The sequence below is a fragment of the Bacillota bacterium genome, from assembly GCA_009711825.1.
Taxonomy (GTDB): Bacteria; Bacillota; Proteinivoracia; order UBA4975; family VEMY01; genus VEMY01.
Genome location: VEMY01000036.1, coordinates 1 through 47,755 on the forward strand (window position 1 = coordinate 1; position 47,755 = coordinate 47,755).

Below are 47,755 nucleotides of genomic sequence, written 5' to 3' on the forward strand. Positions count from 1 at the left end.
GCATCATCGTTTCTTCGAACCTTGAGCTAGGCCGGTGGAACGAAGTTTTTGGGGATGACAGGCTGACAGCAGCACTAATTGACAGAGTAATTCACCATGCCCACATCCTTGTATTCAAGGGTGAAAGCTATCGCTACAAGCAGGCTCTGAAGAGAAGACAAGAGAACTAGTGTACGTTTACCGGGATGCTATGCGACTATGAAAAAGTTAGTTGCCAAACTATAAAAATTTAACTTGCCAAAAACACAAAGAGCTATTGCCCCGGCCGAGTGATAATTGAAGTGGGTCGGGGTTTCTTTTTAAGCGATTTAAATATGCATTGAATAATGTTATCATATATGATAACATTATTCGTGTAAAAACGCATATGATGATAAAGGGGGGACGCAGTTGTCTTACGATGTAGAATTTTATCAAAAAGATAATGGTAATGTGCCCGTAAAAGACTTCTTATTATCAATGCCCCCCCAAAATGAGGGCCAAGGCTTTTAGTGAAATTGAATTGCTAAAAAAACATGGGCCAAAGCTTAGAGAACTATACACTAAACCGATCAAAGGAAAAAATAATAAAGGTATTTTTGAGTTGAGAATCAAGTTCTCTCGTGATATCTCAAGGATATTCTTTTTTGCCTATAGGAATAATACATTTATTCTCTTACATGGTTTCGTTAAGAAAACGCAAAAAATCCCAGAGCGTGAACTTGCAAGAGCCCGGAAATATAGAGAGGACTTTGAAAGAAGGTGCAAAGATGATTAAGCCCGGTGTTAAATTTGATGAAGTGAAAAAACAACTTCTGAAGGACGATGATTTTAGAGTTGAATATGATAAACTAAAGCCTCGATATGATGTGATTTCTCAAATTATTGAGGCTAGAGAAAAAATGCATATTACTCAAGAAGAATTGGCCTATAGAGCAGGGACGCAAAAGTCAAATATTTCTAGGTTAGAAAGTGGGTCGTACAATCCCTCTCTAGATTTTTTAATTAAAATCGCCAAGTGTTTAGATAAAGAGCTTCATATTGAAATTCGCTAGATGATTTTAATGGGCGTGGTCCGCTCGGTATCTTTCGAAACGCACACAGTCCCTTGCTGGAGGGTAGCAAGGGACTGTGCTTTTGGTGGGTATTTTTATTTTTCTTCGAAGCGGGCGGTGAAGAAGCGCAATTGCTTGGGTTCATAGACGAATTTTAAGCCCTTGATATCTTCTTTATGCTTATAGAGGTTGATAACGGCATCGGCGACCAAATCCAGATGCCTGTAGGTATATACCCGTCTGGGGATGGTGAGGCGTACAGTTTCCAATTTAGGCCGATAGTTTTCGCCGGTGGTTTTGTTCCTGCCGGCGGAGACATTGCCCCGTTCCATGGAGCGGACACCCGAGTCCATGTAGAGGTTGGCGGCCAGGGACTGGGCCGGGAAATCTTCCTGGTCCAGGTGGGGACAGAAGCGGCGGGCATCCAGGAACACTGCGTGGCCGCCCACCGGCTCAACGATCGGCACACCCGCTTCCTTGAGTCTATCCCCGAGATATCTGACCTGCATCACCCGGTGTTGGATATATTCATATTGCATGGACTCCTTGAGCCCGAGGGCTAGGGCCTCCATGTCGCGGCCGGCCATGCCGCCATAGGATGGCATGCCTTCGAAGACTACAACCAACTCTTTGGCCTCCAGGAATAGGTCTTCGTCTCTTAGGGCCAAGAAACCGCCGATGTTAACAATGCCATCTTTTTTGCCGCTCATGGTGGCGCCGTCGGAATAACTGAACATTTCCTGGGTAATTTCCTGAATCGATTTGTCCTGGTAGCCGGATTCTTGTTCTTTGATGAAGAAAGCGTTTTCTGCGAACCTGGTGGCGTCATAGAACACCTTGATGCCATGTTTTGCGGTTAACTCACGCACCGCTTTCATGTTGGCCATGGAGACTGGCTGACCGCCGGCCAGGTTGACGGTGATGGCGAGACAGACATAAGCGATATTATCTGCGCCCTTTTCTTCTATCAATTGCTCCAGCTTGGCAATGTCGATATCGCCTTTAAAGGGGATGTCCAGCCCGGCGTCGTGGGCCTCTTCCTTAATGATGTCGACGAAGATGCCGCCATTGGCTTCCTGATGGTATCTGGTGGTTGTAAAGTACATGTTGCCAGGGACGAATTGCCCCGGCTTGATGGCAATCTTGGAGAGGATGTTTTCCGCGCCCCGCCCCTGATGCGTCGGCACCAGGTAGGGGAGGCCGAACAGTTCCGTTACTGTTTGCTCCAGATGCTTGAAGTTTTTGCTGCCGGCATAGGCCTCGTCGCCCTGCATCAGACCGGCCCATTGCTTGTCGCTCATGGCGTTGGTGCCACTGTCGGTCAAGAGGTCGATGTACACATCTTCCGAGTTGATCAGAAAGGTGTTATAGCCGGCTTCTTTAATGACCTTTGCCCGCTCTTCCCGGTTGGTCATCTTGACGGTTTCCACACTCTTAATTCTAAAAGGTTCTGCCGGATATTTGCTCATATCCATTTCTACATTCCTCCTCATGGCTGTTTGCTGCTAGTTAATGCAAATTGCGTGCCACAGCGATTTAGCACGCTAGAGAGTGAAGAAGTACGCCCGTGTAAAATAGCTTTACACGGGCGTAAATACTGCTTACGGTTGTAAATATCTTTTACGCTTTTGAATAGGCGCGTAGTTTGTTAATTACTGTGGTATGGGAAACACCCAAGGCCTGGGCAATTTCCCGGGAGGAAGTGAACTTGTCGCTGGCCTCAAGGATATACTTGCGCTCAATATTGGCAAGTATTTTATTCAGCTCCACGGGAAAGTGGATGACCTGCGCATCGGGGTCTGACCCTTGGACCTTAGGGATAGCAGGTGCATCTTCCACCAGCAGGTGCTCCGTCCTAATTACATCCTCAGCAAAGATAAACGCGCGTTCAATGGCATTCTGGAGTTCCCGCACATTTCCCGGCCACGGGTGACGGAGCAGTTTGTCCATGGCGGCATCGGAGATTTCTAATTGGTCCTTATCCATTTTTTCCGCGATTAGGGTAATGAAATACTCGGCCAGGATGGGGATGTCTTCTGTCCGTTCCCGCAGAGGGGGGATATGGATAGGCACGACATTGAGGCGGTAGTAGAGGTCCTCCCGGAAAGTGCCCCCCTTGACCAAAGACTGCAAGTTGTGGTGGCTGGCGGAGATTATGCGCACATCGGTGGGTATCTCCTTCTTGCCACCCAGGCGCCTGATACTCTTCTCCTGGATGACCCGGAGAATCTTTGCCTGCAAGTGCACGGGCAAGTCGCCAATTTCGTCCAGGAAGATGCTCCCTTCAGAGGCCAGCTCAAACAATCCCTGCTTGCCGGAGTTGCTGGCACCGGTGAATGCCCCGCGCTCATAGCCGAAGAATTCGCTTTCAATAAGGTTCTCGGGCATCGCGGCACAGTTTACGGCGACAAAGGGCCCGTCGCTGCGCTGGCTGTTTAGGTGAATGGCCCGGGCGAACAGCTCCTTGCCGGTGCCGCTCTCTCCGGAGATCAGGACATTGGCTTCAGTCTTGGCCACCACCCGCGCCAGCTCTTTGGTGTGTATGATGCTCGGGGAGTTACCGATGATGTCATCTAAGGAGATCAGCGAGGGACGGGAAACCGCCTGGATTAGGCGGCGCGCTTCCTCTGCGGTCCGAATGATTAAGAGGGCGCCCACGTTTTCGCCGGCTTCATTGCGCACCTGGCGGATGTCAATGTACAGGTGCACTGCCTTGTCGCCAATTACTTGGGAAAACTCCACTCCCTCCATGTCGGTGGTGTGGCGCTGAGGGTCGTATATGTTCTGGGGAATGACCTTATTAACCTTTGTGTTCATATCCCGGGAGGTGAGGTTGAAGATCTGCTTGGCGATTTTATTACAATAAAGAAGCTCCCCTGAGCTTCCCACCGAGACTATCCCCACATTTAGGCTTTCGATTATGGTCTGCAATTCCAAGGCACGCTTTTCGAAATCGAGCATGTCTAATTGGGTGACCGCCACCACCTCGGCCACCGTATCCTTTAGCCACTGTTCGAAAGCATGCCAGGACGCATCAATTCCTGCTAGTTCCACGGAGATATACGGCGGATTGATCTCCATCTTGAGAATGTTCAAGTTCTTGGCTGTGAAGGCGTCGACGATCTTCTTTGCCATTCCGATTCTATTGTCTGTGACCAGTAATCTAATCTTTCTGTTCATTATGCACCTACTCAATTTGTCCTTTGTAATATATTCCCGTATCGGTCCGGTATTTCCTGCTGGAGTGTCTGGCTGCAGGGTGGTAGAATTTACGTTCTTGCTCGCGGTGCCAGGAGGAAAGTATGTCCTGCTGTCGAAATATTAAAGGTGATTATTGGCATATCTTTCCCCGCTTGCGGCTGGGGATGTATACATATGAGTTCCCGAGAGATGTTAATTTCGGAGGTTAATAAAGCCGGAGGGCTTAGGAGGAAGGGATGGAAGATGAAGATAATCCAATTGGAAACCCATGGCTTAGATGTTGAGTTGAAGCAGCTCCAGGAGGAGGTCAACGTCGCCCATCGGTTGTTGACGGAAAGACGGGGGGCGGGTAGCGAGTTTACTGGCTGGCTGGATTTGCCTGTGGAGTATGACAAAGAAGAGCTGGAGCGGGTCAAGGCAGCTGCCGCGCGCATCCAGGGGCAAAGTGAAGCCCTGGTAGTGGTTGGTATCGGTGGTTCCTACTTGGGCAGCCGGGCTGCAATCGAGCTGCTGGGCCACAGCTTCCGCAACCAGCTGCCGGGCAAGACCGCCGTTTACTTTGCCGGTTATAACATGAGCAGCAGCTACCATCAGGAGCTCTTTAATCTCTTGGCTGAGCAGGACTTTAGCGTCAATGTGATCTCCAAATCCGGCACCACTACCGAGCCGGCGATTGCCTTCCGGATGCTGCGGGCGCTCTTGGAGGATAAGTATGGCCGGGAGGGGGCCCGCAAGCGAATCTTTGCCACCACCGATGCCCGCCGGGGCGCTTTGCGAACGTTGGCGGAGCAGGAGGGCTATGAGACCTTTGTGATTCCTGATGCGGTGGGCGGTCGCTACTCGGTGCTGACGCCGGTGGGGCTCTTGCCGATGGCTGTGGCCGGAATCGATGTGGAGCGGGTGCTTTCGGGCGCCGCCAAGGCCCGGGAGGAGTATTCAACTGCTACCCTCGCGGAGAACGTCTGTTACCAGTATGCGGCCCTGCGGAACTTGATGTACAGAAACGGCAAGCTGGTGGAGCTGTTGGTGGCCTATGAGCCGGGTTTGCAGACTCTGGGCGAGTGGTGGAAGCAGCTCTTTGGCGAGAGCGAAGGCAAGGACGGCAAGGGGATCTTCCCCGCTTCGGCGGTGTTCTCCACCGACCTCCACTCCCTGGGCCAGTACATTCAGGACGGGGAGCGGCATTTGTTTGAAACCGTGCTGCGAGTGGATTTCCCCCGCCATCAGTTGACTTTAGGCAGTGACAGCGAAGATTTGGATGGCCTCAACTACCTGGCTGGGAAGACCATGGACTATGTCAACCTCCAGGCCTTCCGGGGGACGCTCCAGGCCCATGTGGACGGCGGCGTGCCTAACATTGTCCTGAGTGTGCCGGAGGTAAATGAAGAGAGCTTTGGCGCCCTGGTCTACTTCTTCATGAAGGCCTGTGCCATCAGCGGCTATATGTTGGGGGTAAACCCCTTTAATCAGCCGGGGGTGGAGGCGTATAAAAAGAATATGTTTGCCCTCTTGGGCAAGAAATAGGTGTTTGAACTTTTTTATGGGTTAATCATATTGCTAGCCGGAATCGGTGTGTGGATTTTCGGCAGGCAGGGCCAGATAGAATAAGTTTCTAAATACGGAGCGGCTCCACGTGGAGCCGCTCCGTTTGCTTTAAGTAACTGTGACTTAAGGAAAAGAAAATTTTATTTAACTATATACCTCGCATAATTAAGTAAACGGTGTTATAATGCATTGTGTAATCAGGTTGAGTGAGGGAGGTTGTTAAATGGAGATTGCGCGTGAGATGCTCAAGGGGTATATCGACATCATAATTCTGGCCTTGTTGTCTCAGGAAGATCTCTACGGCTACGAGCTGGGCAAACGGGTAAAGCAGCAGACGGAAAACAAGTTTGAACTAAAGGAAGGTACGTTATATCTTGCCTTTAAACGCCTGGAGAAGGGTGAATTGATTGCCTCCTATTGGGGGAGCGAGTCTGTAGGCGGGCGCCGCCGCTATTACAAACTGCTGCCTGCCGGCCGGGATCATCTGAGGGCCAAGAAGCGTGAGTGGCAGCATCTCAAAGACCTGGTGGATATGTTTTTGGAAGGAGTGGAGCTTGATGACAGATAAGCTAAGTCGCGAGGCAAGGGCGAAGATTGACGCGATGGTGGAGCGGGTGGCACGCAAGGCAGGCTACACCGGCAGTGAGAACATGACATATAAAGAGCTTCTGTAGGCCCGGTTTGAGCAGGAGCGGGAGAACATTGCCCGGGAAATCAGGCGTCTGCGGCGTAAGTTCAGCAACAAACCAAGTAATACCGATTTTGCTGAGGAGATAAAGACATACCTGCAGGACGGACTGATTGATCTGATGAACGAGGGATATTCGGAGGCAGATGCGTTACGGATAACCATGGAGAAATTCGATGAGGCCGAACTCAATGAGGAGTTTAATGATTTTATTAAAGCTTTGGGAGGTTTTGATATGGAAGAGTACGCACGGCAGCAGGCAATGTATGGCAAGGATGACCCGGTGGGTCTGTTCTACGGTGGTTTTGATTCTGGGCCTCGCCCTGGGAATGGTGCTTGGTTACTGGCTGGGGCAGGAGATAATTGATGTGCTGATGGGCGCTGGCGTCGGGTTGTTTGTCGGGGTAAGCATGGGACTCGTCAGTCATGCGATTATAAGTTTAAAAAGAAAATAATTTGTACTGAAATAAGGGGCAGTCTTCAGACTGTGTGATATCAAGAAAACCACCGGTCGGTGATTTTCACTACAATTAACGTAAGCAGTTCAAAAAAAGTACTGTTAACAGGACCATAATTCGATTATTAGATTAAATATAAGTTGATATGCTATCAATTGATAGGATATAATGTTGATGTAGGAGGTGCAATCCTTGATAAGAAAGGTAATTTCACCCCAAGAGGAAGTGCAGTTATTTTTACAGGCACTAAAAGAGCTGTTATTGGAGCCGAAGTTCGACCCGGCTAGTGATCTTGATATACTAATGTCCAAACAGGGCGAGTCGCCTACAGATCCATATACGACAGTTAATACTATGTTAGACCTAAATTTTGATAAGGGCGACGTAGTTAAACAGCTATTAGCATTGCAAGTTGCAGATTATCTGGAGACAGTTTACGACAGCAAGGATGAGCGTTTGCCTCCATTTTATACTTTTGGGAAATCTATACAAAACAACGATGTATATATTAGAAGTCGTCAAAAGTTTGTGTATCCTTTCATTATGCAAGATATCCGTTCAAGCAGTTTCCCTACGCTTAACTGGAATTATGAAAGGGGAGTTTTCTGATGAGTAACGATTATTTGATTGGTGTAAAAGAAATGGATTGCCCTATATGCGACTTGAATCATTCAATTGAAATAAGACAGAGAATGACTAAGGGACTAGTGAAAAGTGAAGTAGTAGATTATGAGGAAATCTACTATTTATGTACAAAAAGTAATGAAGAAGAAAATCAGTTTGTTCCTGCTGGTGTAATGGATCAGAACCTTCTTAGAGCTCGGGACGCTTATCGGGCTAAAAAGGGATTGTTGAAATCCGAGCAAATTGCGGAAATTAGAAGCAGCTATGGATTAACTCAGAGTGATTTTTCGGCTTTGTTAGGATGGGGCGAAGTGACGATAACGAGATATGAAAGTAAGTCTATCCAGGACGAGACTTATGATAAGATTATGCGGATGACCAATGAGAACCCTATGTTCGCTCTAAATACTCTTGAAGAACACAAGGACCGTTTCACAAAAGAAAAGTATTATAAGATTAGAGAAAACATTACCAAGAAAGTGAAAGAGCGAGGACGGCTCTATCTGAAGAAGCAAGAGATTAATAGTTACTACGTCAATTACCAGGAAAAAAGTGATTATAACGGTTACAAGCGGTTAGATATTGAGAGGATTGAAAGTGTTATAGGTTACTTCTCACATTTTGTGAACAATCTCTTCAAAGTTAAATTAATGAAGCTCCTTTGGTATTTTGATGCACTGCATTTTAGACGGCATGGAAATGCCGTTACTGGGCTTGTTTACCAGCATATGACTTATGGAGCGCTACCTATTGCATTTAATGAGATTCTTCAGTTGCCAACGGTAAATATTCAAGAAGAGATTGTGTGCGAGGATATAGCCTATAGAGTTGTTCCCAACGGACCTGTCAGGGTTACAGATTTTTCAGTGGAAGAGTTAAATGTGCTTGAGACTGTGGCAACTAAGTTCAAGAACTATAGTGCGAAAGAGATTGTTGAATACATGCATGCGGAAAAAGCTTATCGAGAAACTGAGCAGCATCAGATTATTCCATTCAGTTTGGCTAAAGAATTGCGGGAGTTAATGTAGAATATAATAAATCCAAATTTAAACCTCCCCGGAGCTCCGGGGAGGTTTTTGCAGGAAGGGCGTTAAAAGTTTTCGTCATGCATGCGGGAACTGATCATTTTGCCTACAGAAAATATGACCACCGGAACCGCCATCAACATCAATTTTTTTCCGGTGCTCATTCCCCTTTTGTGTCCAGGCATCATGTTGCGCATCCGATTCATCGTGTTGTGAATGTTCATCTATTTGAATCCCTCCCTGCAAATAGTTTGCGTGGAGTTCCCGTTTTGATACTGGAAATTAAATTTAACGGTTGATATTTTTTTGTTTTTAAACCATGCTGAGGGCAGTAAAGAGGCAGATGTTGGCGAGGATGTGGGAGTAGATAGTGTACCGAATGGTGCCGGATTTGGCAGCCATGTAATTCCAAGAGTCCCAACACCGTGCCGCCACCCAGGAGCATTAAAACTTCTTGGCTGTCCCAGGGGGATTTGGCCAGGAATGGTCCCAGATGCCAGGCAGCGAAGCCCAGGGCGGGATAGATGATGCCGAGCATGGTCTGCCGGGGGAAGAGGGCGGTGAATGTGCCCCGCCAGAGAACCTCCTCCAAAAACCCGTTCCAGACAGACATGGGGATTGCCATCAACAGCATCAGCCAGGTGGCCTGGGGCCAGAGTTCCCGCTCGCTTTCAAAGGGGGCGGTTAGGAGCAGGGAGATATGATCAAGGGGATGAACAGGAGCAGTGCGCCCAGCAACGCGGGACGACCAAAGGGTTCGGCGCTGGTTTTGAGCATTTTTTTCAAGCCTTGGCGTCCCAGTAGCCAGAGCGGGAAGGCCAGGCACCAAAAGAACCAGTAAATGGCATAGCCAATAGAAAAGGAAAGCATGTGGTGCAGGTGCGCGCTGGCGTTCATCAGCAGGTAGACACTCAAAGGGGTTAGAATCGGCGCTAGGATTAGAGCAATTTTTTTCAGTTTGAGATTTTCCACAAGGGTTACTCCTTTCTGATTTAGAGTATGACTATGGCGAGGACAATCAGGGCGATGGCGCCTACCAAGCCGAGGTCTCCGCCCCAGCGCAAAGGCAGTTCTTTTGTGCCCTCGGGCAGTGGCGGTGTATCCGGGTCAAAATACTTGTACAGACTTTCGCAGATGGGAGCGCTCAGGCCTTTGGAGCGCAAGAATGCAAATAGTTCATCGGTCAGGTGTCGCATTTCATCCCGGGCTGCCTTGGGGCGGCCCTCCATGCTGGCCTTGCCCAGTTCCTTGCGCATGATGATTTGCAGGAGTCCGACCATGATTGGCTCGGGGATTGAACGGTGGATGCGGATCATCGCGCCGGGGCTGGGCGGTATGCCCGCCTTGTTCAGGGCGCGCAAGGCTTCTCTTTGTCCCCGGAGGGTGAGAACCAAGAGGTCTCGGGTGTTGCCCATGCGCTTCATGCTGATATTGGCCGCGTACATGGCCGGGGCGAAGGCGGGAATCATCAGGGCGACGTGGTTTTTGAGCCAGGCGTCCATATCTTTACGGACCTGGACTTTATAGCCCCGCATCGATACCAGGACCTTAGCCACTTTCCTGGTGCGGTCAGTGACGCTGCCGTCGGTCTCGCCAACAGGGATGGTCCATTTGCGCTTTTCGTTCACCGGCATCACCCGCATCAGGTGGCCGTCCCGCTGGCCGCCGGGGTAGGGGAAGCCCATCATTACCCTCTCTTTGCCCAGGGGGCCTGCCAGGTCATCAAAACCGGCGGCGGTGTTAACCATGAACAATAAGGTGGGGACCTTTTTATTCGCTGCCAGTGTGGGGATGATCTCGGTAGCCTGGTTCTTTCGCATGACGATAACCAGGTCGTAGTAATCCTCGGGGGTAAAGCGGTCGGTGACCTTGACCCGGGCCACTTGCTGTTCACTGGACCCATCTTCAACAATGACTATGCCATGTTGCTTGATGTCCGCCAGGCGCTGATTGCGGGCGAGAACGGTGACGTCATGGCCGGCTTCGTGCAAACGGGCAGCTTTGAGACTGCCCAGGGGGCCGGCGCCAAAAACTAAGATTTTCATCGGTTGGTTTCCTCCTTTTTGTGGGCCTCCAGGGCGGTAAATTCCAGCCCCAGATCCCTGAGTTTTGTAAGCAGTCCGTAGAGGGCAGCAGTGTCCCGAACGGAGCCGCTGAGTACTGTAGTGCCAGAAGCGGTGCGGACTAATTCCAGGTCCAACCTGCGGGACCAGAGCTGATCCAGATGGCCGGGAATTGTGATCTGCAGCTGCCAGGTTGCGTTTTGAGACTGGCTGATTGATTTCACTCCTTTGTTGGTTTTTCTGGCTTTAGTTTAACTGGGACAGCCGCTAGCAGGAACTGACCTAGGTAAGGTTGAGGTCAGGGTAGAGTAAGGTACACAAAAAACCGGCCTGAAGCCGGTTCAATGTTTGAGGATATTTAGTTCCCGGGCCCGGGCAAGGGCCTCGGCTCTGCGTTTAACCTGTAATTTGCTGTAGAGATTGGTGACATGCCACTTGACTGTTCCCACCGTCAGGTAGAGACGATCGCCAATCTCCTGTTGCTCAAGCCCTGCTCCATCAGGGTGAGAATTTCCAACTCCCTAGAGCTGAGCAAATCGTCCTAGGCAGAAGCCGAGTGATTTCAGCGCCAGCGTCCCAAAATGCCTGCCGGAAATCTTCGCCGGCGGCGGTCTCCAGGGCCTGATTCAGCAAGTGAGGGCCTGTTCCCTGTCTACCTGGAAGGTGAGAAAGCCGGGGAGTCCCTGGTCGCGCTGGATTGCTTCCAGTTCGCCGATTGCCTGGCGGACCCGGTCTAGTTGCCGGGAGGAATACCCGATGAGTATTTGGCTGTAGAGACACCAAGCGAAGATTGGTTTTTCCGGTCGGCAGGCGGCTAGGGCAGCAGAGATCTTTGCCTGGGCCAGTTCCAGCTCGCCTCGTTCCCGGGCCAGCAAGGCCTGGAGGGCATGGATTGCTCCCGTCCGGGGGAGCTGCTCCAGCTTATGTTGCCGGATGTATTCCTGGAGCTCGGCACATAATTGCTGGCAGTCGTGGAGCTGCCCTTGTTGCCAGCGCAGCGTGCCTAATTTCCAGCCCGCTAACAGCACACTGAACGGTAGGTGGGATTTTTTACCCAAGTAAATTGCCTCGGAGTAGAAATCTGCCGCGCTTGGCAGTTGGCCCGCCAGGGCGTGGCCATCGCCGGCGGCCAAAGTGGCGAAGCTGCGCCACAGGATTTGCTCCCAGGGCAGTTTTTCGATGGCCTCCTGGGCCCAAGCGAGGATATTTTCCGGGTCATTTTGGAAGATGGCCAGATAGGTGCGGATGACCGCCAGCATGCCGCTGACTTCATCTGTCTGGTTGACCGGGACCGAGTCCAGGAGCGCTGGAAGCTCCCGGAGCTTGCCCTGGATCAGGGCCCCCAGGGCCCGGTAAGCTCCCAGGCGCGGAAATCGGGTCAATATCTCCGGGGGAAGCGTGTCGAGAATGTTGGTCATCCGGGCGAGGCCCAGTTGGCGCCAAATTGTCTGGGGGTGAGAGTTCAGCAAGCTAGCCGCCTGTTCCAGGTCATCGGCGGCCAGGGAGTGGCCAAGCGCTGCTCCAAAATATTGGTTTTCTGCAAGCCAGGCGGCGGCCCGCTGGTGCAGGCTGGCCACTTGTTCAGGTTTCTGTTCCTGAAGATGCACCTGGAGCACGTGGGCAAAAAGGGCATGGTAGCGGTACCAGGGCCCAGTGGCAGGGCCCTGAAAAAGATTGTTTCCGGCCAGCTGGTTGAGGAGCTGGCCGCTGTCCTGACGGCCACTTACTGCGTCGCAGAGCTCCGGGTGGAGCCAGGTGAGGATAGATGTCTGAAGCAAAAACTCCTGCACTGACGCCGGTAGCTGGTTCAAAACTTCAGCTGTTAGATAATCCAGGACATGGCGGTCGCTGCCAGTGAAGTTTGTAATGAAGCTGGTATTGTCTGCTCCGGACCGGAGGGAGGACGCCACCAGTTGAAGCCCTGTTATCCAGCCCTCAGTGCGCCTGTTGAGGGCTGTCAGTTCCTGCCCAGGGGCACATCATTAAACAGGGTCGCCGCTTCCTGGTCGGAGAAACGTAAGTAGCTCTGGCTGAGGGTGAGCAAATGGCGTTTTGCCTGCCAGTGGGCCAGGGGCCAGTCGGGGTCGTAGCGGGTAATTACAACGATGTGCACGGTTGGCGGCAGTCGTTCGATCAGGAAGGCGAGGTTATCGCTTACAGTCTGGTCTTCTATGAGGTGAAAATCGTCCAAAACTAGAAAGAGCGGCGTTTCCAGGTTGGCCAACTCGTTGAGCAAGCCGATGAGCTTGTCTCGGTCGATGCTCATTTGGGAAAGGGAAGGAGCGCTCAGGGTTTGCAGGGTACTCTGACCCACTGGGGCAACTTTGCCCAGGGCGCTGAGGAAGTAAAGCCAAAACCGGCTGGGGTCGCTATCTGTATCGTCAAGGGAATACCAGGCAACCCGTTCGCTATGTTCTGCAAGCCATTGCCGCACGATGCTTGTCTTGCCATACCCGGCGGGGGCGGTGACAAGTGTCAACTTGCGGTGAAAACTGCCATTGCTCATCAGCTCGCTGTTAAGCAGTTCCAGTAGTTTGGGACGGGGCAGCAAACGGGGTTGCAGGGGAGGCGGGGTAATTTTCAGTTCCAAAAGTTGTCCTGGCATTGGTAGACCCTCCCAGGAATAAGAATGGTATTTTAGCAATTAGTTCGTGATAATTACCCCGGTTCCCTGCGCAGGAGCGTAGAAAAGATTCAGTATTGAACGCTTGGCAAGAATGGTTTATGATTTGAGAGGAAGCAAAGGGGGCAGCAAGATTGAAGAAGTCATCATTATTTAAGGCAACAACTCTTTTGATGATTGTGACAATGATCAGCAAATTTGTCGGGTTTGGACGCGAGGTGGCAATTGCCAACTTTTTTGGCGCCACCATCTACACCGACGCCTACTTAATTGCCCTGGCGGTGCCAACGGTTTTGTTTGGCCCGGTAATGAAGGCGATCAATTTTGTGTTCATCCCGATTTTTGATAAATTTCGCCGGGAGGGCAGGGACAAGCCCCTGGCCCTGCGTTTCACCGGTTATGGCTTCTTGGTGACAACGCTTCTGTTTATAGTGCCGGTGCTTCTGTTCCCGGCCGATGTGGTGCGTTTGTTTGCCCCTGGCTTTGACGAATATGCGGTGGGTGTTGGCGCCACCATGGTGCAAATCTTGATCGTGCTCATTGTCTTCCGGTTTTTGTCGGCGGTATTTACGGCAATTCTCCATGTGGATCGCAACTTTGTCGTCCCCGGCCTCACCGGTTTTCCCTACAGCTTGATAATCATAGGTTTCAGTTTTTTGCTTCATCGGCAGCTGGGAATTTATGCCTTGATCTGGGGCACCTTCTTCGGTACCTTGGCCCAGTGGCTGATGCTGATACCCTGGACTGCCAAGTCCCGGTTCCAAGGGGCGCTGACTGATAAGTGCGCCGATGGCCTCAGGCATATAGGTTTGCTATTGCCGCCGGTTATCCTCGGCAGCATGGCCCAGCAGGTGAAGGCAATGATTGACCGGATGTTTGCGTCTGGTCTTGCTGAGGGCAGCATTTCCTACCTCAGCTACGCCAGCATGATCTACCTCCTGCCTCTGAGTTTGTTTGTGACAGTGGTAATTACAGTCGCTTACCCTAGTATGGTGGAGTATGCCAATGAGGGAGACATGGCGAGCTTCAAGGACACCTTGAATAAGTCTTTGGGGTCGATGTGGTTTTTGTTGATGCCGGTGGTGGTTGGATTTATAGTGTTTACCGGCCCGATGGTGACGCTGATCTACGAGCGGGGCGAGTTTGACGCTCTGGCCACAGCTGAGACCGCCTTCGCCCTGCGCTTTTACGGCATCGGCCTAATTGGCGCCGCCTTGCATCAATTGATGATCAAGTGTTTCTATTCCCTGAAAGACACCCGGACACCCCTGTATGCCACCTTTATTATGATTGCCGTGAATATTGGCATAAACTTTGCCCTGATTGGCCCCCTGCGCCATGGCGGCCTCGCCTTCGGCACCGCCTTGGCGGCCCTGACCGGTGGCGGATATCTGTTTGTTATCCTCAGTCGTCGCATCGGTCGTTTGGTGGAAGCGGGCTTCTGGCTGAATATGGCCAAGTCGGTGGTGGCAGCCGTGGTCATGGGCCTGTGTTTGCTGGTGGTCAGCACCTTTGTCGGGGAAATCGGGCACTTGTCCTTTATCTGGCAGGCCTTGTTGGTGGGCAGTGTGCTGGTGGCCAGCGCCGGAGTTTATTTCTTGGTGGCCTGGGTCTTGAAAGTTGACGCCCTGACCGAGGTAGTGGCCATGGGCAGAGAGTACCTGGAGCGCAGGCGTTCAAAGAAAATAGCATAAATTAATCCCCTCTGGCGCAGAGGGGAATTTTTGTGGGAAAAGCAAAGATATCTAGATTTTTCAAGTGGGGGATATTACCTGTAGACCATTGATATTTTGGAACCCTTGGTCGGTTGTGAAGACATGCGTAATCCCGTTGTTAAGCATAACAGCCAGATGGATAAGGTCTCTGGACGAGAGGGTGGGGTATTCAACGGTTAACTCCCTGGCTAGTAAAATGTCGGGAGGTTGCACTGATAATATATATCCCTGCATGATTGTATAGAAGGAATCGAATAGTTGTACTCCCAGTTTGCGCTCATTGATACTGTAATACCGATAGAGAATTTCCTGAAAAACTTCTGTATTGGTATATGCCTGAATTTCTCCACAGGCGATAGCTTTCATTATCTCGAGGCAGCCTGTTTTGCAAGGGTGTTCTTTGCCTGCAGCGTACATCGGGATATTAGTATCTATGAAAGCAATCATTTGCGAAATTTTCCCGACTCAATTTCGCGTTTCATCTCTTCCCAGGAAGCGACTGGTGCATTAAGCCCAGCCATTTGTTCAACAGCTTTTAATTTATCTGTATTGATTGCCAGGTATTTCTGGTCAATAGCTTCCCGTACCAGGTTGCCGACAGATGTATGCCTTTTGTTTGCCTCCGCTTTCAGCCTGTTCAACTGCTCTGGATGCAGACGGACTTCTAGGCGAGCAGAAAGGTTTTTATCCTGCATCTTAATCCCTCCTTGTAAGCTGGAGTTACGTACATTATACCGTACATGATTTCCTTGGCAAGTATTCAAAGGTATTGAGCTTTACTGAGAAGGGATAATTTTTCACTAAGAATATTCTTTTAGGCGGGATATAGACTCATCCAATGCATCCAGCAGGTCGAGGGCTGCTTTCGGAGCGGCGAGTGTTTCGGCTATATAATTTACTACGTCTGCTATATCACGATTAGCGACCGGGAGATACGAAAGCTTATACATCCTCCTCATCCTTCTTTTGAATCTTGCGCCGAAGATTGGTAAACACTTCGTTATGCGTAAGGCGCTTGCCGGTGGCCTTGGCTTCCAGCTCCGCTTCCTTCAGTTTTAAGTAGATTTCGCTGTCAAACTGATGGCGCTCGTATGCCTTAATGCTCATGACGACCATATCGCCATATCCGTTTTTTGTCAAAAAAACAGGCTCGTTGCTTTCACGAACTGTCCTCGATATATCGGCGAAATTGTTGCGAAGGTCGGATACAGGTCTGATATGTGGCATGTTTTTCACCCCCTATAGTAGCTTAGCGTAATATTATCATAATTAAGCTAAATAGGTAATGACAGAATTGGTGAGGAGATAATAATGTCGGCTCTAGGCGCGTGGGAGCTTTTTTAAATTGTTTGACAACAGCAGAGAAAACATATTATAATTCATAATAATGAAATTTAATGGGTGCGGGGTTTTAATGGGTGATTTTTGCTTCTAGAAACATTAGCAGTCGAGGCTATTCTCTACAACTAATTACAGCATAAACACATAGTTTTGTGTGTACGAACAACTTGCCCGATAAATTTATCTGATTCCATCGGGGAGGTTGTTTTATTATGCAAAAAATTCTTGCCCTAATCTTGAGCCTGATTGTTGTTTTTCAGCCATCATTAAATGTTTTTGGACAGGCCTGGAGTTTCCTGGACTTTTCGGCCACAAACACAGTTCACCAGGACACTGAGGCTATTGAGCAAGACCTTGAGACCAATGAGCTAGTGCATAAAAGGGAAGCAAATGTAAAGCACTTTGCTGAAGATGAATCAAGTTATCGTGCGGAGATTTACCCATTTCCTGTTCATTATCAGCATGGAGAAGACTGGTTTGATATCGACAACACTTTAATTGAGGCGAAAGATAGATCTGGCAATCCAGTGATACATAACAAAAGCAATAGTTTTCAAGTCCAGTTTGCTGGAGACCAATATTCAGAGCAGCTCTGGTCGCTTATTAAAGGCAACTACGCAATTTCATGGAATCTTGCGGCGGAAAAACAAAGCATAAAGCCAGTTATTTATAACCTTGACGAAACTGACAGTAAGTTGGTTTCTGTGTTGGAGTATGAAGATATAGTTGATGGACTCACCGTTACCCATATGGTCGAGCCTAAGGGGCTGAAGACATGGACAACTGTCGCTAGTCAGGAATCAGTAAATCAATTGGCCTTTGACCTCTATGTTGTAAATCTCAATGCGCAGAGTTCACCGGATGGCTCAATTGTATTTTTTGATCCAGAAGACAAAATGCCTGCCCCAGTGTTCACCTTACAGTCACCAGAGATTATTGATGCTGCCGGAGAACGTATAGATGTTGTAGAGTATGAGTTAAAACAATCAAATAACGGGTACTCTTTGTTATTATTACCAGATGCAGATTGGCTGGCTGACCCGGAGCGGGCATTTCCCATATTCATTGAAGCTACAAAAACTGCTTTGACTGGACCCGAAAATGTTGAAATGGTGAGCGTGTCTGTTGAGGATTCTGACGAACAGGCGGTGGGCCTGTCAACAGCTGAAACTTATAGTTTTAGCCGGATTCAATTGCCTGAGTTAGATGCTGAAGCGACAATCACTTCCGCAAACTTTAACCATCGCATTTTCGAAAGATTTGTAGATTATCCGACGCAGATGAGTCTGCATCAGGTTCTTGAAGGTTGGGACATAAATCAAATACCTGAAGGTGTTCTGCCTGAATACGAGAGTGAAGAAATAAATCCACAATCGCTTCCAGATTTAGCACACTTTACCTGGGACATTACCGAAATGGTAAAGAGTTGGCATAACGGTGCCGATAATCATGGTGTTGTATTAAAGGGCGTTGACTACAGTGCTGCAAAGGACTTTAGTTTGCCTAAAGTTGTAGCCGAAAACCAGGTGACAAAAATACCTTTGCTTGTGTTGGAGTTTCAAGACGCTGACGAGTCTCACGATGTTACAACGCAAGGTGATGACGAAGCAGTGGAGACGGAGTCGGTCGATGTTGATTCATTTTTATCCACTGGCATGGATGATAACTCCATCCTTCAGCATTCTATATTTTCCGGATTTTATCATAATCTTGCAATAAAGCATGATGGAACCGCGTGGTCATGGGGGCGTAATAATTATGGCCAGCTTGGTGATGGGACTGTAACATATCGGGATTACCCAGTTCAGGTAGAAGGATTGACTGATGTCAAAGCGGTGGCTGGCGGCCAGGAGCACAGCGTCGCATTAAAGGCAGACGGGACAGTTTGGGCGTGGGGAAGAAATAACAATGGGCAATTGGGGGATGGAACTTTAACTACAAGGCGCACACCAATCCAGGTGGAAGGTCTTACTGATGTAATTGCCCTCTCCTGCGGCTCGTACCATAGCGTTGCCTTAAAAAGCGATGGGACGGTTTGGAGTTGGGGGTTAAATAACGCCGGTCAGCTTGGGGATGGGACATTAACAAACAGGCGGACTCCTGTACAAGTGATAGATTTAGACGGTATTGTTAATATTTTTGCTGGTATGCGGAGAAGTTACGCACTAAAGGAAGATGGTACAGGCTGGGCCTGGGGATGGAATAATAATGGGCAATTAGGTGATGGTTCGACGACCAACCAACGCAGGCCGGTCAAGATGATAGTAATCGATGACATAGAGGCAATTGCAATTGGGAACGCTTATCTTATTCTCTTAAAAAGGGATCAAACTGTTTGGGCTTGGGGCATTAACAATTACGGACAGCTTGGTGATGGAACAACAGTGACAAGAAGTAGTCCAGTAAGGATTGATTCCCTTGAAAATATTGCGGCAATTGCAGCAGGGTACGAACACAGTATGGCATTAACTGAAGATGGATTTGTGCTTTCTTGGGGGCGGAATAATTCGGGTCAGCTTGGAGATGGCACAACCGTAAATAAATCCACGCCGATTCAGGTCCACAATATATCCGGAATACAGTACATCGCTGCATCTGGTGGCTGGCATAGTTTCGCCATGGGGGGTGATGGAATTATCTGGGTTTGGGGGCAGAATAATTCTGGACAATTGGGTGATGGAACAAGGACCAACCGCCTATTGCCTGTCCCCCTGCTTCAATTCGATGGGGAACCCCCCACTATGCCGACCGACCTCCGATTGGAATCTAAAACCGGTTCATCTGTGACCCTGACATGGACAGGCTCAACAGATAATGTCGGTGTAGAGGGTTATGAGATCTTCCGTGACGGCGTGTCGGTTGGCAGTGCTTCAGGGACAAGCTTTACCGACTCGGAGTTAATCCCGGATACGGTATATACCTACTCCGTCCGGGCATTTGATGCCGCGGGTAATTTTTCAGAGCACAGCGAGACTATCAGTGCTATTCCCCTGATGCCCAGAATAACCGGGGTCACACCTGTTCATGGTAGTACCATCGGTGGCCCGGTTCAAGAGCGACTGACCGTCAATTTTGCCAACAGCCAAAATGCAGCTGGCTCCAGGGCAACCTTTGAATTCTCCATCGATGGCCTGGAGTGGACTATGATTGACAGCGCTGTGTTCGGTCCTTATGTCCTGGACTCCAACACAATTTACTTCTACACCAATTGGGATTTAACACCCTTAGCTAGCGATGAATACTTGCTTCGCTATACTGTCTATGATGCTGAAGATAACTCAGACAGCATTGATATTATGTACGATGTTAATCGCACACCGCCTGCAGCCGTGGAAAATTTAGGAGCGGAGCCGGACTGTGCCCGCATCAATCTTACATGGTCTATGGCCAGCGAAGCCATTGTCTCCTACTATAATGTTTACAGGTCAGAAGCTGAGGCCGGTCCATATTCACTGCTTAAAAAAGTGGACGGCCGCGCCACTACCCATTTTACTGATGGCGCTGTCCAGGCTGAAACAACATACTATTACAAAGTTCGTGCTGTAGATAAGTTTGACCAGGAAGGCAGCTCATCAAATATTGCCTCTGCTCAAGCAGATCCGGATACAATTCCCCCGGTTGTATTGGGTATCGCTCCGATTGACGGGACAAGCTTTGGAGCCCAGGCCCAAATCACTGTGCGGGCAGAGGATAATGTGGCATTAGCTGCCATTACATTACAGTATTATGATTCTGACCACGAAGATTGGGTTGCCATTGAGACAATAGAGACGGCCAATAATGCGGTATTTACCTGGACTACCGAAGGACTGACGGGAGATGTGCAGGTTCGTGCCATTGCCCGGGACGCTGCCGGTAATGAGAGTGATGGCCTACCCGTACGCACCTATTATATTGATACCCAGGGACCGGAAAAGGTGGAAAACTTACGGGCCACTCCCTATACAGTCAGTGCCCTGTTGCAATGGGACGATGTTTCTGATGACGATTTTGCCTATTTCCAGGTAGAACGGAAAAGTAATCCGGATGGGGAATTTGTGGCCATCGGAACCACCGATAACAGGCTGAGAATGACTGTGTCTGATTTGGAGCACAGCACCACCTACTGGTTCCGGGTAGTCGCATATGACCGGCATGGCAACCGGGGCACTCCCTCGGACGAGCTGGCGGTGACGACTACTGCGGATATCACTCGTCCGTATATTTCCGACCTAGGTCCGCAACCCGGGTATTATGCCTACTCAATCAGCCTGCGTGGTACAGCTATAGACGATGTCGGTGTTATATCATTTACTTTCCAGATTTCAGATGACCTGGAGACCTGGGATGATATTGTCACCCTGCCTGTTGCCGGAGCGCCCAGGGAGGCGACAGTCACCTATGATTTCGACATATCCGGCTATCCAGACGGAACCTACTATGTCCGTGGTGTAGCTGTTGATGAAGCGGGCAACGTAAGTATCACATCATCCATTGCATCTTACGTGGAATACAGGTTTGATCATACCCCTCCACAGGCGCCGGCTGGATTTAGAGTAGAACATACAGAGGGCAGCATCATTTTGGCCTGGGATTTGGGGCAGGAAAATAACCTGAAGTACTACCGGGTTTCTAAGGCTCTGAGTCCGGACGGTCCTTATACTGTGGTGCGGGACAACCTGACCGCCCTGGGGTACCAAGACCGCGATGTCCAGCCTGAACAAGAATACTACTATAAAGTTTCCGTTGTGGACGCAGCTGGAAATGAGAGTGAGCTTGCCGGTCCAGTCGCTGCCCAATTATCTCCGGATACAGAGGCACCTGAGGTTGTCAGCATCCATCCGGGCACCGAAACGGGCCTGCCGGCGTATCCTAAATTGCATGTCTTGGCAGCGGATAATTATAAGCTGGCCAGGATTACTGCCGAATATTGGTGTGACCATACTAGCCAATGGTTGGCAATTGGCAGCAAATACGTGGACGTGTACAGTGATGTCGCCAGCTTTATCTGGGATACCGACGGTCTAGAGGATGGAGTATATGTCGTCAGATATAGTGCGGAGGACCAGGCTGGCAACATTAGCGAGCCCCGGATTGTAGAATATGAGCTAAAGGTAACTCCCCCCGCGGCACCGCTGGTTACCGTAACTTCCGGGGATTGGAATATCACAGTTTCCTGGGAATATGACGCCGAGGATGAACCGGAGCGGTTCCAGGTTTATCGGAGTAGCGATGGTGAAGATGAGCGGTTAATTCAGGTAACCGCGGATACCTCTTTCACCGATTCAATGCTCAATCCTGCCCATGCCTACAGTTATGCGGTAGAGGTCATCGACCAATACGGGAACTCCTCCCGGAGTAAGCAAGCGGTGGCCACCCCACGGAATAACGACATTTATCCGCCCACTGCGATAGCCGGCGACGACCGGGTCTCGATTATCGGCATGCCCGTCCAGTTTGACGGCACGCTCTCCACAGACAATGACCGGATTGCCAGCCATCTTTGGGAATTTGGCGATGGCACCACTGCAGAAGGAGCGCGGCCTGTCCACATATTCGCCGAAGCAGGAGTTTATACTGTATCGCTTACAGTTACAGACCCGGCGGGCAACAGCGATTCTGATACCCTGCAGGTGACCGTCCAGCCCCAAGAACAAGTTGGGACTCTGGAGGTGCGTGTGCTGGATGTCGATACCGGCGAACCACTCTCTGGCGCCAGTGTATATGTGGATTTCCCAGACAACACGCCGCCCCGGTTTACAGCCGATGGCACCGGCATCGCCACTATTGTGGCGGCACCCGGAAACTACAACATTTCCGCATATAAAACCGGTTACCTGCCAGCAGAGATTAACGCTACGGTCCTGCAATACCAAAATTCGACTGTCACAATCCAGCTGGAAAGAGGCGAGCTGGTTGTAGGCGATTTGAGCGTGCGCCGTTTGGACATTGATGAAATCGCGGAAGCGGGTATCGATGTCAATGCGCCGGAGAATCAGTTTGTTTATAAGTTTGATGTACATCTGGAATTTGCCCAGGCTCCCCTGCCAGTAAGCTATGTATACGTAAACGGCCATGGTGACCTTCTTATGGGAGGTGAGCCCGTTGCTTATACCCCTCGGGGCACGGGCGGGGGTAACACCCCTGGCCAAGGGCGGGGGAATGGGACAGCCTATCCCAAGGTAATAACCCATAGCGACCATCCTGATGTTCAGCCCACCATTGCCTATCTGGTAGTATCTCAGGAAATCAGCTGGCTGAAAGAATTCTTTGAGGTGGGATTGGTTCTTACCAATATGGCTGAGCCCCAGTTTGTGTTGGCGGACTCTTCGGCAACGTTGCAGCTGCCGGCCGGGCTGTCTCTGGCCACCACCGAAGTTGCGCAATCCCGACAGGTCAATTTCGGCGACATTGCCGGTCAGGAATCCCGGGAGGCCAAGTGGGTGATCCGGGGCGATGAGCAGGGTTATTACGACTTGGCAGTTGATTTCAACGGGACTTTGTTGCCCTTCAACGACTCCGTTCAGACCAACTTCCAGACCAGCGAACCTTTCCGGGTCTGGGGCGGCGATGCCCTGCATATTTACGTCGATGTTCAGGATGCGGCATATATTGGCGAACAATATTTCGCCCAGTTCAGAGTCACTAACGAATCGGATATTCCCATCTATAATCTCAAAACCACTCTTGGCGCATATATGGAGCCAAATCCTGTCCATGAAGTGATTGTGACCCATCTCGATGGCTCAACAAGCGTGCGCAGGAGCGGCGGTGGATTTAACTTCGTCCTGCCTTCCACCGATGCCCGTTGGCGTCTCCCCTATCTCCAAAACGGTGACTCGGTGGAAATTGACGTGTTGGCACCGGGCGAGAGCATTCACGGTACTTATGCCGCAGGATTTGCGGCCGCGGGTGATCCGTACGAAGTCTATTACGTGTTGCGAAATGCTTTCCATGTCACCCGCACTGGCAGTAATGTTGAGGTGCCGGTAACCATTCGCACGATACCCAGTCACGTATCAAAGTCCAGACTAGTTTATGTGGATAACAGGGCGATGTGGGCCGATCCGGTTGACACAACCACCGGCGCCTTCGTTATTGAGCGGGAAGCTTTGAGCGTGCTGGGGGCAACGGAACTGTCCCTGGATCTGGAATATAACTCGCTTTTGCTGGAAGCGGGGGACGTGGGCAAGGGTTGGAGCCACAATTTTGAGCAACGCTTGGAGGAACAGCCCGACGGGACAATTAAGGTCTATTGGTCGCCGTCTAACTATAATATTTTCTTCCCCAAAGACCACGCTACCCGTCATATCTATGGCGAAGAAATCGCCGGTGGCACCTTCAGGATAGCCGAGAGCGATCTCGACACAGAACAGGAGTATGTAACCTGGGTCAATGGCTTACAAAATTACCTGCTGAAGAAGCATGACGATGGCGCCTATACCCTGACCTGTGACAGTATGAATGAGTATCTGTTTGACGCCAGCGGACAGTTGTCTGGTATGGTGGACAAGAACGGTCGAACTGTCGCTGTTGAGCGCCCCGATTCTTCAGCCCTTGTGATTGCCGAGCCTGCCTCCGGCCAGACCTTAACCCTCCATTACAGCGACGAGGGATTAATCGAACGTGTCACTGACCGCACCGGCCGGTCGACCACCTTCGCCTACAGCGAAAACAATTGTCTGGCCAAGATAACCGATCCGCTTGGTAACGCCACCACCTACACCTATGATGAGGACGGTCGGGTACTCACCGGCACCGACGGCGAAGGGGTCAGGTTTATTGACAATACCTATGATTCCAAAGGTCGGGTTGCCTCCCAGGTCGACGGTGTTGGCGCACTAACCAGGTTCGACTATGATGAAACCAGTGAGTTCTGGCGGACCGTGGTTACAATCACCGACCGAAACGGAAACACACGCAAGCATGTGACCAACCGACTGGGTCAATTTGTGCGCATTGAAGATGAACTGGGTCGCACTACCCATTTCACCTATGACGGCTTGGGCAACCGGACCAGCGAGGTCGAGGCTAATGGCAACGCCACCATTTACACATATGATGAGCGGGGCAATCTGCTGACTGTTTCTGATGCTGAAGGCACCCAGACAGCAATGACCTATGACGATAACAACAATGTCCTGACGCTTACTAACGCCGACGGCAATGATGTAATTAATACCTATGATGAGCGGAATTTGCTGGTCTCCACCGTGGAAACCAACGGGGGGCTGACCACGTACACCTATAACGAACATGCGCAGATTTTGTCCAAGACGGTTGAGGGTTCCGGCACTATGTACTACACCTATGAAGACGGTTTGGTTAAAACCGTAACCGATTTCTTGGGCAATGTCACCAGCATGGAATATGACGAGATTGGCAGACTGCTTACGGTTACTGATCGGGAGGGCAATACGAGCAGTTATACCTATGATGCCGTCAACAGTGTCCTGACGGAAACCGATCCCCTTGGCAATACTGTAAGCTACACTTATGACGCCCGCTATAACAAGCGCACAGAAACAGATCAGTTGGGTAATACAACAGAATTCAGGTATAACGGCAACGGTCAACTGACTGAGTCCATTGATGCCCTGGGGAACAAGACCAGGTACATTTACGATGGCGAAGACCGGTTGCTGAAGACCATCGACTCTGAGGGGAATGTTACGGAGACAGTGTACGACCCGGCGGGGCAGGTAATTACTGTTCGGGACGCCCAGGGCAATGAGGCCCAGTTCACTTACCACATTGAGGGCCTCCTAGCCACGGAGACCGCTCCCGGGGAAGGTGTTACAGCCTTCACCTATTACAAAAACGGTCAGCTGCATACCAGTACCGACGCCCTGGGCAATACCAGCACCCATTACTATGATCCGTGCTGGCGCCTGAGCCAGGTTGTCGATGCCGAAGGAAACAAAACTGCATACACTTATGACAGCGCCGGCAATATTGCCACCGAGACCGATCCCCTGGGCAATACAATCAGCTACACCTATGACAGTCTGGGACGCCTCATCAGTGTGGAGGATGCTTTGGGCAATGTCACCGAATACGGATATGACGCCAACGGCAATCTCCTCGAGGTTACAGATGCCCTTGGCAATAAGACCCGGTATGTCTATGATAAAGAGGACAGGGTCATAGAAATTATAGATGCACGGGGCAATTCCACCAGCGCCACCTACGATGCGGCCGGCAATCTGGTTGCGGCAACAGATGCCCTTGGCAATTCACTGACCATGGAATATGACGCTGCAGGCAACCTGATTGAGACAAAAGACGCCTATGGCAAGCCAGTCGCCAAGACCACTTACGACGCATTACACCAGCCGATACGGGAAGAAGACGCGCTGGGCAACGTGGTCATTTACGATTACGACAGCCTTGGTCAGCTGATTGAAATAATTGATGCCCTGAACCGCAAGACCAAACTTCACTATAACGAGATCGGCCAGCTTACAACTGTCCTCGACCCCTTGGAGGGAGAAAGCAGCCAGAGCTTCGATGCCGATGGCAATCTCGCCACAATAACTGACCCCAACGGCAACCAACAATCCTTTAACTATGACGAACTGGGACGCTTGGTGGAAGAGTCCACTGCAATCGGCAGCACCAAGACCTACGGCTACAACGCCCTCAGCCTCTTGACCGAAATGACCAACGGCCGTGGCCAGGAGACAACTTTCGAGTACGATGCTGCCGGCCGCCTGGTCAGCTTTACTGATCCCGACGGCACGGTTACCTATACCTATGATGCCAATGGCAATATTCTAACGGTAACCGATGAAAACGGGACCATCATTCGCACCTATGACGCTCTGGGTCGGGTGAAAAGCTTTACCGATGTGAACGGCAATACGATAGAATATACTTATGATGAAGTTGGCAACCTGACAACTCTTACCTATCCCGGTGGACAGGTGGTAGAATATGAGTATGATGCCGCCGACCGTTTAACGACGGTCACAGACTGGAACAACCGGGTCACCACTTACGAGTACGACAAAAACGGCCGGCTGAATAAGACAATCCGACCCAATGGCAGCGAACTGACAATAACCCACGATGATGCCGGACAGATCATTCAGAAGCTGGACACCGATTCAGTAGGCAATATCATCAACCAGTATGACTATACGTACGATGCTTCCGGCAAGGTGACCGTAGAGCTTTCGGCAACAGAACCCCGGCTATACGACCTCAATAGCCTGACCATGGTCTATGATGAAGGTAACCGACTTGTATCCTATGACGGTCAGGACGTAGAATATGATGCCGACGGCAATATGACCTTTGGCCCCTTAGACGGCCAGATGGTGGAGTATATCTATGACTCTCGGAACAGACTGATTCAGGCCGGTGACACCGAGTATATCTACGACGCTGAAAACAACAGAATCGCTTCCATTGAAGACGGGGTGCGGACCGATTACGTCACCAATCCCCATGCCCACCTCAGTCAGTTGCTGGTTGAAAGCACGAGCGGCAATGAAACCTATTACGTCTATGGTATCGGCCTGATTGGCCACCAGGAGCCCAATGGTGCCTACCGGACATACCACTTCGACATCCGTGGCAGCACCACTGCTATCACCAATCAGGATGGAGTAGTGACAGACCGGTTCCAGTACGGCCCCTATGGCGAGCTTGTCAAACAAGAAGGGACAACAAAAACCCCGTTCCTCTATAATGGTAGAGACGGGGTCCAGACCGAGAACAGCGGCCTCTACTACATGCGGGCCAGGTACTACAATCCTGAGATTAAGCGGTTTATAAACCAGGATGTGTTGATGGGGGATATCTCAGACGGCAGGAGCCTGAACCGCTATGCCTACGCCGGCGGCAATCCCGTCACGATGGTGGATCCCTTCGGTCTTAGTCCTGAGTTTAGTTCGGCAAGTATCTACGGCAATCTTTTTGCCAGGTTAGGCGGTCTATTCCTTGGCGGGGGAGTTACCGGCACGCTCATGCTTTGTTGCCGGCACGCTGATCCTTACCAAAGACGGTCATAAACCGATTGATGAAATCCAGGTAGGAGAAGAAGTCTATTCTTATAACCCTGAAACTGGCGAAAAAGGTCTGAAGCCGGTTGTCAATACATTCGTGCATGACAAGGATGTCTTGCTGAATGTTTATATCGGCGAACTGAAGATTGAAACCACCGAGGAGCATCCATTCTGGGTAGCGGATAAAGGCTGGGTGCTGGCAGGAGATCTGGAAGTTGGCGATCAGCTGCTACTGCACTCCGATGAAATAGTTGAAATCACTGAACTGGAATGGATACACCTTGTAACCCCGGTGAAGGTCTACAACTTCGAGGTAAAGGACTGGCACACATACTTCGTTTCCGAGATTGATGTGTTTGTGCATAACAAGGCGTTAAAATATGATCCGGATGCAGGTGGATTTTCTTCTTTCAGGAGAGTAAAGAAAGCTCTTGGCCCCGCTGGAAAAGGTAATCAGTATCACCATATTGTAGAACAGTCACAGATTGCAAAATCAGGTTTTTTACCTAGACAGATACACCATTACGATAACGTGATTGCAGTTCCTAAACCAGTGCATCGTAAGATAAGTTCTTACTATTCATCCAAGCGGGATTTTACAAACGGTTTAAGGGTAAGAGATTGGTTGGCAGGCAAGAGTTTTGAAGAGCAAATGGAATTCGGACTGAAGATTATGAAGGATTTTGGTGTTATGCAATAAATAAGGTGGGAGGTTAATTATGAGAAAACCAGATGTCGATAAGCTAATTAACGAGTTTATTAAAAATGCTGAAATACATGGGGAAGCGACCTATTCTGGGAAATATAAAGTTGGAAATAAGGCTTCTGATAGACTCTTCAAAATCAAGAAGAAGATGTCAGAGAACCCTAGTCTTGCGGAAGAAATGCTAGATATTTTACTGACTGATAGCAAAATAAATGTAAAAATATGGGCATCTGGAATAGCTATAGACTTAGGATACCGGCTAGATGAAGCGGTAAAGATACTGGAAAAGATATCAACTATGCCTGATATTGGTATTTTACGCTTTGACGCTGAGATGTCACTAAAAGCTAGAGGACTAAGTGGAGGTGATAATAGTGAGTAACCTTTCCAAGAGATTAATAATAATCTCCCTGTTAGCAATCTGCTTGATTGCTCCCGCTCATGCAGCTGAGTACACTTACGATGAATTAGATCGCTTAATCAAAGTTGAGTATGAGACCGGTCAGACTGTTACGTACACCTACGATGCCGGCGGCAACATCCTCAATGTGGAGGTATATTATCCCTTGCAGGTTGAACCAATTGGGGACAAGCAGGTGGACGCAGGGCAGCTTCTGGAGTTTACGGTGGAAGCCACCGGGGTTGAAGGTGGCGAAATAGTGTATTCCGCTCACAACCTTCCCGAGGGCGCCAGTTTTGATGTTGCCACTGGGCGATTTAGCTGGATTCCCGAGTATGAGCAGACCGGCATCCACTCCGGCATCCGGTTCGAGGCAAGCGCCAGTGGTGCCGTTGTTAGTGAGGAAATCACAATAACAGTCAATAGTGTGAACACTGCGCCGGGGACTGATATTGAGTTTGAAGACGAAGAAAGCGGCCTGGTCCTGACTTTTGAAAGTATAGACCGCTGCGGCAACACTTCAGTCACAGTCTATGACACTTTGCCAGAAGGCGAATTCAGCAACGTCAGTTTCCTGCCCTTGTATTTCGACATTACCACGTCGGCTCTTTACTCAGGTCAGGTTAGGATTACTGCCAGTTATGATGAGCAAGATTATGAGCTGGATCAAGAGAATATACGCTTATTCCATTTTAGGGATGGTGAAGCCGTCGATATCACTGACCCGATTGATCCTGGCCCGGGCGGCAATCCCGATACTGCAGCGAAAACTATCAGTGGTGTAGCAGATGGCTTCTCTGTATTCGCGCTGGGTGTTATTAACGAACCGGTGGAATTGAAACTGGGCGACGAGCCGATCGTGCTGAATGCTTTTATACCCAGTGGAACACCGGTTACCTGGTCGTCCAGCAATCCGGCAGTGGCAACGGTCGATGAAAACGGCGTTGTGTCCCCAGTTGCGTTGGGAAGGACGGCCATAACTGTGGCCACCACTGATGGCGGGTATTCGTCTACCTACGATGTTCTCGTGCAGCCCTATGTACAGTGGCTGCCGCCAATCAAGCTTCCACCTTTTCTCCGGGACATGAGCGCATTTGTGATTAATCCCAGACAGACTTTGCCGGTGAGGTTCAATCTGACTGACGAGCAGGAAAGCGTACTGCATCTGGATAATGTGGAGGTGCAGGTCTGGACGGCGGATAGGGAGGAGTTGATGGGCAGCTATAGTCTGACTGCTTCCGGTCAGATGCGGCTTACACGCAATCCCCAGGGTGTTTATCATGCAAATGTCAATGCCGGAACGCTTAACCTCAGCCCTGGAGAGACGTATACAATTTGGGCTGTGGTAGAGCAAATTGAGGCTGACGCAATAACGATTCGAATCAAGGATTAAATAAATGAATCCCCTCATCGAGGGGATTCATTTATTCGGAACTCCAATTGTCCCATTCAGTATCGATATCGGCGCCTTGGATATACCAGAGGTTTTCTACTTGATAGAGGTGAAAGACAAAGGGCAGGTCGTATGTAATATTGTTTTCACTGAAGGTGATTGTAACGCTGGCGTGGGCTTCGGTACTGGTGACATTAGTCACGCTATGTATTTCATAAGCATCCAATGTTTCAAGGCCTTCCAAATCAAGTTGATTCGGGTTTCGGTTAGTCAATTCTGCAAGTAGCTCCCGGTTGCTTTCCTCCATCGCTTCCATGAAAGCTTCAATTAATAACGTCGGGCTGGATTGGATGTTGTTGGTGGTAAAGCAGGCGGACAAGGCCAGTGCCAACAGAACGAATAAAGGAAATATCTTTTTGATATTCATATAAACCTCCTGCCAAAATGATATAAAAAGGTATTTAGCTTGTGCAATTTCTTTGGGAGAACTTAGATACACTATAGCGTACACAGATAATTTATACAATTAAGCCCTTGTTCCGGTTCAGGCTTCGGAGCAAGGGCTTTTTGCCTAATCGCTTTTACACCAGAGCAAGGTAAGTTCGGCTGTGGCCAGCAGGCTGTCTTTATGGGTGCGCTCATAGGAGTGGGAGGCGTCGACGCCGGGGCCGATGAGGGCAGCGGTGAAATCGTAGCCGGCCCGGAGGGCGCCGGAGGCATCGGAGCCGTAGTAGGGATAGATATCAACCTGGTAGGGGATATTGTGTTCTTTGCACATCTTGACCAGTTTTTCCTTGAACTCGTAGGTGTAGGGGCCCGAGGAGTCTTTGGCGCAGATGGAGACCGAGAATTCGTCGGACTGCTGGCCTTCGCCGGGGGCGCCCATGTCGATGCAGAGGAACTCATGGGTCTTTTCCGGGAGGCCGGCGGTGGCGCCATGGCCCACTTCTTCGTAGTGGCTAAAGAAGAAATTGGTGGTATAGGGGAGCTGGGTGTTGGTTTCTTTCAGCTCTTTGAGCACAGCCAGCATGATGGCCACCCCGGCCTTGTCATCTAAGTGCCGGGACTTGATAAAGCCAGTGTCGGTTTCGGTTGTCCGGGGATCAAAGACGACAAAGTCGCCGACTTCGATACCCAGGTCCCTTGCGTCCTGCTCGCTTTTGACCACGGCGTCCAGGCGCACCTGCATTGTCTCGGCTTTGCGTTCAGTTTTCAGCGTATCCTGGCCGTGGACATGGGAGGAGGCCTTGTTCAGGAGCAAGGTGCCGGACACTTCTTTGCCACCGGAGGTGAGGATCAGGCAATTTTCCCCCTCGACATTGGCCCAGCCCAGGCCGCCAATGTTGGTGAGCTTGAGCTTGCCGTCAGACTTGATTTCCTTAACCATGGCGCCCAGGGTATCGATATGGGCCGAGAGGGTGCGCTGGCGCTCGTTGTCTTTGCCGGGCAAGGTGGCGGTGATTGCGCCTTTGACGGACTTGGCATATGGGACGTTTAGCTTCTGCAATTGGGCCTCTATGTAGGCATTGACTTTGGCCGTGTAGCCGCTGGGGCTGGGGATGCGGAGCATGGCCATTAGTTCTTCTTTGAGGGTCGGCCAATGTTTTTCCATTATCATCTTGCGTCCTCCTTGTTTGTGTGTTGTCTACAGTATACCAAAGTTCGGGGAATAATTGACAGTTCCGCCCATATACTATAATATGAAATAGTAAATGAAATTCATTTTCAAGAAGGTGTTAAAAAATGGGCATAGACAGTTTGTTGGCGAAGTTAAATCGCCATGGTTACCGGGTGACCCGGCAGCGGAAACTGGTGCTGATGGCTATTGGCGAGAACGCCTGCCTACAGAGCGCCGAGGACATCTACGAGCGCTGCCGCCGGGAGGATAAGAGCATCAGTATGCCGACGGTCTATCGGACGTTGGAAATGTTGGTGGAATTGGGGCAGCTGCGTAAACTGAATTATGATAGCGAACGTGCCTGGTTCGAGCCGGTGCGGGGTGAGCACCACCATCATATGATCTGCCAGCGCTGCGGGGCCAAGGCTCAAATTTCCCAGTGCCCCGGCAAACTGATTGACGAGCTGGCGGCAGCGAATAACTTTCAGGTTCTTGACCATCGCTTTGAAATCTTTGGAATCTGCGGCAGCTGCCGCGGCAAAGAGGAGGATGTTTCATGAGTCATTTACATTTACCCGATGGCGTTCTGCCCGCTTGGCTGGCTCTGGGAGCTTTGCTGGTGATGCTGACCATCGTACTTTGGTCGTTATTTCTTCTGGAGCGTCAACGGCGGCTGCTGCCCACCGTTGCCGTGATGGCAGCGGTGGTGCTGGTCGCCCTGAACATACCCCTGGGCTTGCCTTTGCATTTGAATTTGGCTGCCCTGGCGGGGATAATGGTCGGGCCCTGGTTTGGGTTCTTGGCTGTGTTTATCGTCAATATCTTCAGCTCGCTTGTGGGGCATGGCGGCTGGACTGTCCTGGGGATTAACACCCTGCTGGTGGGGAGCGAAGCCCTGGTGGCAGGGGCGCTCTTTGGCCTCCTGGGCGCAGGCCGGGCGCTGATGCGCAATGTCTCCGTTTCGGTGGTGGTGGCGCTTCTGGTTTCCACCGCCCTGGTGGTTGGCGTCGTCTATCTTGCCGGCATCGAGTTGGAGGCCCTGGTGGAGCATGATCATGGCCATGAAGTAGACGCCGGCCATGGCCACGGGCACGGCTTCCTGGAGCAGTTCCTGAAGATTGTGGCGCCGCTCTTGGCAATTTGGCTGGCCCTAGAGCTCTTAATTTCCCTGGGGGCGATGCGCTTCATCAAACGTGTTCGGGGCGGGGTGTAGTCGATGAATTTTGCCGCTCTGGACAATATTGCCGTCAATCATCACTGCTGGTTACAGCGTTGTTCGCTGCCGGCCAAGGCGCTGCTGGCCGCTCTTACCATTTATTTGGTGCTGAGTAGCTTGGTGCTGGAGTTTTTGCTGGGGGTAGCGCTGCTGCTATTAGCTGTGGTGGTGGTCAACCGCCTGCCACTGGTAACTGTGTTGGCCCTGGTTTTGTTTCCAATGTTCTTTGCGTCAATCTTCGCCGTCAGTCTCGGGGACTGGCAATTGGGCTTGGTCTTGGTGCTGCGGGCCGGTTCGGCGGCGCTCACGGTTCTGCTGGTGTTTTTGACGACACCGCCGGTGCGAGTGTTGGGATTGCTGGCGGCACCCATGCCGAAGATATTTGGCGAACTTCTGTATTTTACGTACCGGGCGTTGTTTTTGCTCTGGGAAACGGTGGACCGGCTGCTCAGGGCGGTCCGGTTGCGGGGCGGGTTCGGCGGCGGGCTGCTCTTTCGCTGGCGGACCGCGGCTAGGGTTTACGGGGCAATGATTGCCCGGGCCTTTGACCTGGCCCAGCGCCAATACCAGCTCTTGAATCTGCGGGGCCTAGGGACAGGTTTAAAAGTTAGCCGGGATTGGCGTCTGCGGCGGGCTGATATTTCTTTGCTGCCACTGGCGGCGCTTCTAATAGCGTGGTGGTTATATGTCTAAACCGATAGTTAAGCTGAATTGCTTGCGCCATATCTATCCCGACCGCACTGAGGTCTCCCTCTGCGGCGTGCGGATGGAAGTCCATCCCGGGGAGCGGGTGGCGATTCTTGCCGCCAACGGCGCCGGAAAGACCACTTTGCTCCAACACATAACCGGGCTGTTGCAACCGGTTGAGGGGGAAGTTCAGGTGTTTGGCCGTTCGCCGTACAAAGAGTTTGAGGCGGTGCGCAAGCGGCTGGGCGTTGTGTTTCAAAATCCGGCGGAGCAGATCATCGGGCCGACGGTGCGGGAGGATATTGCCTTTGGCCTCAACCATTTGCGGCTTACGAAAGCGGAAACTGACGAGCGCGTAGATGAGGCGCTGGCAATGCTGGGCATTGAACACCTGGCGGATAAGCTGCCCCACTACCTCAGCGGCGGCGAGTTGAAGAAGGTGGCCCTGGCGGGGGTGCTGGCGCCGCGACCGGAGCTCTTGATACTGGATGAGCCCTTTGCCCAGTTGGACCCCTGGGGTGTGCGGGAATTGGTGGCGCTCTTACGGGGCATCAATGCCCGATTGGGAACGGCGCTGGTATTTACCAGTCATCAATTGGAACCGGTGGCGCTTCTGGCCGACACAGTTTATTTGCTCCATCAGGGGCATGTGGTGGCCCAGGGGACGCCGGCGGAAGTTTTCCAGCACTCATCGCTTTTGGAAAAATGCCGTTTGCAGGCGCCGGATTTGGTGCAGCTTGTTTCCCGCTTGCGGGCTGGGGGCGTGAATTTGGCCCCGACTTTGGATGTAGATGAAATTGCCGAGCAGTTGTTGACATATGTAAGCGAATCGTAAATCTCCGTTTTTCGCTTGACATTTAACTGAGATCTTGAGAATAATTATTAGAAGAGCGGAGGTGGCATAGTGACAGATATATTAGTTATTAGTACGCTGGCTGGCCTGACAACTGTCTTGGGAGCCGGGATTGCCTTTATCTGGGGGCAGCCGACCCGGGGCTGGCTGGCGTTTATGTTAGGAATTGCCGGCGGTGTGATGCTGGCGATAGCGACGATGGAACTTATTCCTGCGGCAATGGAGATTGGCGGCCATGTTCAGGCGGTGCTGGGTGTCCTGGCCGGCGCAATTGTGATGATGCTGGCGGATACACTGGCCCCGGAGAACGGACAAAAAGCCTGTGAAAAGGAGCAGTGGCTGCGGACCGGGCTGCTGATCTTCTTTGGGATTGCGGTGCATAACCTGGCGGAAGGTCTGGCAATTGGCGCTGGCCATATTGCAAGTCCGGCCCTGGGTATTTCGATTGCAATAGGCATTGCCCTCCATAACATTCCCGAGGGGATGGCAATGGCGGTGCCGCTGCGTATGGGCGGCATGAAACCGGTCCTGCTCACTGCACTATTGGTGTTCGCCGGATTACTGACGGCGGTGGGGGCGGCCCTGGGATACGTGATGTTTCAGACCAGCGATTTCCTGGTGGCGGGGGCCCTGGGTTTGGCCGCCGGCGCCATGTACTACATTGTCGTGGATGAGCTTGTTCCCCGGGGGCGCAAGTACCATCGGCATTGGGCTGCTGTTGGCTTAATTAGCGGACTAATTCTTGGAATGATGCTCTAGCTAGCAGGATTATCCAAGCAGGCGGCGAAAACTTTATACGAGAGGGATGGAGCCAAACTTGTTCGGTGTTTAATGAAGGGACAAGCTTGGCTCCTTTTCGCAAATGGGGGTGAAAGGATGAACAAAGACCAGTTGGCTGTTAACTGTATCCGGATGCTGGCCGCTGAGAGCGTGGAGAAGGCCGGTTCCGGTCATCCCGGGCTGCCCATGGGCGGGGCCGCCATTGGCTGGACGCTTTGGTCACAGTTTTTGCGTCACTTTCCCAACGATTCCTACTGGCCGGACCGGGATCGGTTTGTGCTCTCGGCCGGTCATGGGTCGGCATTGTTGTATGCGCTTTTGCATATCTTCGGTTATGATGTATCTATTGAAGATCTCCAACAGTTCCGGCAGTGGGGCTCAAAGACCCCGGGGCATCCGGAGTTTGGCCACACCGACGGGGTGGAGACAACCACAGGGCCCTTGGGCCAGGGGTTCGCCAATGCCGTGGGCATGGCAATTGCGGAGCAGCGCCTGGCCGCCGAATTCAACCGCCCGGGCTTTGAATTGATTAACCACCATACATACGTCTACATGGGAGACGGCTGCATGATGGAGGGAATAACGGCCGAGGCCGCCTCCCTGGCCGGGCACCTGCAGCTCGGCAAGCTGATTGCCCTCTATGACGACAACCAGATAACCATCGACGGCAGTACCGATTTGAGCTTCAGCGAAGATGTGGGCGGTCGCTACCGCGCTTGCGGCTGGCAGGTGCTTACGGTCTGCTCTGGAAACGATACGGTGGCGCTTGCGGAAGCGCTGCATGCCGCCCGGGCCAATCTCAACCAGCCCTCGTTAATCATCGTCCGCACCCAGATAGGTTACGGCAGCCCCGGCAAGCAGGGAAGCGCGGCCGCCCACGGCGCGCCCCTGGGGGCTGAGGAACTGGCCCGGACCAGGGAATATTTAGCTTGGGAGTATCCGCCCTTTACCGTGCCCGAGCCGGTAACAGAGTTGGTGGAAGCGCGTAAGCAGAACCTCACCCGCCAGTACAAAGAGTGGTTAAAACTACTCTCCCGCTATTTTGATAAATTCCCGGAGGAGGCGGCGCGCTGGAGGCGCTGGCATCAGGGGGACGTGCCAGCCCAGTTGGCAACTGATCTGGCCAGTTTGGTGTTTGATGCGCCGGAGGCAACCCGGGCGTCGAGCGCCAGGGCCCTGGCAGTGGCGGCGGAACATATGCCCAATCTCTGCGGTGGCTCCGCCGACCTCAATGTCTCCACTTTGACCTACCTGGATGGTAAAGGAGATTTCACAGCAACAAACCGCCGGGGCAATAATATTTTCTTTGGCATCCGCGAGCATGCCATGGCGGCAATTTGCAACGGGCTCAGTCTGCACGGCGGCTTGCGGGCCTTTTGCGCCACTTTCCTCACCTTTGCCGATTACCTGAAGCCGGCACTGCGCCTCAGCGCCCTGATGCGGCAGCCGGTTATCTACGTGTTTACCCATGACAGTATCGGGGTGGGTGAGGACGGCCCTACCCATCAGCCGGTGGAACAGTTGGCGATGCTGCGCAGCATTCCCAACCTCCATGTCCTGCGCCCGGCCGACGGGCGGGAGACGGCTCTCGCCTGGCAGCTGGCGGCGGAGCGCCGGGACGGACCTACGGCGCTGATTCTTTCGCGCCAGAAGCTGCCGCCCCTGGTGGGGACCGGGCCGGCTGTGGCCCGGGGCGCCTATGTTCTCGGGGAGCGGCCACAGCAGGCGGATATTCTGCTCCTGGCCAGCGGCTCGGAGCTGCAGCTGGCGGTTGCGGCCCGGGACAGGCTGGCGACAGAGGGTATTGTCGCCCAGGTGGTGAGCATGGTGTGCCAGGAGCTGTTTGCGCTGCAGGAGGATAGTTACCGGCAACAGGTGTTGCCGCCGGATGTGCCCCGGCTGGGTATCGAGGCGGCCCATCCCATGGCCTGGGGACAGCTGTTGGGTCCGGGGGATATCTGCATGGGACTGGAAGAGTTTGGCGCCTCGGCGCCCGGTCCCGAGGTCATGGAACGACTTGGCTTTACAACTGACAATATCGTGGCCCTGGCCAAGGAATTGGTTAAGCAAATAGGGTGAATCTTGTTTTTGTTAGAAGACGGAACCGCGTTGGTTCCGTCTTTTTGATTTATATATACAGTTATCTGCTTGCACTTGCCCAGGAAATAAACCATAAACTGATTAGTGACGCGAAGCGAAACCGGTGCGTGCGAGGTGGTTTAATGCTCAGGGTGCTGTTCGTCGTGCGGCGGGACTTGGAGACCAATCCCGGGGCTGACAGCGTTCAGGTCCAAAAACTCCACGGGGGCCTGCAGCGACTGGGTGTGGAAGTGGATATCTGCAATAACGGGATGGACAATTTGGGATCACAATATGATATTGTGCATTTTTTTAATCTTTTTCGGGCCCGGGAGCTCTACCCGGCGTTTCGGAAATTGGGTTCTACTGCGGTGAAAAAAATACTGACACCCCTATACTGGCCCCTGGAGCGGATACGGATGGCCTGGGGTCCCGGACATTATCGGCGCTGGCAAGCGGGTGCCCCCCTGCGCCGGGAGTTGGTGGCGGGTATGGATATGCTGGCGCCGGCGGCAGCTGTTGAGGCGGAACAAGTGCTGGCCGAATATAGCGTTGATGTCAGCTGGCAGGTGGCATCGGTGGGGACGGATATCCATCGGTTGCCGGAAGAGCCAGTAACGTTATCGCCGGAGACCGTGCTTTGCGTTGGGCGAATTGCCCTGTGGAACAATCAGCTGGCTCTGGCCCGGGTATGCCGGCAGCTGGGGGTGAAGCTGGTTCTGGCGGGTCCAATTAGCGACTACGGCTACAGCTTGCAGATTCGTCGGGAGAATCCGGCAGTGGAGTTTACCGGCCGCGTCGATGAGCAACGTCTCGCCGGATTATATCGGAGCGCGGCCCTGCATGTGCAGCCGGCCTGGTATGCAGTGCCCGGATTAGTCAATCTCGATGCAGCGGCCCTGGGCTGTCGGCTGATTGCTACTGCCGAAGGCAGCGCCCGGGCCTATCTTGGCGATGCTGTAGGCTATTGTTCGCCGGATGATTCGGCGCTTTTAAAACGGTTGGTTGCGGCAAACTTGGGCCAATCGGCGCCGCCGGGATTGGATATGGCGGTGCAGAGCGCCTGGAGTTGGCGACATGCAGCGGAAATAACGGCATCAATATATAAGCGATTGGTCTGATCGAAATTCGGTCCACTTTTGACGGACTTGGCGTCGAGGTGGACTTTTCGTTTGCAAAAAATCGGTAAACTGAATAGCATTCCGAAGAAAATATGTGGATTTCTGAGGATAGCTTGTACAGTTCATCCAGGCCGTGGGTATCATCCGGACATATCTGGAGAACGGGATGAAGGCATGTAAACGGCTTTTGCCACATTAAAGCGGTAGTGGTATCATTAATGGTAGGTTAATTATGTCAACAGGAGGTCGATTTTTTGGTTAATAGAAAAATTATTTTGGGATTATTAGCAGCGGTTTTGATCATCGCTGCCGGTTGTGCCCCGACTCAGGGCGAGACTTTGGTCTTCGCCGACGCAGGTTGGGACAGCATACAGTTTCACAATGATGTTGCCGCGTTTATCATCGAGAATGGTTATGGATATGAGACTTCAGTGATGTCCGGCTCCACGCCGATGACATTTACTTCCCTCAGGGAAGGCAGCATTGACATCTATATGGAGACTTGGCAGGAGACTTTCATGGACACTTATAATGAAGCGATTGACAGCGGCGATATCATCGAGCTGTCGGTCAACTTCGATGACTCCCGGGGCGGTTACTACGTTCCCACCTTTGTCATCGAGGGGGATCCGGAACGGGGTATCGAGCCGATGGCGCCGGACCTGCGCCGGGTTGATCAGCTTCACGAATACTGGGAATTGTTTGAGGACCCCGAAGACTCTGGTCGCGGCCGGATTGTCGGCTCCCCGCCTGGTTGGGAAGTTGATGTAATCATGGCTGGCAAGGTCGAAGGCTACGGGTTGGACGAGTATTATAATTACTTCAGCCCCGGTTCCGATGTGGCCCTGGCCACCGCCTTGTCCAGCGCCCACGAAGCGGGCGAACCAATTGTCGGTTATTACTGGGAGCCCACCTGGTTAATGGGAATGTATGATTTCACTTTCCTGGAAGAGGACGAGTATGACGAGGAGCAATGGTCCCAGGATTACACCACCGAGAACCCGTCGATGCCTGTTACAGTCACTGTGAACAGCGAATTGCCGGATACAGCACCGGATGTGGTGGCATTCCTGGAGAACTATCAGACAAGCACCGAACTGACCAACCTCGCCTTGTCCTACATGCAGGAGAATGGCGTAGACACCGAAGAAACGGCCCTTTGGTTCCTGAAAGAGTATGAGGACCTTTGGACCCAGTGGGTGCCGACAGACGTTGCTGAACAAGTCAAGGAGGCCCTTGCTGAATAATTACTCACAGGATTCCTGACAACGTGATGACGGTGTACAGCCACCAGTTTTGTCCTGGCTTTGCACCGTCATCTTTTAAATTACGGGGGTGAATGAATGTTTCCAGAACAAATTAGTTTAGAACTGGGTAAATACGCGGATGATTTTATCCGTTGGTTAAACAGTAATTTTGGCGCTGTGTTTGATGCCATCCGCGACGGCGTGCTCTGGCTGCTATTGAATATCGAGTGGCTGCTGTTGTTGATGCCCTGGTGGTTATTTATCGGCCTGGTGTTTCTCCTGGGCTGGCGCCTGAAATCTGTGGTCTCGGGGCTCGTCTTTGCTGCGATGATGTTCACCATTGGTGCCTTTGGCCTCTGGGAGCCGACAATGTCGACGCTGGCGATTGTGCTGGCCTCGGTGTTCTTCTCACTTTTGGTGGGCATACCGGTGGGGATCGCCATGGGCAGCAATAACAAATTGGCGGTGTTTTTAAAGCCAGTTTTGGACGCGATGCAGACTCTGCCCAGCTTTGTCTACCTGATTCCCGCTGTTATCCTGTTTGATATGGGCAAGGTGCCGGGTGTATTTGCGACAATGATCTATGCCCTGCCGCCAATTATCCGGTTGACGGACCTTGGCCTGCGTCGGGTGTCTAAGGAAATGGTGGAGGCCGGTCAGTCCTTTGGTTCCTCCTCCTGGCAGATGTTGTTCCGGGTCAAACTGCCCCAAGCGCTGCCGACGATTATGGCTGGGATTAACCAGACGACAATGATGGCTTTGGCAATGGTGGTTATTGCGGCGATGATTGGCGCCGGCGGAGTCGGCCATGTTGTGGTGACATCAATCAACCGCATCGATATTGCCCGGGGCACTGAGAGTGGTCTTGCCGTTGTGTTTCTGGCGATTATCATCGATCGGCTGACTCAGAGTATGGCCGACCGCTATAATTTTGACGAAAGTTAAATCCAGAGGACAGGAGGTGGAGAAATGAGTGCAAAATTGCAGGTAGAAAACTTGACCAAGCTCTTTGGCCGTCCCACCAAGCAGGTGATGAGCATGCTGAAGCAGGGCGTTGCCAAAGATGAAATTTTAAAGAAAACCGGCTGCACTGTCGGTGTAAATAGTGTTTCTTTTGAGGTTGAGGAGGGCGAAGTTTTCGTAATCATGGGGCTCTCGGGCAGCGGTAAGTCGACTTTGATTCGCTGCCTGAACCTGTTGAACAAACCTACCAGCGGCAAGATTTTGGTGGACGGCGAGGATGTATCAAAATACTCTAAGCAGGAACTGCGCCAGTTCCGGCAAAACAAGATGGCGATGGTGTTCCAGCACTTTGGGCTCTTTACCCATATGACGGTGCAGGAAAACGTCGAATACGGCCTCATGGTCAAGGGCGTGCCCCGGGCCGAGCGCAGCGAAAAGGCGCTGGAAGTGCTGGAGAGTGTCGGCCTCGGGGGCTGGCAGGACAAGCGCCCCGGCCAGCTGAGCGGCGGCATGCAGCAGCGGGTGGGATTGGCCCGGGCGTTGGCCACCGACCCCGACATCCTCCTGATGGACGAGCCATTCAGTGCTTTGGATCCGCTAATCCGGCGGGACATGCAGATGGAGCTCCTGGAGCTACAGGAGAATCTCAAAAAGACAATTATCTTTATCACCCACGACATCAATGAAGCGTTTAAACTAGGGGACCGGGTGGCAGTGATGAAGGATGGTGTGATCGAGCAGGTTGGCACCCCGGAGGAAATCCTCGCCAACCCGGCCAGCGCTTATATAAAGGACTTTGTCCAGGATGTGGACCGCTCCCGGGTGCTCCAGGCCAAGGATGTAATGTTTACGCCCAGCGCCCTGCTTTCCCAGAAGTCCGGCCTAAAGACGGCGATCCGGGAGATGGAGACCAATGGCATCTCAAGCATCTTCATCGTTGGTCCAGAGCGCAAACTGTTGGGCCTGATTACCATTGATGATGCCATCAACGCCTTGAAGGAAAACAAAACTATCCGGGATATCCTTATCCATGACTATCCCACCACCGGCCCCGAGGCCTATGTTCATGAGCTGATACCGTTGGCCAAAGACACCCGCTACCCGATAGCGGTGCTCAACGAACAGGAACGCCTGCTGGGTATCATTGTCCGGGCATCGGTAATATCTGCGTTGGTGTAAACAGACAGGGCGGACCACTTGGTTCGCCCTGAATTTTATTGCATATACCGTTTAGCTCTTTATAGAAGTTTTCTCTGGTGCCTGCCATGATGATAACAATAATGTCGCCGTTATTTAACTTGGTGATGCGATACGCAAGTCGTAATTGGTTCTTTTGTAATACAGATCAAGACAATATAGCCCTTTTAGGTCGCCGCTTTTTGCTTGTCCAACCTGTGGGTTTCTACGGATGCTAAGAATAGCATCTTTGAATTTGTTTTTTAAACCGGGATCCTTGAGTTTCTTAAAATACTTCTTTGCACTTGGCATGTACGCAATCGGAAGCATTTATTCTCCAGACGTGTTATCGTTTCCCGGGTCAAAAACCTCATCTGTTGGATCATGATAATTATGGGATGCTGCTTCAGCGATTGCGTCAGCCTCCTCAATCAGTTGTTCTACAGCCGGGCGAACCTGACGATTAATTTTTTTGAACTCTGTCAGTAATTCCTCTCCGGAATATCCTTGGGCAATCAAGTCTGCTAAAATTTCTTCGCTAAAGGCATCTTGGTTTTTCACTGGGGTGAGTATCAACATGTCTTTCGCATAGATGCAGTCCACTTCTTTAGAAAGCCCCAATGCTTCAAAATATTTAGCCGGAATTGTTATCTGGCGTTTAGAAGAAATGTGGATGCGACGTTTATCATAAGGCATCTCCGGACAAGGTGTGGAGCGATTCATATGATTTCCCCCTTTTGTAAGGAAACTTGGTTCCTTACCAGTATATGCTAGATGTGCAGAACTATCAAGTTTCAGTAAAAAAACCTGCCGGTAGTGCGGCAGGTCGAGAATTTTACTTCCGTCCTTTGAGTTGGCCGGCCGGGGCCATGTAGATGACAAACTGCTCTTCGCCATCGAGACCTAGCATTTTATTCATGAACGCATCGTCATAGGCGGCAACTGCACAACAGCCCCAGCCAATCTCCTCGCTGGCCAGGTAAAGGTTTTGACAGACATGGCCGGCATCCAGGAAAATATAGCGCCAGGCCCGTTCGCTGTAGCGCCAGGCGCAGCGGTAGGGCACGGCCACCCAGATAAAGGTGACGGCGGCGGTGCGGATCCACTTCTGGCGCATGCTGCCCTCGACAATGTGCTCGGTGATATCCTTGTCGGGCTTGATCAGGGCCAGCTGATGGCTGAAGGCCAGGTAGCGGTAGAGTCCGGGTTCGAGACCATCCACATTATGTACAGCCAGCCAGGTGTCAAAGGGGTGTCGGGCGCCGGCTGAGGGCACTGTGCGCAGACTGGCAATCTCCAGCTTCTCTTTGACGCCGTTGGTGCTCCACAGCAGGTAGGATAAGTCCATCAGGCTCACCGGTTTGTCATCGAAATTGCGCTTGCTGCGCCGCCGGTTGATTGCGTTGCTTACTGTCACATCTTTTACTTCGGTTTGTTCCGGCGCCGGCAGGTCGATAATTTTATGGCCCGCGGGCAGCGGCGTTTCCAGATCGGGACAGGGCACTTCCTGGTTTTGATCCGATTCGCTGACATAGGGGTAACTGGTTGCTTGTAAAAACTGCTTACCGACATCTTTCATAAGAATCCACCTCTCTAAAGCTTTACCAGCATTATACCTGCACCAGGGGCGCTTTCGCAACTTGCTCTGTCTGTGAAAACTGTGGGATTTGAGAGCTCAATCCCGTATAATGAAGGGAGGGAGGGGTTGGCATGGATATTTATGAACTCTTGACCACACCGATGGAATATAGTCGCAAGCTCCGGGCCCTGGCCCAGGCGGCGGAAAACAGCGTGCAGCCGCTGGCGTTTTCGGCGGCTACAACGCAGCTGCTGAAAAGCGGCGCCCTGGATGACATGGCCGAGGGCAACGCACCTTGGCGGCCCCGCTATATACTGCCAGACTACCAACGGTTGTTTACCGAGGGTTGTCGGTGGCTGGAGCTGGCGCCGCCGACGGATCTGGACGAAGCCCTGTATACATTACTTATCTTTTACACTTACGTCCCATCGATTACATCCTATCCAGTTTATCTGGGGGCCCTGGACCAGCTGCTGGCGCCCTTTGCGGAAGCTGTGGCGCCAGAAACCCTGGAGCGCAAGCTGGCCCTGTTTTTGCGGGCAGTTGACCGGATGTTCCCGGATAACTTCGTCCATTACAATATTGGGCCGCGGGCCAGCAAGGTGGGTCAGGCGCTTTTGGCCGCAGAGGCGAAGTTGAAGCAGTCGGTGCCTAACCTCAGCCTGCTCTGCTCAGCGGAAACCGAAGCGGATTTCCTGGAGTTGGCGGTGCAAACTGCCCTCAAGCTGAGCAAGCCTTATTTTGTGAATAACGTGCGGTTGGAGCAGTTCTATGATGGGCGCTGTGGCGTTGCCAGCTGCTATAACACCCTACCTATTGGTGGCGGCGCCTATACTTTGACCCGCATCAATCTGAAAGAGCTGGCGGCAGGCACTGATGCTGGTCGGGAGGAATTTATCGAGGCAGTTTTGCCGGCGGCCGCCCGGGCCCTGGCCGAGCTTACCGAAAAGCGTATCCGCTTCCTGGTGGAAACGAGCGGATTCTTCGCCTCCTCGTTTCTGGTGGACGAGGGCTTTTTGCGCCGGGAGCGGTTTACGGCAATGGCCGGTATTGTCGGCCTGGCCGAGGCGGTAGCGATGATCGGAGAGCGGGAAGGGCAAGCGCTGATACTAGGTCGCGACCAGGCGGCGGCGGAACTGGGCCAGCAGATAATCGCTAGGTTGGAGAGCGAGCTTGCGGCAATACCGATGCCGTACTGCGAGATTTCCGGCGGGCGGGCGCTGCTCCACGCCCAGGTGGGTATGCCCTTTGATGTGGACACCACTCCGGGCACCCGGATTGCCACCGAGCACATCCCGCCGCTTTTAGACCAGCTGAATGTGGAACTGCCCTTTCACAAGTTTTTCCCCGCCGGCACCAGCTCAATCCTCGTCTTTGACCAGACGGCGGCGAAGAATCCGGCAGCGCTGACGGATATCATCCGCGGCGCCTTTGCCCAAGGAGCACTGACTTTGTCCATGAACTCCGTAGACAGTGATGTGGTGCGCATCACAGGCTACCTGGTGCGGCGAAAAGACCTGGAGCGCATGGGCTGGCATTCGGTGGACGATAATGCCGTGGAGACGGTGGAGCGCCTGGGTGTGCTCCGGCGCCGGGCCAACAGTTGATATGAGTGGATTAATTGCCGGATGGCAGCCACTGGGCCTGGTGGATGGCCCAGGCTGCCGCTTTGTCCTCTTTTTCCAGGGCTGCAATATGTTTTGTCCCACCTGCCACAATCCCCACACACGTCAATTATGCGTTGGGTGCGGGAATTGTGTGGCGGTGTGTCCTGGGGGCGCCCTGAAGCTTGAGGGCGGACAGTTGCGCTTTGACGCGGAGACTTGTGAGGCCTGTGAGCGCTGCGTGGATGTCTGTGTGCATTCCGCCAATCCTCGGGCCCGTCGCATGACTGTGGCGGATGTGGTGGAAATGGTGCGCCCGTATAAGCCGTACTTGGCCGGGGTTACCTTGAGTGGCGGCGAAGTCACCTGCCAGCCGCGATTTGCCCGCAAGTTGCTATTGGCACTGGAGGGGGAGCTGGCGCTTGCTGGGTTGTTGGACAGCAATGGCTTGGCGACTCGGGAAGTGTGGGACCAATTGTTGCCGGCGGCGGAAGGTGTGCTTTTGGATATTAAGGCGGTGGAGCCGGAATTGCATCGGCAACTGACCGGCACTGAGCTTGCGCCGGTGTTGGCGTCCCTGAAGTATATCCACGGCCAGGGCAAGCTGGTGGAAGTGCGGCATTTGCTAATTCCCGGCTTCACTGCCGGAGAAGAACATTTCCGGAAACTCTGCGCTCTGGTAAGGGAAATGACGCCCCAGCCGCCCCTGCGGCTTCTAGCATACAGTAATTTGCGTGCGGACAAGGAGATTCCTGCGTTAAGCCAGGAGGAACTGGCCAGTTGGCAGGAGCGAGCCCGGGAGGCAGGCATTGAACGGGTAATTTGAGGGAGGGATAACGTGGACATACGTTGGACATTGAATATTGACGGCACGTCCCGGCCGCTTGCCCTGGAAAGGGACCATTATAGCGGCGAGCTGGATGTCCGGGACTCAGAAGGAAATCTTTTGGCCAGTGCAAAGCCGGAGTTTGGAAAGAGCAATGAATTTCTGCTGCCGTTTACCGTATCTGGAGAAGCGCTAATTCTTCAGGTGCGAAAAAACAGCGGGAGTCATACATATGCCCTGTTGCATAAAGACAGGGTTTTGGTCTCGGACCAACTTCACGGCGATGAATTTTCCGTACATGCCGCTTATTCTCCGAGTCCGATATGGCTGATGAATTTACTGATGGTCATGCTGATCGCGGTCCAGGGGGCGGCAATGGGGAATCGACTTCTTGCCTGGGCCGGTTTGCTGGCACTGATGGCAATAATTCTGTATATAACCGGCAACTACGCCTGGGTGCGTTTGGGTCGCTTGCATATTTCCCCGGCGGGGATTGCCTGGCGCAGTCCGCTTCGGAACCGGGAGCTAGGCTGGGAGGAGCTCAGTGAATTCAGCGTGGATCGCCGTGGCTGCATCCGGCTGGCCGATTCTTACCAGGCGCTGAAGCTGACCCCGGAGATGTTTGTGCAGTTACCCGAGCTGGTTGATATAATCGGCCAGCGCAGTGGTCTGGAGCCAACGCCCCGTCCACTGTCCGGAGAGCGTCTTCTGTTGCGCTGGAGCCCTGTAATGCTGCTGATTGCCGCCTTCGGTTTCGTTTTTGTCTGGCAGTACATAGTCCCCTGGGCCCTGGCTGCGGGGGTGGTCATTGGCGGCGGCGGGGCCTGGTGGAGCTTAAGGAATCGGGATTACGTATGTTATTGCCCTATACTTTGGGTCGGCGCTGGTTGGAACGGGAATACAGTAAACAAAAGTTGACCATTAGCTGAGTCAGGGGATGAGTGAATAAAACGCGAATGGCTGATTGAGAATGACGGTGAGGTCTACCGGGTGCGGGTGAAGTACCGCCCGTTTTTTAGCCGGCTGCTGGTCTGGGTCAATGACGAAAAGGTGGTGGCCCGGGGCGGTGAGTTACAGCTGGGCAAGCCCCAGGATCTCCTGCAGCGGTTTATGGTCGGAAGCAATGAGTGCCTGCTGAAGTTTTTGTATCTTGATCATGGTTCGCTGACGGTGATGTTGAAGTATAAGGAGGAGGTTGTGCTGCCTGCCGGGTCGGGTGAGGCCGGAGAGATTCGGGCCGCACTCCCTGGAGTGCAGTTTTATATGGATACTCTCGCTCTGTTTGTTATGTCCTTTGGTGTTGGTGTGCGGACCTGGCAGTGGTATTGGGCCGAAGTGCTGACTCCCCTTATAATCGCAGGCACACTCTTTGCCCTTATTTGCGGTTGGGGGATTTATGTGCGGCAACGGGCAAAGTTGACGCTTACAGATGAAGAGATTGTGTGCCGAACCTGGCGCGGTCAGTGGCAGTTGCGCTGGTCGGAGCTCACCACCCTCAGCAAAGACAAGATCGGTGTTTTGCGCCTGAGCGACGACTATGTGACGATAGCTATTTCCCCGGAAATGTTCCCTGATGTGCCGGCGATTCGTGAATTTGCCCGTTCCCGGAGCGGTTTGGCGCTCGAGCGCCGGGCGGTGGCCTTAGAAGCATTCCTTTGGCGTCATGGACTAGCGGTGTGGATTTTCTTTGCCTTGGGCGCCGTGGCGTTATGGCTGTGGGGCGCACGCTGGGCGTTGATTATTGGCGCAGTTTCGGGCTTAATCTTGGGTTACAAAACGGAGGGCGGACTTGCTGTACGGTTGCCGCGGATTGTGGGTGCATCGCTAATTCTTGGGATGTTCGTTGCCGAACTGAGTATCGCAATGCGCTCAGCCGGTTATGCATTGGGAATTGTCCTTTCATTGCTGGTGGGGCTGGCCCTTGGTTACGTTGCCCCGTTTGTATACAGCCGTAAGTGGCTGGGGGCAGAGTTTGAGCGCCAGGAACTTGAAGTCTAGACTGCCTCCGGGACGGTTCCGAACTTGCCTAGCTTAGATAGTAAAACACCCCGGTTCCGAGCCGGGGTGTAATTTATGTGCGACGGGCAGTCGCGCCGCTGTAGACACACTACAGCAAGCTGGTTATGAACGACAGCGGTCAAGTTACCATATGTAACAACTGGTCGAGAGTCGGGAAAATCAGTAGAATCTCGAAGGTGC

The 47,755-nt window shown here is 52.1% G+C and carries 42 protein-coding genes and 2 pseudogenes; 27 read left to right on the forward strand and 17 right to left on the reverse strand.

Annotated features, from left to right (window positions below):
- From FH749_11080 to FH749_11090, 3 genes and pseudogenes are all read left to right on the forward strand, one after another.
- A partial coding sequence (locus tag FH749_11080) for an ATP-binding protein (GenBank protein ID MTI96006.1) occupies positions 1–170 on the forward strand: 170 nt, incomplete at its 5' end.
- 220 nt (positions 171–390) lie between these two features.
- Positions 391–757 (forward strand): annotated as a pseudogene (locus tag FH749_11085) (type II toxin-antitoxin system RelE/ParE family toxin).
- On the forward strand, positions 750–1,034 hold the full coding sequence (locus tag FH749_11090; protein MTI96007.1) for a helix-turn-helix transcriptional regulator: 285 nt from the start codon (positions 750–752) through the stop codon (positions 1,032–1,034). The pseudogene FH749_11085 and the gene FH749_11090 overlap by 8 nt, the downstream one beginning before the upstream one ends.
- A 95-nt stretch (positions 1,035–1,129) precedes the next feature.
- On the opposite strand, the gene FH749_11095 is transcribed toward FH749_11090, so the two are convergent.
- Entirely contained in the window at positions 1,130–2,509 is a 1,380-nt protein-coding gene (locus FH749_11095) for a tyrosine phenol-lyase (protein ID MTI96008.1), read from the reverse strand.
- 145 nt (positions 2,510–2,654) lie between these two features.
- Positions 2,655–4,214, reverse strand: coding sequence for a Fis family transcriptional regulator (locus FH749_11100; protein MTI96009.1), 1,560 nt, complete (start codon positions 4,212–4,214; stop codon positions 2,655–2,657).
- A gap of 264 nt (positions 4,215–4,478) precedes the next feature.
- Here FH749_11100 and FH749_11105 point away from each other — a divergent pair, with 264 nt between their 5' ends.
- From FH749_11105 to FH749_11125, 5 genes are all read left to right on the forward strand, one after another.
- Positions 4,479–5,759, forward strand: a complete 1,281-nt coding sequence (locus FH749_11105; protein MTI96010.1) for a glucose-6-phosphate isomerase — start codon at positions 4,479–4,481, stop codon at positions 5,757–5,759.
- A gap of 244 nt (positions 5,760–6,003) precedes the next feature.
- Positions 6,004–6,348 carry a PadR family transcriptional regulator gene (locus FH749_11110; protein ID MTI96011.1) on the forward strand — a complete coding sequence of 115 codons (345 nt, stop codon included), beginning with the start codon at positions 6,004–6,006 and terminating at the stop codon, positions 6,346–6,348.
- Between the two features lie 386 nt (positions 6,349–6,734).
- Positions 6,735–6,923, forward strand: a complete 189-nt coding sequence (locus FH749_11115; protein ID MTI96012.1) for a hypothetical protein — start codon at positions 6,735–6,737, stop codon at positions 6,921–6,923.
- A gap of 195 nt (positions 6,924–7,118) precedes the next feature.
- Entirely contained in the window at positions 7,119–7,535 is a 417-nt protein-coding gene (locus tag FH749_11120; GenBank protein ID MTI96013.1) for a hypothetical protein, read from the forward strand.
- Positions 7,535–8,578: a DUF4065 domain-containing protein gene (locus FH749_11125; GenBank protein MTI96014.1), complete on the forward strand. Its 1,044-nt coding sequence runs from the start codon at positions 7,535–7,537 to the stop codon at positions 8,576–8,578. Before FH749_11120 ends, FH749_11125 begins: the two co-directional genes overlap by 1 nt.
- A gap of 217 nt (positions 8,579–8,795) precedes the next feature.
- Here FH749_11125 and FH749_11130 read toward each other — a convergent pair whose 3' ends face one another.
- The 7 genes from FH749_11130 to FH749_11160 form a co-directional block, all read right to left on the reverse strand.
- The gene (locus FH749_11130) at positions 8,796–9,209 is read right to left on the reverse strand and encodes a CPBP family intramembrane metalloprotease (protein MTI96015.1); all 414 of its coding nucleotides are present in this window, start codon (positions 9,207–9,209) and stop codon (positions 8,796–8,798) included.
- Positions 9,210–9,259: 50 nt separating this feature from the next.
- Positions 9,260–9,547: a hypothetical protein gene (locus FH749_11135; GenBank protein MTI96016.1), complete on the reverse strand. Its 288-nt coding sequence runs from the start codon at positions 9,545–9,547 to the stop codon at positions 9,260–9,262.
- Between the two features lie 20 nt (positions 9,548–9,567).
- Positions 9,568–10,620: a hypothetical protein gene (locus FH749_11140; protein MTI96017.1), complete on the reverse strand. Its 1,053-nt coding sequence runs from the start codon at positions 10,618–10,620 to the stop codon at positions 9,568–9,570.
- Positions 10,617–10,853, reverse strand: coding sequence for a hypothetical protein (locus FH749_11145; protein ID MTI96018.1), 237 nt, complete (start codon positions 10,851–10,853; stop codon positions 10,617–10,619). The genes FH749_11140 and FH749_11145 overlap by 4 nt, the downstream gene beginning before the upstream one ends.
- 126 nt (positions 10,854–10,979) lie before the next feature.
- Positions 10,980–11,111, reverse strand: coding sequence for a response regulator transcription factor (locus tag FH749_11150; GenBank protein MTI96019.1), 132 nt, complete (start codon positions 11,109–11,111; stop codon positions 10,980–10,982).
- 153 nt (positions 11,112–11,264) lie between these two features.
- Positions 11,265–12,548: a hypothetical protein gene (locus FH749_11155; GenBank protein ID MTI96020.1), complete on the reverse strand. Its 1,284-nt coding sequence runs from the start codon at positions 12,546–12,548 to the stop codon at positions 11,265–11,267.
- A gap of 47 nt (positions 12,549–12,595) precedes the next feature.
- The gene (locus FH749_11160) at positions 12,596–13,243 is read right to left on the reverse strand and encodes a hypothetical protein (GenBank protein MTI96021.1); all 648 of its coding nucleotides are present in this window, start codon (positions 13,241–13,243) and stop codon (positions 12,596–12,598) included.
- Positions 13,244–13,395: 152 nt separating this feature from the next.
- On the opposite strand from FH749_11160, the gene murJ reads away from it, so the two are divergent.
- Positions 13,396–14,955: a murein biosynthesis integral membrane protein MurJ gene (gene murJ / locus FH749_11165; protein ID MTI96022.1), complete on the forward strand. Its 1,560-nt coding sequence runs from the start codon at positions 13,396–13,398 to the stop codon at positions 14,953–14,955.
- A 60-nt stretch (positions 14,956–15,015) separates the two neighbouring features.
- Here the strand turns inward: murJ and FH749_11170 are convergent, their stop codons facing one another.
- The 3 genes from FH749_11170 to FH749_11180 form a co-directional block, all read right to left on the reverse strand.
- Entirely contained in the window at positions 15,016–15,423 is a 408-nt protein-coding gene (locus FH749_11170; protein MTI96023.1) for a type II toxin-antitoxin system VapC family toxin, read from the reverse strand.
- On the reverse strand, positions 15,420–15,671 hold the full coding sequence (locus tag FH749_11175) for a ribbon-helix-helix protein, CopG family (protein ID MTI96024.1): 252 nt from the start codon (positions 15,669–15,671) through the stop codon (positions 15,420–15,422). Before FH749_11175 ends, FH749_11170 begins: the two co-directional genes overlap by 4 nt.
- Positions 15,672–15,918: 247 nt before the next feature.
- Complete coding sequence (locus FH749_11180) at positions 15,919–16,203, reverse strand: type II toxin-antitoxin system Phd/YefM family antitoxin (protein ID MTI96025.1); 285 nt, start codon at positions 16,201–16,203, stop codon at positions 15,919–15,921.
- Positions 16,204–16,529: 326 nt separating this feature from the next.
- Here FH749_11180 and FH749_11185 point away from each other — a divergent pair, with 326 nt between their 5' ends.
- From FH749_11185 to FH749_11200, 4 genes are read left to right on the forward strand one after another with little or no spacing between them, the layout of a single operon-like run.
- Entirely contained in the window at positions 16,530–27,314 is a 10,785-nt protein-coding gene (locus FH749_11185; GenBank protein ID MTI96026.1) for a PKD domain-containing protein, read from the forward strand.
- Positions 27,244–28,008 carry a hypothetical protein gene (locus FH749_11190; protein ID MTI96027.1) on the forward strand — a complete coding sequence of 255 codons (765 nt, stop codon included), beginning with the start codon at positions 27,244–27,246 and terminating at the stop codon, positions 28,006–28,008. Before FH749_11185 ends, FH749_11190 begins: the two co-directional genes overlap by 71 nt.
- Before the next feature lie 19 nt (positions 28,009–28,027).
- Complete coding sequence (locus FH749_11195) at positions 28,028–28,396, forward strand: hypothetical protein (GenBank protein ID MTI96028.1); 369 nt, start codon at positions 28,028–28,030, stop codon at positions 28,394–28,396.
- A complete protein-coding gene (locus tag FH749_11200; GenBank protein MTI96029.1) occupies positions 28,374–29,807 on the forward strand; it encodes a hypothetical protein in 1,434 nt (477 codons plus the stop codon). Before FH749_11195 ends, FH749_11200 begins: the two co-directional genes overlap by 23 nt.
- 31 nt (positions 29,808–29,838) lie before the next feature.
- Here the strand turns inward: FH749_11200 and FH749_11205 are convergent, their stop codons facing one another.
- A complete protein-coding gene (locus tag FH749_11205; protein MTI96030.1) occupies positions 29,839–30,234 on the reverse strand; it encodes a hypothetical protein in 396 nt (131 codons plus the stop codon).
- A 144-nt stretch (positions 30,235–30,378) separates the two neighbouring features.
- Positions 30,379–31,419: a M42 family metallopeptidase gene (locus tag FH749_11210; GenBank protein ID MTI96031.1), complete on the reverse strand. Its 1,041-nt coding sequence runs from the start codon at positions 31,417–31,419 to the stop codon at positions 30,379–30,381.
- Between the two features lie 131 nt (positions 31,420–31,550).
- Between FH749_11210 and FH749_11215 the strand changes: the two genes are divergently transcribed.
- From FH749_11215 to FH749_11260, 10 genes are all read left to right on the forward strand, one after another.
- A complete protein-coding gene (locus FH749_11215; GenBank protein ID MTI96032.1) occupies positions 31,551–31,985 on the forward strand; it encodes a transcriptional repressor in 435 nt (144 codons plus the stop codon).
- Positions 31,982–32,638, forward strand: coding sequence for a hypothetical protein (locus FH749_11220; GenBank protein ID MTI96033.1), 657 nt, complete (start codon positions 31,982–31,984; stop codon positions 32,636–32,638). Before FH749_11215 ends, FH749_11220 begins: the two co-directional genes overlap by 4 nt.
- A 3-nt stretch (positions 32,639–32,641) precedes the next feature.
- Complete coding sequence (locus FH749_11225; GenBank protein MTI96034.1) at positions 32,642–33,334, forward strand: hypothetical protein; 693 nt, start codon at positions 32,642–32,644, stop codon at positions 33,332–33,334.
- Positions 33,327–34,163: an ATP-binding cassette domain-containing protein gene (locus tag FH749_11230; protein ID MTI96035.1), complete on the forward strand. Its 837-nt coding sequence runs from the start codon at positions 33,327–33,329 to the stop codon at positions 34,161–34,163. The genes FH749_11225 and FH749_11230 overlap by 8 nt, the downstream gene beginning before the upstream one ends.
- A gap of 69 nt (positions 34,164–34,232) precedes the next feature.
- Positions 34,233–34,940 (forward strand): zinc/iron permease, encoded by a 708-nt coding sequence (locus FH749_11235; GenBank protein MTI96036.1) that lies wholly within the window; start codon positions 34,233–34,235, stop codon positions 34,938–34,940.
- Between the two features lie 117 nt (positions 34,941–35,057).
- Positions 35,058–37,040, forward strand: a complete 1,983-nt coding sequence (tkt, locus tag FH749_11240; GenBank protein MTI96037.1) for a transketolase — start codon at positions 35,058–35,060, stop codon at positions 37,038–37,040.
- A 143-nt stretch (positions 37,041–37,183) separates the two neighbouring features.
- A complete protein-coding gene (locus FH749_11245) occupies positions 37,184–38,161 on the forward strand; it encodes a glycosyltransferase (protein ID MTI96038.1) in 978 nt (325 codons plus the stop codon).
- 254 nt (positions 38,162–38,415) lie between these two features.
- Complete coding sequence (locus tag FH749_11250) at positions 38,416–39,408, forward strand: ABC transporter substrate-binding protein (GenBank protein MTI96039.1); 993 nt, start codon at positions 38,416–38,418, stop codon at positions 39,406–39,408.
- A gap of 96 nt (positions 39,409–39,504) precedes the next feature.
- Positions 39,505–40,353, forward strand: a complete 849-nt coding sequence (locus FH749_11255) for an ABC transporter permease subunit (protein ID MTI96040.1) — start codon at positions 39,505–39,507, stop codon at positions 40,351–40,353.
- Between the two features lie 24 nt (positions 40,354–40,377).
- Positions 40,378–41,550: a glycine betaine/L-proline ABC transporter ATP-binding protein gene (locus FH749_11260; GenBank protein MTI96041.1), complete on the forward strand. Its 1,173-nt coding sequence runs from the start codon at positions 40,378–40,380 to the stop codon at positions 41,548–41,550.
- Here the strand turns inward: FH749_11260 and FH749_11265 are convergent.
- From FH749_11265 to FH749_11275, 3 genes and pseudogenes are all read right to left on the reverse strand, one after another.
- Positions 41,513–41,877: pseudogene (locus FH749_11265) on the reverse strand (type II toxin-antitoxin system RelE/ParE family toxin). The gene FH749_11260 and the pseudogene FH749_11265 overlap by 38 nt on opposite strands.
- On the reverse strand, positions 41,878–42,270 hold the full coding sequence (locus FH749_11270; GenBank protein ID MTI96042.1) for an AbrB/MazE/SpoVT family DNA-binding domain-containing protein: 393 nt from the start codon (positions 42,268–42,270) through the stop codon (positions 41,878–41,880).
- Positions 42,271–42,382: 112 nt separating this feature from the next.
- Positions 42,383–43,126 carry a SagB/ThcOx family dehydrogenase gene (locus FH749_11275; GenBank protein MTI96043.1) on the reverse strand — a complete coding sequence of 248 codons (744 nt, stop codon included), beginning with the start codon at positions 43,124–43,126 and terminating at the stop codon, positions 42,383–42,385.
- A 131-nt stretch (positions 43,127–43,257) separates the two neighbouring features.
- On the opposite strand from FH749_11275, the gene yjjI reads away from it, so the two are divergent.
- The 4 genes from yjjI (at position 43,258) to FH749_11295 (ending at position 47,554) form a co-directional block, all read left to right on the forward strand.
- Positions 43,258–44,733 carry a YjjI family glycine radical enzyme gene (yjjI, locus tag FH749_11280; GenBank protein MTI96044.1) on the forward strand — a complete coding sequence of 492 codons (1,476 nt, stop codon included), beginning with the start codon at positions 43,258–43,260 and terminating at the stop codon, positions 44,731–44,733.
- The gene (gene yjjW / locus FH749_11285) at positions 44,603–45,556 is read left to right on the forward strand and encodes a YjjW family glycine radical enzyme activase (GenBank protein MTI96045.1); all 954 of its coding nucleotides are present in this window, start codon (positions 44,603–44,605) and stop codon (positions 45,554–45,556) included. Before yjjI ends, yjjW begins: the two co-directional genes overlap by 131 nt.
- A gap of 12 nt (positions 45,557–45,568) precedes the next feature.
- A complete protein-coding gene (locus tag FH749_11290; GenBank protein ID MTI96046.1) occupies positions 45,569–46,474 on the forward strand; it encodes a hypothetical protein in 906 nt (301 codons plus the stop codon).
- A 72-nt stretch (positions 46,475–46,546) separates the two neighbouring features.
- Positions 46,547–47,554 carry a hypothetical protein gene (locus FH749_11295; protein MTI96047.1) on the forward strand — a complete coding sequence of 336 codons (1,008 nt, stop codon included), beginning with the start codon at positions 46,547–46,549 and terminating at the stop codon, positions 47,552–47,554.
- Positions 47,555–47,755: the final 201 nt, after the last annotated feature.

Excerpts from the sequence above, each read along its gene's own strand:
- FH749_11160 (MTI96021.1), bottom strand. The coding sequence starts at position 13,243 with ATGCCAGGACAACTTTTGGAACTGAAAATTACCCCGCCTCCCCTGCAA.
- FH749_11205 (MTI96030.1), bottom strand. The coding sequence starts at position 30,234 with ATGAATATCAAAAAGATATTTCCTTTATTCGTTCTGTTGGCACTGGCC.
- FH749_11255 (MTI96040.1), top strand. The coding sequence starts at position 39,505 with ATGTTTCCAGAACAAATTAGTTTAGAACTGGGTAAATACGCGGATGAT.
- FH749_11130 (MTI96015.1), bottom strand. The coding sequence starts at position 9,209 with ATGCTGTTGATGGCAATCCCCATGTCTGTCTGGAACGGGTTTTTGGAG.
- FH749_11195 (MTI96028.1), top strand. The coding sequence starts at position 28,028 with ATGAGAAAACCAGATGTCGATAAGCTAATTAACGAGTTTATTAAAAAT.
- FH749_11170 (MTI96023.1), bottom strand. The coding sequence starts at position 15,423 with ATGATTGCTTTCATAGATACTAATATCCCGATGTACGCTGCAGGCAAA.
- yjjI (MTI96044.1), top strand. The coding sequence starts at position 43,258 with ATGGATATTTATGAACTCTTGACCACACCGATGGAATATAGTCGCAAG.
- FH749_11100 (MTI96009.1), bottom strand. The coding sequence starts at position 4,214 with ATGAACAGAAAGATTAGATTACTGGTCACAGACAATAGAATCGGAATG.
- FH749_11140 (MTI96017.1), bottom strand. The coding sequence starts at position 10,620 with ATGAAAATCTTAGTTTTTGGCGCCGGCCCCCTGGGCAGTCTCAAAGCT.
- FH749_11230 (MTI96035.1), top strand. The coding sequence starts at position 33,327 with ATGTCTAAACCGATAGTTAAGCTGAATTGCTTGCGCCATATCTATCCC.
- yjjW (MTI96045.1), top strand. The coding sequence starts at position 44,603 with ATGTGGTGCGCATCACAGGCTACCTGGTGCGGCGAAAAGACCTGGAGC.
- FH749_11095 (MTI96008.1), bottom strand. The coding sequence starts at position 2,509 with ATGGATATGAGCAAATATCCGGCAGAACCTTTTAGAATTAAGAGTGTG.
- FH749_11185 (MTI96026.1), top strand. The coding sequence starts at position 16,530 with ATGCAAAAAATTCTTGCCCTAATCTTGAGCCTGATTGTTGTTTTTCAG.
- FH749_11245 (MTI96038.1), top strand. The coding sequence starts at position 37,184 with ATGCTCAGGGTGCTGTTCGTCGTGCGGCGGGACTTGGAGACCAATCCC.
- FH749_11175 (MTI96024.1), bottom strand. The coding sequence starts at position 15,671 with ATGCAGGATAAAAACCTTTCTGCTCGCCTAGAAGTCCGTCTGCATCCA.
- FH749_11220 (MTI96033.1), top strand. The coding sequence starts at position 31,982 with ATGAGTCATTTACATTTACCCGATGGCGTTCTGCCCGCTTGGCTGGCT.
- FH749_11260 (MTI96041.1), top strand. The coding sequence starts at position 40,378 with ATGAGTGCAAAATTGCAGGTAGAAAACTTGACCAAGCTCTTTGGCCGT.
- FH749_11180 (MTI96025.1), bottom strand. The coding sequence starts at position 16,203 with ATGCCACATATCAGACCTGTATCCGACCTTCGCAACAATTTCGCCGAT.
- FH749_11275 (MTI96043.1), bottom strand. The coding sequence starts at position 43,126 with ATGAAAGATGTCGGTAAGCAGTTTTTACAAGCAACCAGTTACCCCTAT.
- tkt (MTI96037.1), top strand. The coding sequence starts at position 35,058 with ATGAACAAAGACCAGTTGGCTGTTAACTGTATCCGGATGCTGGCCGCT.
- FH749_11270 (MTI96042.1), bottom strand. The coding sequence starts at position 42,270 with ATGAATCGCTCCACACCTTGTCCGGAGATGCCTTATGATAAACGTCGC.
- FH749_11210 (MTI96031.1), bottom strand. The coding sequence starts at position 31,419 with ATGGAAAAACATTGGCCGACCCTCAAAGAAGAACTAATGGCCATGCTC.
- FH749_11215 (MTI96032.1), top strand. The coding sequence starts at position 31,551 with ATGGGCATAGACAGTTTGTTGGCGAAGTTAAATCGCCATGGTTACCGG.
- FH749_11110 (MTI96011.1), top strand. The coding sequence starts at position 6,004 with ATGGAGATTGCGCGTGAGATGCTCAAGGGGTATATCGACATCATAATT.
- FH749_11125 (MTI96014.1), top strand. The coding sequence starts at position 7,535 with ATGAGTAACGATTATTTGATTGGTGTAAAAGAAATGGATTGCCCTATA.
- FH749_11225 (MTI96034.1), top strand. The coding sequence starts at position 32,642 with ATGAATTTTGCCGCTCTGGACAATATTGCCGTCAATCATCACTGCTGG.
- FH749_11115 (MTI96012.1), top strand. The coding sequence starts at position 6,735 with ATGGCAAGGATGACCCGGTGGGTCTGTTCTACGGTGGTTTTGATTCTG.
- FH749_11105 (MTI96010.1), top strand. The coding sequence starts at position 4,479 with ATGAAGATAATCCAATTGGAAACCCATGGCTTAGATGTTGAGTTGAAG.
- FH749_11090 (MTI96007.1), top strand. The coding sequence starts at position 750 with ATGATTAAGCCCGGTGTTAAATTTGATGAAGTGAAAAAACAACTTCTG.